General features: G+C 63.2%; 54 protein-coding genes and 2 pseudogenes (2 of these 56 only partly in view). 39 read left to right on the forward strand and 17 right to left on the reverse strand.

Features of this window, described 5'->3' with window-relative positions:
- The 4 genes from FJ443_RS13030 to FJ443_RS13045 all read left to right on the forward strand — a co-directional run.
- Positions 1 to 2,131: the 3' portion of an amylo-alpha-1,6-glucosidase gene (locus FJ443_RS13030; protein ID WP_140525405.1), read on the forward strand. The gene continues 32 nt to the left of window position 1, outside the view; 2,131 of the gene's 2,163 nt are visible here — the last part of the coding sequence; its start codon lies beyond the left edge, outside the window; the stop codon is at positions 2,129 to 2,131.
- An 82-nt stretch (positions 2,132 to 2,213) separates the two neighbouring features.
- Positions 2,214 to 3,983: a trehalose-6-phosphate synthase gene (locus FJ443_RS13035; RefSeq protein WP_140664354.1), complete on the forward strand. Its 1,770-nt coding sequence runs from the start codon at positions 2,214 to 2,216 to the stop codon at positions 3,981 to 3,983.
- The gene (otsB, locus tag FJ443_RS13040) at positions 3,983 to 4,783 is read left to right on the forward strand and encodes a trehalose-phosphatase (protein WP_140656331.1); all 801 of its coding nucleotides are present in this window, start codon (positions 3,983 to 3,985) and stop codon (positions 4,781 to 4,783) included. The genes FJ443_RS13035 and otsB overlap by 1 nt, the downstream gene beginning before the upstream one ends.
- A 50-nt stretch (positions 4,784 to 4,833) precedes the next feature.
- Positions 4,834 to 5,046, forward strand: coding sequence for a hypothetical protein (locus tag FJ443_RS13045; RefSeq protein ID WP_140664358.1), 213 nt, complete (start codon positions 4,834 to 4,836; stop codon positions 5,044 to 5,046).
- A 9-nt stretch (positions 5,047 to 5,055) separates the two neighbouring features.
- On the opposite strand, the gene dprA is transcribed toward FJ443_RS13045, so the two are convergent.
- Genes dprA through FJ443_RS13065 form a run of 4 tightly spaced genes read right to left on the reverse strand, consistent with a single transcriptional unit; the run spans position 5,056 to position 9,081 of the window.
- Positions 5,056 to 6,192, reverse strand: a complete 1,137-nt coding sequence (gene dprA, locus FJ443_RS13050; protein ID WP_140664361.1) for a DNA-processing protein DprA — start codon at positions 6,190 to 6,192, stop codon at positions 5,056 to 5,058.
- A complete protein-coding gene (gene plsY / locus FJ443_RS13055) occupies positions 6,189 to 6,776 on the reverse strand; it encodes a glycerol-3-phosphate 1-O-acyltransferase PlsY (RefSeq protein WP_140515331.1) in 588 nt (195 codons plus the stop codon). The genes dprA and plsY overlap by 4 nt, the downstream gene beginning before the upstream one ends.
- Positions 6,777 to 6,832: 56 nt before the next feature.
- Positions 6,833 to 8,119, reverse strand: coding sequence for a dihydroorotase (locus tag FJ443_RS13060; protein WP_140525336.1), 1,287 nt, complete (start codon positions 8,117 to 8,119; stop codon positions 6,833 to 6,835).
- Positions 8,116 to 9,081, reverse strand: coding sequence for an aspartate carbamoyltransferase catalytic subunit (locus tag FJ443_RS13065; RefSeq protein ID WP_140525335.1), 966 nt, complete (start codon positions 9,079 to 9,081; stop codon positions 8,116 to 8,118). The genes FJ443_RS13060 and FJ443_RS13065 overlap by 4 nt, the downstream gene beginning before the upstream one ends.
- Positions 9,082 to 9,230: 149 nt before the next feature.
- Here FJ443_RS13065 and FJ443_RS13070 point away from each other — a divergent pair, with 149 nt between their 5' ends.
- The 3 genes from FJ443_RS13070 to FJ443_RS13080 all read left to right on the forward strand — a co-directional run bounded on the left by FJ443_RS13070 (position 9,231) and on the right by FJ443_RS13080 (position 11,867).
- Entirely contained in the window at positions 9,231 to 10,859 is a 1,629-nt protein-coding gene (locus tag FJ443_RS13070) for a DNA alkylation response protein (protein WP_140584622.1), read from the forward strand.
- A 118-nt stretch (positions 10,860 to 10,977) separates the two neighbouring features.
- Positions 10,978 to 11,526 (forward strand): hypothetical protein, encoded by a 549-nt coding sequence (locus FJ443_RS13075; protein ID WP_140525333.1) that lies wholly within the window; start codon positions 10,978 to 10,980, stop codon positions 11,524 to 11,526.
- Positions 11,526 to 11,867, forward strand: a complete 342-nt coding sequence (locus tag FJ443_RS13080) for a DUF6105 family protein (protein WP_140525332.1) — start codon at positions 11,526 to 11,528, stop codon at positions 11,865 to 11,867. The genes FJ443_RS13075 and FJ443_RS13080 overlap by 1 nt, the downstream gene beginning before the upstream one ends.
- On the opposite strand, the gene ruvX is transcribed toward FJ443_RS13080, so the two are convergent.
- Positions 11,785 to 12,291 carry a Holliday junction resolvase RuvX gene (gene ruvX, locus FJ443_RS13085; protein WP_140525331.1) on the reverse strand — a complete coding sequence of 169 codons (507 nt, stop codon included), beginning with the start codon at positions 12,289 to 12,291 and terminating at the stop codon, positions 11,785 to 11,787. The two genes, FJ443_RS13080 and ruvX, sit on opposite strands and share 83 nt — an antisense overlap.
- A gap of 123 nt (positions 12,292 to 12,414) precedes the next feature.
- On the opposite strand from ruvX, the gene FJ443_RS13090 reads away from it, so the two are divergent.
- The 6 genes from FJ443_RS13090 to FJ443_RS13115 all read left to right on the forward strand — a co-directional run bounded on the left by FJ443_RS13090 (position 12,415) and on the right by FJ443_RS13115 (position 16,778).
- Complete coding sequence (locus FJ443_RS13090; RefSeq protein ID WP_140664367.1) at positions 12,415 to 13,110, forward strand: metal-dependent hydrolase; 696 nt, start codon at positions 12,415 to 12,417, stop codon at positions 13,108 to 13,110.
- Between the two features lie 20 nt (positions 13,111 to 13,130).
- Entirely contained in the window at positions 13,131 to 13,547 is a 417-nt protein-coding gene (locus FJ443_RS13095; RefSeq protein WP_140515339.1) for a hypothetical protein, read from the forward strand.
- Positions 13,548 to 13,634: 87 nt separating this feature from the next.
- Positions 13,635 to 13,922, forward strand: a complete 288-nt coding sequence (gene gatC, locus FJ443_RS13100; RefSeq protein ID WP_140498745.1) for an Asp-tRNA(Asn)/Glu-tRNA(Gln) amidotransferase subunit GatC — start codon at positions 13,635 to 13,637, stop codon at positions 13,920 to 13,922.
- 7 nt (positions 13,923 to 13,929) lie between these two features.
- Positions 13,930 to 14,388 (forward strand): GNAT family N-acetyltransferase, encoded by a 459-nt coding sequence (locus tag FJ443_RS13105; protein ID WP_140664370.1) that lies wholly within the window; start codon positions 13,930 to 13,932, stop codon positions 14,386 to 14,388.
- Positions 14,388 to 15,953 (forward strand): amidase family protein, encoded by a 1,566-nt coding sequence (locus tag FJ443_RS13110; protein ID WP_140664375.1) that lies wholly within the window; start codon positions 14,388 to 14,390, stop codon positions 15,951 to 15,953. The genes FJ443_RS13105 and FJ443_RS13110 overlap by 1 nt, the downstream gene beginning before the upstream one ends.
- 27 nt (positions 15,954 to 15,980) lie before the next feature.
- Positions 15,981 to 16,778, forward strand: coding sequence for a YdcF family protein (locus tag FJ443_RS13115; protein ID WP_140664379.1), 798 nt, complete (start codon positions 15,981 to 15,983; stop codon positions 16,776 to 16,778).
- Here FJ443_RS13115 and FJ443_RS13120 read toward each other — a convergent pair.
- On the reverse strand, positions 16,751 to 17,470 hold the full coding sequence (locus tag FJ443_RS13120) for a DUF599 domain-containing protein (protein WP_140664382.1): 720 nt from the start codon (positions 17,468 to 17,470) through the stop codon (positions 16,751 to 16,753). The genes FJ443_RS13115 and FJ443_RS13120 overlap by 28 nt on opposite strands.
- Positions 17,471 to 17,645: 175 nt before the next feature.
- Between FJ443_RS13120 and FJ443_RS13125 the strand changes: the two genes are divergently transcribed.
- From FJ443_RS13125 to FJ443_RS13135, 3 genes are all read left to right on the forward strand, one after another.
- Positions 17,646 to 19,049, forward strand: coding sequence for an L-serine ammonia-lyase (locus FJ443_RS13125; protein WP_140664387.1), 1,404 nt, complete (start codon positions 17,646 to 17,648; stop codon positions 19,047 to 19,049).
- Between the two features lie 69 nt (positions 19,050 to 19,118).
- A complete protein-coding gene (locus FJ443_RS13130; RefSeq protein ID WP_140498734.1) occupies positions 19,119 to 19,556 on the forward strand; it encodes a DUF1489 family protein in 438 nt (145 codons plus the stop codon).
- A gap of 375 nt (positions 19,557 to 19,931) precedes the next feature.
- Positions 19,932 to 20,630: a DnaJ domain-containing protein gene (locus tag FJ443_RS13135; RefSeq protein WP_140498732.1), complete on the forward strand. Its 699-nt coding sequence runs from the start codon at positions 19,932 to 19,934 to the stop codon at positions 20,628 to 20,630.
- 47 nt (positions 20,631 to 20,677) lie between these two features.
- Here FJ443_RS13135 and FJ443_RS13140 read toward each other — a convergent pair whose 3' ends face one another.
- The gene (locus FJ443_RS13140) at positions 20,678 to 22,111 is read right to left on the reverse strand and encodes a D-alanyl-D-alanine carboxypeptidase (protein WP_140525248.1); all 1,434 of its coding nucleotides are present in this window, start codon (positions 22,109 to 22,111) and stop codon (positions 20,678 to 20,680) included.
- Between the two features lie 283 nt (positions 22,112 to 22,394).
- Between FJ443_RS13140 and FJ443_RS13145 the strand changes: the two genes are divergently transcribed.
- From FJ443_RS13145 to clpA, 3 genes are all read left to right on the forward strand, one after another.
- On the forward strand, positions 22,395 to 22,724 hold the full coding sequence (locus FJ443_RS13145; protein ID WP_140498728.1) for a phasin family protein: 330 nt from the start codon (positions 22,395 to 22,397) through the stop codon (positions 22,722 to 22,724).
- 270 nt (positions 22,725 to 22,994) lie between these two features.
- Positions 22,995 to 23,324: an ATP-dependent Clp protease adapter ClpS gene (gene clpS, locus FJ443_RS13150; RefSeq protein ID WP_027051901.1), complete on the forward strand. Its 330-nt coding sequence runs from the start codon at positions 22,995 to 22,997 to the stop codon at positions 23,322 to 23,324.
- 6 nt (positions 23,325 to 23,330) lie between these two features.
- Positions 23,331 to 25,799: an ATP-dependent Clp protease ATP-binding subunit ClpA gene (clpA, locus tag FJ443_RS13155; RefSeq protein WP_140525247.1), complete on the forward strand. Its 2,469-nt coding sequence runs from the start codon at positions 23,331 to 23,333 to the stop codon at positions 25,797 to 25,799.
- Between the two features lie 59 nt (positions 25,800 to 25,858).
- Here clpA and FJ443_RS31660 read toward each other — a convergent pair.
- Positions 25,859 to 26,298: pseudogene (locus FJ443_RS31660) on the reverse strand (DUF3313 family protein); the annotation flags it as partial.
- Positions 26,299 to 26,301: 3 nt separating this feature from the next.
- Positions 26,302 to 26,932, reverse strand: a pseudogene (locus FJ443_RS31155) (response regulator transcription factor); the annotation flags it as partial.
- Positions 26,933 to 27,047: 115 nt separating this feature from the next.
- Between FJ443_RS31155 and FJ443_RS13170 the strand changes: the two are divergent.
- The gene (locus tag FJ443_RS13170; protein WP_140515348.1) at positions 27,048 to 27,689 is read left to right on the forward strand and encodes a chloramphenicol phosphotransferase; all 642 of its coding nucleotides are present in this window, start codon (positions 27,048 to 27,050) and stop codon (positions 27,687 to 27,689) included.
- Positions 27,690 to 27,874: 185 nt separating this feature from the next.
- Here FJ443_RS13170 and FJ443_RS13175 read toward each other — a convergent pair whose 3' ends face one another.
- From FJ443_RS13175 to FJ443_RS13190, 4 genes are all read right to left on the reverse strand, one after another.
- A complete protein-coding gene (locus tag FJ443_RS13175) occupies positions 27,875 to 28,309 on the reverse strand; it encodes an HIT family protein (RefSeq protein ID WP_140515349.1) in 435 nt (144 codons plus the stop codon).
- 157 nt (positions 28,310 to 28,466) lie between these two features.
- Positions 28,467 to 29,681, reverse strand: a complete 1,215-nt coding sequence (locus FJ443_RS13180) for a GNAT family N-acetyltransferase (RefSeq protein WP_140515350.1) — start codon at positions 29,679 to 29,681, stop codon at positions 28,467 to 28,469.
- Positions 29,682 to 29,736: 55 nt separating this feature from the next.
- The gene (locus FJ443_RS13185; protein ID WP_140515351.1) at positions 29,737 to 30,465 is read right to left on the reverse strand and encodes a glycerophosphodiester phosphodiesterase; all 729 of its coding nucleotides are present in this window, start codon (positions 30,463 to 30,465) and stop codon (positions 29,737 to 29,739) included.
- Between the two features lie 11 nt (positions 30,466 to 30,476).
- Positions 30,477 to 30,941 carry a RidA family protein gene (locus tag FJ443_RS13190; RefSeq protein WP_140515352.1) on the reverse strand — a complete coding sequence of 155 codons (465 nt, stop codon included), beginning with the start codon at positions 30,939 to 30,941 and terminating at the stop codon, positions 30,477 to 30,479.
- 138 nt (positions 30,942 to 31,079) lie between these two features.
- On the opposite strand from FJ443_RS13190, the gene FJ443_RS13195 reads away from it, so the two are divergent.
- From FJ443_RS13195 to tsf, 4 genes are all read left to right on the forward strand, one after another.
- Complete coding sequence (locus tag FJ443_RS13195; protein WP_140664392.1) at positions 31,080 to 31,907, forward strand: cell envelope integrity EipB family protein; 828 nt, start codon at positions 31,080 to 31,082, stop codon at positions 31,905 to 31,907.
- Positions 31,908 to 32,073: 166 nt separating this feature from the next.
- Positions 32,074 to 32,352: a DUF4031 domain-containing protein gene (locus FJ443_RS13200; RefSeq protein WP_140557707.1), complete on the forward strand. Its 279-nt coding sequence runs from the start codon at positions 32,074 to 32,076 to the stop codon at positions 32,350 to 32,352.
- Positions 32,353 to 32,554: 202 nt separating this feature from the next.
- Complete coding sequence (gene rpsB / locus FJ443_RS13205) at positions 32,555 to 33,337, forward strand: 30S ribosomal protein S2 (protein WP_140498708.1); 783 nt, start codon at positions 32,555 to 32,557, stop codon at positions 33,335 to 33,337.
- A 107-nt stretch (positions 33,338 to 33,444) separates the two neighbouring features.
- On the forward strand, positions 33,445 to 34,365 hold the full coding sequence (tsf, locus tag FJ443_RS13210) for a translation elongation factor Ts (protein WP_140498706.1): 921 nt from the start codon (positions 33,445 to 33,447) through the stop codon (positions 34,363 to 34,365).
- A 27-nt stretch (positions 34,366 to 34,392) separates the two neighbouring features.
- On the opposite strand, the gene FJ443_RS13215 is transcribed toward tsf, so the two are convergent.
- Entirely contained in the window at positions 34,393 to 35,319 is a 927-nt protein-coding gene (locus tag FJ443_RS13215) for a LysR family transcriptional regulator (RefSeq protein WP_140664395.1), read from the reverse strand.
- A gap of 111 nt (positions 35,320 to 35,430) precedes the next feature.
- Here FJ443_RS13215 and FJ443_RS13220 point away from each other — a divergent pair, with 111 nt between their 5' ends.
- From FJ443_RS13220 to lpxB, 13 genes are all read left to right on the forward strand, one after another.
- The gene (locus FJ443_RS13220; protein WP_140515354.1) at positions 35,431 to 35,958 is read left to right on the forward strand and encodes a nuclear transport factor 2 family protein; all 528 of its coding nucleotides are present in this window, start codon (positions 35,431 to 35,433) and stop codon (positions 35,956 to 35,958) included.
- Positions 35,959 to 35,987: 29 nt separating this feature from the next.
- Complete coding sequence (locus FJ443_RS13225; RefSeq protein WP_140664398.1) at positions 35,988 to 37,097, forward strand: aldo/keto reductase; 1,110 nt, start codon at positions 35,988 to 35,990, stop codon at positions 37,095 to 37,097.
- A 147-nt stretch (positions 37,098 to 37,244) separates the two neighbouring features.
- The gene (pyrH, locus tag FJ443_RS13230) at positions 37,245 to 37,967 is read left to right on the forward strand and encodes a UMP kinase (protein ID WP_140498986.1); all 723 of its coding nucleotides are present in this window, start codon (positions 37,245 to 37,247) and stop codon (positions 37,965 to 37,967) included.
- A gap of 111 nt (positions 37,968 to 38,078) precedes the next feature.
- Positions 38,079 to 38,633 carry a ribosome recycling factor gene (gene frr, locus FJ443_RS13235; protein ID WP_140664400.1) on the forward strand — a complete coding sequence of 185 codons (555 nt, stop codon included), beginning with the start codon at positions 38,079 to 38,081 and terminating at the stop codon, positions 38,631 to 38,633.
- Positions 38,634 to 38,666: 33 nt separating this feature from the next.
- Positions 38,667 to 39,401 carry an isoprenyl transferase gene (locus FJ443_RS13240; protein ID WP_140498696.1) on the forward strand — a complete coding sequence of 245 codons (735 nt, stop codon included), beginning with the start codon at positions 38,667 to 38,669 and terminating at the stop codon, positions 39,399 to 39,401.
- Complete coding sequence (locus FJ443_RS13245) at positions 39,398 to 40,213, forward strand: phosphatidate cytidylyltransferase (protein ID WP_140498694.1); 816 nt, start codon at positions 39,398 to 39,400, stop codon at positions 40,211 to 40,213. Before FJ443_RS13240 ends, FJ443_RS13245 begins: the two co-directional genes overlap by 4 nt.
- Positions 40,214 to 40,313: 100 nt before the next feature.
- Positions 40,314 to 41,456: an RIP metalloprotease RseP gene (rseP, locus tag FJ443_RS13250; RefSeq protein ID WP_140498692.1), complete on the forward strand. Its 1,143-nt coding sequence runs from the start codon at positions 40,314 to 40,316 to the stop codon at positions 41,454 to 41,456.
- Positions 41,457 to 41,673: 217 nt separating this feature from the next.
- Complete coding sequence (gene bamA / locus FJ443_RS13255) at positions 41,674 to 44,046, forward strand: outer membrane protein assembly factor BamA (RefSeq protein WP_140560947.1); 2,373 nt, start codon at positions 41,674 to 41,676, stop codon at positions 44,044 to 44,046.
- 76 nt (positions 44,047 to 44,122) lie between these two features.
- Positions 44,123 to 45,181 carry a UDP-3-O-(3-hydroxymyristoyl)glucosamine N-acyltransferase gene (gene lpxD / locus FJ443_RS13260; protein ID WP_140498688.1) on the forward strand — a complete coding sequence of 353 codons (1,059 nt, stop codon included), beginning with the start codon at positions 44,123 to 44,125 and terminating at the stop codon, positions 45,179 to 45,181.
- Positions 45,174 to 45,638, forward strand: coding sequence for a 3-hydroxyacyl-ACP dehydratase FabZ (gene fabZ, locus FJ443_RS13265; protein WP_140498686.1), 465 nt, complete (start codon positions 45,174 to 45,176; stop codon positions 45,636 to 45,638). Before lpxD ends, fabZ begins: the two co-directional genes overlap by 8 nt.
- Before the next feature lie 13 nt (positions 45,639 to 45,651).
- On the forward strand, positions 45,652 to 46,485 hold the full coding sequence (gene lpxA / locus FJ443_RS13270) for an acyl-ACP--UDP-N-acetylglucosamine O-acyltransferase (RefSeq protein ID WP_140498684.1): 834 nt from the start codon (positions 45,652 to 45,654) through the stop codon (positions 46,483 to 46,485).
- Complete coding sequence (locus FJ443_RS13275; RefSeq protein WP_140557156.1) at positions 46,457 to 47,371, forward strand: LpxI family protein; 915 nt, start codon at positions 46,457 to 46,459, stop codon at positions 47,369 to 47,371. The genes lpxA and FJ443_RS13275 overlap by 29 nt, the downstream gene beginning before the upstream one ends.
- The gene (lpxB, locus tag FJ443_RS13280; protein WP_140664403.1) at positions 47,364 to 48,542 is read left to right on the forward strand and encodes a lipid-A-disaccharide synthase; all 1,179 of its coding nucleotides are present in this window, start codon (positions 47,364 to 47,366) and stop codon (positions 48,540 to 48,542) included. The genes FJ443_RS13275 and lpxB overlap by 8 nt, the downstream gene beginning before the upstream one ends.
- A gap of 79 nt (positions 48,543 to 48,621) precedes the next feature.
- On the opposite strand, the gene gltA is transcribed toward lpxB, so the two are convergent.
- Entirely contained in the window at positions 48,622 to 49,950 is a 1,329-nt protein-coding gene (gene gltA / locus FJ443_RS13285; protein WP_140498678.1) for a citrate synthase, read from the reverse strand.
- A gap of 182 nt (positions 49,951 to 50,132) precedes the next feature.
- A complete protein-coding gene (gene gltX / locus FJ443_RS13290; protein WP_140584440.1) occupies positions 50,133 to 51,557 on the reverse strand; it encodes a glutamate--tRNA ligase in 1,425 nt (474 codons plus the stop codon).
- Positions 51,558 to 51,660: 103 nt separating this feature from the next.
- Between gltX and FJ443_RS13295 the strand changes: the two genes are divergently transcribed.
- Positions 51,661 to 54,111: a ComEC/Rec2 family competence protein gene (locus tag FJ443_RS13295; protein ID WP_140646483.1), complete on the forward strand. Its 2,451-nt coding sequence runs from the start codon at positions 51,661 to 51,663 to the stop codon at positions 54,109 to 54,111.
- On the opposite strand, the gene lexA is transcribed toward FJ443_RS13295, so the two are convergent.
- Positions 54,105 to 54,848, reverse strand: a complete 744-nt coding sequence (lexA, locus tag FJ443_RS13300) for a transcriptional repressor LexA (protein WP_140498674.1) — start codon at positions 54,846 to 54,848, stop codon at positions 54,105 to 54,107. The genes FJ443_RS13295 and lexA overlap by 7 nt on opposite strands.
- A gap of 337 nt (positions 54,849 to 55,185) precedes the next feature.
- Between lexA and FJ443_RS13305 the strand changes: the two genes are divergently transcribed.
- On the forward strand, positions 55,186 to 55,630 hold the 5' portion of the coding sequence (locus tag FJ443_RS13305; protein WP_181175100.1) for a TetR/AcrR family transcriptional regulator. It continues 347 nt past the right edge of the window; only the first 445 of its 792 coding nucleotides appear in the window; the start codon lies at positions 55,186 to 55,188; its stop codon lies beyond the right edge, outside the window.

Here is a 55,630-nt window from a genome sequence, read left to right on the forward strand (position 1 = left end):
CGCAATAGCCCTGGCCTCCCTGGACGAAACCGCGCCGAGGGAACCGCACCGGCTCTTCGCACTCAAGCATGGCGACTGCTTCGCCGTCGCCGATTCCTATGGCGACATACGCGGTGTGGGCGACGGCTTCTTCCGCGACGACACGCGCGTGCTTTCCGAATTCCGCCTCGCGGTGGGCGGTCGTTCGACGTCGTTGCTGGGCGCATCGCTGAGCCAGGACAATGTCCTGTTCACCTCCAACCTGACCAATCTGCCTATAGAGAGTGCCGGCGGCCGTCCCATCCCGCAAGGAGCGATCCACATCGAGCGTGTCAGGCTGCTGTGGGAGGACCGGCTGTATGAGCGCCTGACCCTTTCCAACTACAGCCAGGAACATTCGACCGTCCTGCTTTCGCTGCGCTTCGCCGCCGATTTCCGCGACATGTTCGAAGTTCGTGGCTCGACACGCGCCAAACGAGGCACCGCCCATACCGCCGAGATGGACCAGAACTCGGTTCTGCTTCGCTATGAAGGCCTGGACAAGGTGGTGCGTACGTCGACGATATCGTTTTCGCAGAAACCCGACGAATTGACCTCCGACCGGGCGGATTTCTTCATTGCAGTCACCAAACGCAGCCGCAAGACACTGTATGTCGAGGTCGGCAGCGAGATGGCCGATGTGCCCGACCGCGACCGGTTTCGCGCCGCAGCGGCGCGCGCGCGTTTCGGCATGCGCGCCAAGCGCCGCCATGGCGCGACGCTGCACAGTTCGGGCAGGGTGTTCAACGACTGGATGGAGCGCGCCCGTGCCGATGTGGCGCTGCTCACCACCGAACTTGCGACCGGCCCTTATCCCTATGCCGGCATTCCGTGGTTCTCGACGGCCTTCGGCAGAGACGGCGTGATCTCGGCGTTGCAGATGCTCTGGCTCAATCCCGGCCTGGCGCGCGGCGTGCTTGCCTTTCTCGCGCAACATCAGGCGACCGAAACCTCGCCCTTCAGCGACTCTCAGCCCGGCAAGATCATGCATGAAACGCGCAAAGGTGAAATGACGGCGCTGAGCGAGTTGCCGTTCGGCCGCTACTATGGCGGCGTCGACACCACCCCGCTCTACGTTCATCTCGCCTGCGCTTACGCGGACCGCACCGGCGACATGGTCTTTATCGACGGCCTGTGGCAGTCGCTATGTGCAGCCGCCGAATGGATCGAGGCGGCAAGCGCTTCGACCGGATTCGTCACCTACCGGCGTGCGGCGGAGTCAGGCCTCGCCAACCAGGGATGGAAGGACAGCTTTGATTCGGTCTTTCATGCAGACGGTCGTATCCCGAAGGGGCCGATCGCGCTGGTCGAGGTGCAGGGCTACGTCTTCGCGGCGTTCCAGGGGCTGGCGAGACTGGCTCGCCGGCGAGGCGAGACAGAAAAGGCGGAAGGCTGGGAAAGGCGGGCCGAAGAGATCCGCCGGCGGGTTGAAAGTCATTTCTGGATCGAAGAGCTGGGTTACTACGCGCTGGCGCTCGATGGCGACGGCCGACCATGCGAGGTGCGCACGTCCAATGCTGGACATCTGCTCTATGTGGGGCTTCCGGATCCGGATCGGGCGCGGATCGTCGCCGATCAGTTGCTGTCGGCTTCTTTTCACTCCGGCTGGGGATTGAGGACGCTCGCCGACGACGCAATATTCTTCAATCCCATGTCGTATCACAATGGCTCCATCTGGCCGCACGACACGGCGATATGCGCGGCAGGCCTTGCGCGGTACGGCATTCGCGACAATGTGGTGCGGCTGATGAGCGGGACGTTCGAATCCGCCGTCCATTTCAACATGCGCCTGCCCGAACTTTTCTGCGGCTTCACCCGCGCACCGGGCGAGGCGCCGATCGCGTATCCGGTCGCTTGCCTGCCGCAGGCCTGGTCGGCAGGTTCCGCCTTCATGCTGATGCAGGCCTGTCTGGGCCTCCATATCGACGGCTGGGCCGGCGAAATCCATGTCACAAGGCCGCGCCTGCCAATCGGCATCGACAGCCTGGTGATCCGCCATCTCGCGGTGGCGGGCACGGCAGTCGACCTGACGTTCCAGCGTGTAGGAGATCGTGTGGGCGCGTTCCTGGCCGACCGCCATGAAGGGTTGGCGCCTTTGATCGTGCGCAGCTAAAAACCGGAACCATCACCGGCGACGTGCGTTGCACCATCTCCCCCGCGGAGAGGCGCGACCTAGGCCGGAGCAATTCACATCGATGCCAGACAACAATTTTGACTTCCTCCACTCTGCCTCCGCTCTATGGTTCGTCATTCTTGCCAGCCTCTGCGTTTCCCTTGTTGCCTTGGTGATTTCCGCGCTGCGATCCCGCCGGACCCCGCCGGAACCGGCGAATGTCGAGCCTCCACCGGCTCGTGTCGTATTGCGGGAGTTCGAAAAGAATGGCCATTCCGCCGACGCGGCGCTCGTCAACTGGTCGCCCTCGACACTGCGCGAAATCCTGGCGAAGGAACTGCCGGATGCGCAAGTGATCGTCGTCTCCAACCGCGAGCCCTACATTCACAATCTCAGGGATGACAATGTCCACCTGGTTGTGCCGGCCAGTGGACTTGTCTCGGCGCTGGAGCCGATCACCCGTGCCTGCGCGGGAACCTGGATCGCCTATGGCGGCGGCTCGGCGGATCATCTCGTCGTCGACCAGAACGACCGCATCGAGGTCCCACCTGAGAACCCATCCTACACGTTGCGCCGTGTCTGGCTGACCGACGAGGAACAGCAAGGCTATTATCTGGGCTTTGCCAATGAGGGTCTCTGGCCCCTGTGCCACATAGCCTTTACGCGGCCCGTCTTCCGCACGTCCGACTGGGAAACGTACGAAGCCGTCAATCGCAAATTCGCCGATACCGTCGTTGCCGAAGCGCGGAACGAACGCCCGATCGTCCTCGTCCAGGACTATCATTTCGCGCTGCTGCCGCGAATGATCCGGGAACGCCTGCCCGATGCGATCATCATCACCTTCTGGCACATTCCGTGGCCAAATTCGGAAGTCTTCAGCATCTGCCCCTGGCGGGAAAAGATCCTGGACGGCCTGCTGGGGAGCTCTATCATCGGCTTTCATACGCAGTTCCACTGCAACAACTTCATCGAGAGCGTCGACCGCTTCCTGGAAAGCAGGATCGAGCGCGAGGATTCGGCGATCTCCTATGGCGGCCAGACCAGCCTGGTCCACGCCTATCCGATCTCGATAGAGTGGCCGCCGGCTCAACTCGGGAAATTGCCCGCCATCGCGCAGTGCCGCGCGCGAATTCGCGAAAAATTCGGGCTGGCGGACAATGTCAGCCTCTGTGTCGGCGTCGAGCGCCTCGATTATACGAAAGGCATTCTCGACCGGTTTCATGCATTGGACGAACTGTTCAAGCAACACCCGGAGTGGATCGGCCAGGTGGCCTTCCTGCAGATCGCGGCGCCAAGCCGTGGAACCTTGCCGGCCTACCAGCAACTGCACGAGGAATGCCTGCGTTGCGCGGCGGAGCTCAACGAGCGTTATGGCCGGGACGGCTACACGCCTGTCTTGATGGTGGCTGAACACCATTCCCAGGAGCAGGTCTACGAAATCTACCGAGCCGCCGATGTCTGCATGGTGACCAGCCTGCACGACGGAATGAACCTGGTCGCCAAGGAATTTGTCGCCGCACGCGACGACGAGCAGGGCGTGCTGATGCTCAGCATGTTTGCCGGCGCTTCCAAGGAGCTTCTCGAGGCACTGATCGTCAATCCTTACGACGCGACGATGATGGCCGAGGCGTTGCTGCAGGCATTGACCATGGTGCCCGCCGAGCAGCGCCAGCGCATGCAGCGCATGCGCGAGATCGTCCGCGACAACAATGTCTATCGCTGGGCGGGCAGCATGCTTCTCGACGCCGCCCGCTTGCGCAAGCGAATCGCGATCGACCCCGCCGGGCCGGGCTCCGTTGCCGCGGCCAATGTGATATCGCTGCTTGATCGCAAACGGGTCGCGGCGCTGTGATGTCGGGATCGGCAAATCTGTCCGTGCCGACCGTCCCGCAAGGCCGATGGGCACTCTTCCTGGACATTGACGGTACGCTTCTGGAACATGCCGCGCATCCCGACGCGGTGGTCGTCGGTGATGCGTTGCGAAGCATGCTGACAAGGCTGGACGGGCGTCTGGCTGGCGCTCTGGCTTTCATTACAGGAAGATCCGTTTCCGCCGTCGACCGGCTCTTCCAGCCGTTGCGCCTGCCGGCTGCGGGTCTATACGGCCTGGAGCACCGGCTTGTCCGTGACGGGCCCGTCGAGGCGGCCGACGAGCCCGCCGACATTGCCGCGCTTGCCGAGGAAATCGAGGCGGAACTGGACAATGTGGATGTCTATATCGAGCGCAAGGGCCCGATCCTGGCCATTCATACGCGTGCGGCGCCGCAGTTGCTGCAACGGGCGACGCAACTGGTCGAACAGGCCCTGGAGCGGCTTCCGCGAGGATATCGGGTTCTTGCCGGCAATGCCGGGGTGGAACTGATGCCGCTCGAGGCGGCCAAGGGAGCGGCAATCAGGCGTTTCTGCGAGTTGCCGGCTTTCCGGGGGCGGATTCCCGTATTCCTCGGAGACGACACGTCGGATGAGAACGGCTTCGAAGCCGTCAATGAAATGGATGGCATTTCGGTCCGCATCAAACCGCAAGGGAAAACCGTGGCGCGCCACGCGCTGGCCGATGTCGCCGAGACCCTGGCCTGGCTCGAATCCCTATGCCACGACCGATCCGGCACGGGCCGGTTTGAGGAGGCGGTCCAGTCCCCTGTCCGGAGTTGAGGCCGCAACGCATTTTGCGTCTTTTAAGAACGGGTTTCAGGAGTTGATCAATGGTCCAGTTCACCAGCCTCATTCACGAGATCATGCCCGCATGGCTCTGGCGGCGTTCGCGCCCGCGTATGCAGGACACCGAGACAACTTTCGATCCATCACGTCCCGAAGATGCCGACGCCGTCTGGCGAAAGGCCGTCGAGAGGGACCTGTTCGGCGCAAACACGCCCGACTATACCGAGACCGAACAGAAGAAGCGCGATCACCACTGACGGAGGCTGTCAGCCTTCCGCGAAGACCAGCGAGACATTGCCGCCGGCATGCCGTTCGAGCCGGCCGGCGAGGTCGAGCTCCAGGAGCACCATGAACACCTGGGCCGGATGCAGGCCGGTGTGGCGGATGATCTCGTCGATCGCCACCGGCGTCGGGCCGAGCGCTTCGGTCACCCTGGCGCGGTCGTTTTCGCCGGGTGGCGGCGTGGCCGAGAAATCGGGGGGATCTTCAAAGGGCGGCAGTTCGGGGGCCCGCAAACCGGTCAGCGGCGCGATTGCCCTGTGAATGTCGGCGGCTTCGGTGACCAAGGTGGCACCGTCCTTGAGCAGGCCATTGGTGCCGGCGGCGCGTGGGTCAAGCGGCGAGCCGGGTACGGCGAACACCAGCCGGCCCATTTCGCCTGCGAGCCTGGCGCTGATCAGGGACCCGGAACGCTGTGCTGCCTCGACCACCACCAGACCGACTGCCGCGCCCGCGACGAGGCGGTTGCGGCGCGGAAAATCCTGGCCACGCGGCTGCCAGCCGAACGGCATCTCCGAAATGATGGCGCCGCCGCGCTCGACGATCTCGTCGCACAGGCCGGCATTCTCAGGCGGGTAGGGCAGATCGAGGCCTCCGGCCAACACGCCGATCGTGCCGGTCGAGAGGCTGCCCTGATGTGCTGAAGTGTCGATGCCGCGCGCGAGGCCGGAGATGATGGCGTAACCGTCGCGGCCAAGGTCGGTCGCCAGCATGCGCGCCATCTTGATGCCGGCGAGCGAGGCGTTGCGGGCGCCGACGATAGCCACCGCGGGCAGCCGGAACACGGCGCCTTCGCCTTTCACCGCCAGCAGCGGCGGCGGATGGTCCATGTTTTTCAACAGGGCGGGATAGTCCGGCTCGCCAATACCGACAAAGCGGGCGCCTGCCCGCCTTGCGGCCTCCAGTTCCGCTTCGGCCTCGGCGATCGAGGGAATGCGGGCGATCCTGCTGGCGCCGCCCGAAATCATCAGTTCCGGCAGCATTTCCAGCGCGACCTCGGCCGAACCGAAGCGGTTGATCAGGTCGCGAAAGGAGGCGGGACCTACATTCTGGGTGCGGATCAGCCGCAGCCAACTCAACCGCTGCCGGTCGCTGAGGCGCGGTCCGGCGAGCGGCTTGCTCACTCCTTCGCCCCGATTTTGCCCTCGGTGCCGGCAAGCAGGCGTGAAATGTTGGCCCGGTGCTTGATGAAGACGATCAGGCTCATCACGACGAACAATGCGGCAATCTGCGGTGTGCTCAGGAAATAGAGGGCGATCGGCACGGCGACCGCGGCCGTCAGCGCTGCAAGCGAGGAGTAGCGGAACAGGAATGCCATGGCCAGCCAGACGATGGCGAAGATCAGCGCCACCTGCCAGGCAAGGCCGATCAGCACGCCGAGATAGGTGGCCACGCCCTTGCCTCCCTTGAATCCGAGCCAGATCGGGAAGAGATGGCCGAGGAAGGCGCCAAGGCCGGCCCAAGCGCCGAGTTCGGGCGCGAAATGGCCCGCGATCAGCACCGCGGCCGTGCCCTTCAGCGCGTCGAGCAGCAGCGTGGCCGCGGCAAGGCCCTTGTTGCCGGTGCGTAGCACATTTGTCGCGCCGATGTTGCCGGAGCCGATCTGGCGCACGTCGCCAAGCCCTGCCGCACGGGTCAGCAGAAGCCCGAACGGAATCGAGCCCAAGAAATAGCCGAGCACCAGCGCCGGGATCAGGTTGTAAGTCATTGTTCCCCGCATTTCCCCCTGACGGGCTGAATTCGGCGCGATGCGCCGCCGCCAGCTCAGACCGAGAACACTGTGCGGCCCGCCACCAGCGTTTGCAAGACCTTGCCTTGCAGGCGCGCGCCTTCGAAACAGGTGTTCTTCGAGCGCGAGCGAATGCCGCTTTCGCTGACGATCCAGGGTTCATCCAGATCGACAAGCGCAAGATCCGCGACAGCGCCGGGCTTGAGCGTGCCGCCAGGCAGGCCGAACAGCCTTGCCGGCGCCGTGGACAAGGTCTCGATCAGCCGCGGCAGCGGCACGTCGCCATTGTGGTAGAGCCGCAAGGCGGCGCCCAGCAACGTTTCGAGCCCAATGGCGCCGGCTGCGGCGTCGGCGAAGGGCAGGCGCTTGGTGTCGACGTCCTGCGGATCGTGCGAGGAGACGATGATGTCGACCGTGCCGTCCCTGATCGCTTCGATCATCGCCAGGCGGTCTTCCTCGGCGCGCAGCGGCGGGGTCAACCGGAAGAAGGTGCGATATTCGCCGACATCGTTTTCGTTGAGTGACAGATTGTGGATCGACACGCCCGATGTGACGGTCGCGCCGTCGGTCTTCGCGCGCGCCACCGATGCCGCCGCCATCGCCGTCGATATCTTTGCCGCGTGGTAGGAGCCGCGCGTCAGGCGCGCCAGGGCAAGGTCGCGCTCCAGCGGGATGGTTTCGGCTTCACGCGGAATGCCGGAAAGCCCCAGCCAGCTGGCGTAGAGTCCCTCGTTCATCACGCCCGACGACGCGAGGTCGGCATCCTGGGTTTCGTGCACGATGGTTGCGCCGAAATCGCGGGCATAAGTCAGCGCCCGGCGCATCACCAGCGCGCTTGATATGGTGTGGCGGCCGTCGGTGAAGGCGGCGGCGCCGGCCTCGCGCAGCAGCCCGAATTCGGTCATCTCGCGGCCGTCGAGGCCCTTGGTGATGGCTGCGGCCGGGAAAATATTCACGATTGCCGTGTCCTTGGCGGTGCGCAGCACGAATTCGACCAGGGCCACATTGTCGATGACCGGATCGGTATCGGGCATCATGACGATCGAGGTGACGCCGCCGGCAGCCGCGGCGACACTTGCCGACGCGATCGTTTCGCGATGTTCTCCGCCCGGTTCGCCGATGAAGACGCGGCCGTCGATCAGGCCTGGAATGACCGCCTTGCCGGCGCAGTCGATGATGGTGGCGCCCTCGGGCGCCCCCTGGTTCAGCGCAGCCTTGCCGGCGGCGGCTATCTTCTTCCCGTCGACGATGACCGTCCCGGTCTCGTCTACGCCGCGCGAGGGGTCGATGATGCGGGCGCGCTCGAACACCGTAATGGTCATGCGCCGCGGCCCTCATGGTTGCGGCGCGGATCGAGCAGCGCTTCCATCACCGCCATGCGCACGGCGACGCCCATCTCGACCTGTTCCTGGATGACGCTCTGCGGGCCGTCGGCGATTTCCGAAGCGATCTCGACGCCACGGTTCATCGGGCCCGGATGCATCACCAGCGCATCGTCTTTCGCGGCCTTCAGCTTCTCGGCGTCGAGGCCGAAATAGCGGAAATATTCGCGCACCGAAGGCACGAAGGCGCCTTCCATTCGCTCGCGCTGCAGGCGCAGCATCATCACCACGTCGGCATCTTTCAGGCCCTCGGCCATTGAGCCGGTGACGATCACACCCATCCTGTCGATGCCCGCAGGCAGCAGCGTCGAGGGTGCGACGACGCGCACCTGCGCGCCGAGCGCATTGAGCAGCATGATGTTGGAGCGGGCGACGCGCGAATGCAGGATGTCGCCGCAGATCGCCACGATCAGTTTCGACAGCGGACCCTTGGCGCGACGGATGGTCAGCGCGTCAAGCAGCGCCTGTGTGGGGTGCTCGTGCGCGCCGTCCCCCGCATTGACCACGGAGCAGCCGACCTTCTGCGCCAGGAGGGCGGCCGCACCGGCCGACTGGTGGCGGATGATCAATATGTCGGGCCGCATGGCGTTCAGCGTCATGGCCGTGTCGATGAGCGTCTCGCCCTTCTTCACCGAGGAACTCGCCACCGACATGTTCATGACGTCGGCGCCGAGACGCTTTCCGGCCAGTTCGAACGACGACTGCGTCCGCGTCGAGGCTTCGTAGAAAAGGTTGATCTGGGTGCGGCCGCGCAGTGTCGAGGTTTTCTTCTCGGATTGCCGCGAGATCGCGACAGCCCGGTCCGCCCTGTCGAGCAGAAGCTCGATGTCGGCGGGGGAAAGATCGCGGATGCCCAGAAGATGGCGGTGGGGATAGAGTGGCAGGGACGAAGCGTCGGTCATCTCAAGGGGCTGCTATAGGGTGGACGTTCCATGGCTGCAAGCGCCAGCTTTGGATTGCGGCTGTTCTCCCCGGTATTTTCGTCGCGCGCCTTGGGCTATATCTAGCCGATGGCTCCGGATTCGTAGCCGCCTGGCAGTAAGGATGAAGCGTGACCGACGACGTGACGAACCAGCCGCCGCCGCTGACAGGCGGCAACGCCTGGCGGGGCGATCCGTTGCTGATCCAGCTTGCCGAGCGCTTTTCCGATCCGGTGCGCAAGGATCTCGACGGGCTCGGCCGCTTCGTGTTGACGCAGGAGGCCCAGGAACTGGCCCGCCTCGCCAATGTCGAAACGCCGAGGCTCAGGACGCATGATCGCCAGGGCCGGCGCATTGATCTGGTCGAGTTTCACCCCGCCTATCACGCCTTGATGCGCCGTTCCGTCGCCAACGGGCTGCACTCCTCGGTCTGGGAGAACGGCGACGCCGAGATCGGCCGCCGCCATCAGGTGCGCGCGGCCCGGTTCTACCTGACGGCCGAACTCGAGACCGGACATCTGTGTCCCATCACCATGACCAGCGCTTCGCTGGCGGCGCTGATGGCGAGCCCGAAACTGTTCCGCGAGTGGGCGCCGCGCGTGACGACGCGCAAATACGACCAGAGCCAAAAGCCGCCGGTCGAGAAGACCGGGCTTACGCTTGGCATGGGCATGACCGAGAAACAGGGCGGCACGGATGTGCGCGCCAATGTGACGAAGGCCGAGCGCGTCGGCAGCGGCTTCTATCGCCTGACCGGCCATAAATGGTTCATGTCGGCGCCGATGTCGGATGCCTTCCTTGTGCTGGCGCAGGCGCCGGAGGGATTGTCGTGCTTCCTCGTGCCGCGCGTCCTTGGCGACGGCTCGGGCAACGGCTTCCGTTTCCAGCGCCTGAAGGACAAGCTCGGCAACCGGTCGAATGCGTCTTCCGAGGTGGAGTTCGTCAACGCGATCGGCGAGATGGTCGGCGAGCCGGGCGCCGGCGTGAAGACGATCATGGACATGGTGACCTTGACCCGGCTCGACTGCGCCGTGGCGTCTTCGGCGATCATGCGGGCGGGGCTGGCCGAAGCCGTTCATCACGCCCGCCATCGCCAGGTGTTCGGCACCAGCCTGATCGAGCAGCCGCTGATGCAGCGCGTGCTGGCCGACATGGCGCTCGACGTCGCCGCTGCCACGGCGCTGTCGTTCCGGCTGGCACGTTCCTTCGACGAGGCGGCGAGCGATCGCGGCGAGGCGGCCTTTGCCCGCGCCATGACGCCGGTCGTCAAATATTGGGTCTGCAAGATCGCGCCGCCGCTGCTCTACGAGGCGATGGAATGCCTCGGCGGCAACGGCTATGTCGAGGAGGCGCCGCTCGCCCGCTACTATCGCGAAGCCCCGGTCAATGCGATTTGGGAAGGGTCGGGCAATGTCATGGCGCTGGATGTGCTGCGTGTGCTTGGCCGCGCGCCGGGCCTGTTCGAGGAGGTGCTTGCCGGCATAGATCGCGATCTGGGCGCGGGCGGACGCGGCACCATCGGTGTGCTGAAGGCGGCGATGCAGGTCGCCGCGACCGACGAAGGCTCGGCCCGCCTGCTGACGGAGCAACTGGCGCTGTCGGCGGCGGCGGCGGAATTGCGCCGGTTGGGGGCAGGGCGGATCGCCGATGCCTTCGTCGAGACGCGGCTGGCGGGCCAGTGGCGCAACACCTACGGCATGCTCGATTCGCGCCATGATGCGCGCATGATCATCGACACGCTCTATCCGCCAACCACCTGAGCAGCAGCCATGGACCACGCCTTGGTCATTCCCCCGCGCCGTTAACCTTAACAAATGGTTTCCGTTGCGAGGGCTGGCGGCAAAGCCCACTGTCATTCCTGTCGAAGCAGGAATCACGATGCGACAGGTATTGACCTCTTTTCTCGCCTTGCACTGGACGATCGTTTTCGCCCTGCTGGCGATCATCTGCATCGATGGAAACCGCGGCGTGGCCGGGGCGCTTGGGGTGCTGGGCGTGACGATCGAGAGCGCCCGCTTCGTCGATCTCGAAAATGTCGTCGTGGTTGCGCCTCTGGCAACGGCCCTGCTTGTCGTGGCGGTGCTGTTCTTCTGGGCTTTTGTCGAGGCGCTGATCAACAATGCCAGCAATCCGGGCGCCGACAGCGTTGCCCGCATCGCCTTCATCAGCGCTTCCGGCGTGCTGTCGCTGATCTTGGTCGGAGGCGCGGCGCAAGGCATCAACGGGCTGTTCCTGGGCGTCGCCGTGCAATTGGCCGCACTTCTGGCCTCCTATGTCGCCATGCTTGCCGAGCGCCGCACCCTGGCCACATCGGATGAGGTTGAAATCCACGCCACGGCGCACAGCATGGCCAGGGCCGCAGCCCACAATTCGCTGCTTTCGCTGATATCGGGCCGACCCCAGCCGACCCGGAAGGGAGGCCGCTGATGCGTTACATCTTCGCATTGTGGGCGGCTCCGATGGCGCTTTTCTGGGGCTGGTTCTACCTGTCGCTCAACGACATGAATTTCGGCTACGTCATGCTGAGCCGGCAGTTGCATGATTTCGTCTTCCAACTCTACGGCCAGATGCTCGGCATCGACCCGGCAATCATTCCCGGTATGGTGGGAAGAGCCTGTATATTCGACGGCCTGCTGCTGCTGGCGATCTGGGCGTTTCGCCGCCGTCGTGAAATCATCGGCTGGATCAGGAGGCGGCCGGCGGTTCCGGTGCAGTTCGAGCGGCTGCACCGAGCGAGCGAAGCCGGTCCAAAACTCCCTGCAGAATAAAGGCGGCGGCGGCCGAATCGATCTTGCCGGCGCGTTTGGCGCGCGAAAAATCCATCTCGATCAGCGTCCGTTCAGCGGCTACCGTCGACAGCCTCTCGTCCCATAGCAGGAAGGGAAGGTCGCTCAAGGCGGCCATGTTGCGTACGAAGGCGCGCGATTTCTGCGCGCGCGGACCTTCCGAGCCGTCCATGTTGACCGGCAGTCCAATCACCACCGCGCCGGCATTCTCCTTTTGCAGCAGATCCAGCAGCACGGCCGCGTCGAGCGAGAATTTCCGTCGGATGATGACCGGGCGCGGATGCGCGAAGGAAAAGCCACGGTCCGAAACGGCGACGCCGATCGTCTTGTCGCCGAGATCGAGCCCGGCAAGCGTCCTGCCGCCGGCCAGCCGTGCCGGCAATTCCTCGATGGTAATGATAGCCAACGGTTTTCCTTTGACCCGACAGCGCCGTCGCGGCGTTTTGAACACGCGAGAACGCCGTAACACTTTGCTCTTGAGCTGACGCCGTTCTATCCTCCGGCGGAGCAAAAATCGAGGAACTCGCTGATGAAACTCACTTGGTACGGACAATCCGCCTTCAAGATCGAGGTGGCGGGCGCAAGCATCCTGATGGACCCGTTCCTGAGCGGCAATCCGCTTTGGAAGAAAAGCTGGGAAGGCCCGGCCGAAGGTGTCACCCATGTGCTTTTGACGCATGGTCACGGAGACCATGTCGGCGATGCGCTCGAGATCCTCAGGAAGACCGGAGCGATGCTGGTCGCCAACCCCGAGGTCTGCGGCTATCTCGGCGGCCAGGGCGTCGACCAGAACAATATCAACCAGGGCAACACCGGTGGCACGGTGGACTGCGGCCCGTTCACGACGACTTTTGTCCAGGCATTGCATTCCTCGTCCTATGGGGACGGCATATATATGGGCAATCCCTGCGGGCTGGTCCTGCATTTCCAGGACGACAAGACGCTCTATCACATGGGCGATACCGACATCTTCTCGGACATGGCGCTGGTCAACGAGCTGCATGAGCCGAAGATCGGCCTGGTGCCGGTCGGCGACCGCTTTACCATGGGAGGTGCTGTCGCGGCTCTCGCCTGCCGCCGCTATTTCAAGTTCGATGTCGCCGTGCCATGCCACTATGCGACTTTCGGCCTGCTCGACCAGACGCCCGACAAATTCGTCGCCGGAATGGAGGGTTCGGGCGTGAATGTCGTCGTGCCTGGGATCGGCGAGGCGGTCACACTATAAATTGAAAACGGAATTAAACCATGGGCTTGAGGAACTCTCTTTGCGTTTCGATGCTGTTTGCGGCGTCGCCGGCGCTTGCCGCGGACGATTTCATTGAAGGGGTATACCTCAAGTCCGAGGAGCTCTGCGCACAGGCCAGGAAAGACACCCTGCAGACGCTGATCGATGCCGGCAACATCGTGCTATCGGCCCATGGCCTGCAAGGGGTCGAATACAATTGCGAGTTCTTGCAGATCAGCAAGGCGACACGCTCGCCGAGCTGGGCGGTGACGGCCATTTGCCAGGAGCCGGGCTACGTTTTTCCCGACGTGCTCTCGGTGACGCAGATGAGCCCGACTCAGATCGATCTCGTCTCCGTCCGGCCCATCGAAGACGAGAGCGAGGCGAGCGGCAACAGCGGCAGCTACTATCTGTGCGAGGGCATGGCCCCGCCGTGAGGCCATTTGCCCGATTGTGGGCATGCACATGTTGCGCGCCGCGCGCGGCGCCGCTATAGGCCGGGGCTGGTTTCCCGAGGCACAAACATGTCCGTTGACGTCAAGACAGTGAAGCGCGTCGCGCGTCTCGCCCGCATTGCGGTGAGCGAGGAAGATGCCGAACGCATGACCGGCGAGCTGAATGCCATACTGGGCTTCGTCGAACAGCTGAACGAGGTCGATGTTTCCGGGGTCGAGCCGATGACTTCGGTAACTCCGATGGGGATGAAGAAGCGCCAGGACGTCGTCACCGACGGCAACAAGGCTGCCGACATCGTCGCCAACGCGCCTGCCACGGAAGAGAACTTCTTCCTCGTGCCGAAGGTCGTGGAGTAATAGGCCGATGGCCATCGAAATCGCCATCGAGACGCCGCTGCAGGACGATGTGCGCGGCTTGGTCGCGGAGCTCAACGAGACGCTGCTCGAACTGACGCCGCCGGAACACTGCTATCATCTGACCGTCGAGCAGATGGCCGGCCGGGACACCACGGTCTTCGTCGCCCGCGACGACGGTCTTGCAATCGGTTGCGGGGCGCTGAAGCGCCATGACGGTGCCATAGGCGAGGTCAAGCGCATGTACACGCGGCCCACTCATCGCGGCCAGAAAATCGGCGCCAGGATCGTGGAGCGTGTCGAAGCGCTGGCGCGCGAGGAAGGATTGAAGCGTCTGGTGCTGGAGACGGGCGATCGCCATCCTGCCGCCTGGGCTGTCTATGAACGTTCCGGCTTCTCGCGTTGCGGTCCGGTGCTGGATTATCCCGATTCCGAGTGGTCGGTATTTTACGAAAAGAGCCTTGCCTGATGAGCGACCTGACCCGACTGACGATTTCGCAGGCCCGCGCCAAGCTGCGCGCCAAGGAAATCACCGCGACCGAGATTGCCGACGCCTATCTCGCTGCGATCGACCGCGCCAATCCGGCGCTCAACGCCTATGTCGTGGTAACCGGGGACAAGGCGCGCGACATGGCCAAGGCCTCCGACGCCAGGCTGGTCAAAGGCGAGGGCGGTGCGCTGGAAGGCATTCCGCTCGGCATCAAGGACCTGTTCGGCACCGAGGGCGTGCACACCCAAGCGTGCAGCCATGTGCTCGACGGCTTCAAGCCGCATTACGAATCGACCGTCACCTCCAATCTGTGGGCCGACGGGGCGGTCATGCTGGGCAAGCTCAACATGGACGAGTTCGCCATGGGCTCGTCCAACGAGACGTCCTATTACGGGCCGGTGGTCAACCCGTGGCGGCGTTCGCGCGTTGACACGATGGTGATGCCGACGACGCACCAGGGCGATGGCGGCTTCGTTTCGGCCGGCGGCACCAGGACCGCGCGCACCCTGGACAATGCGCAGCTGGTGCCGGGTGGCTCGTCGGGCGGCTCGGCCTCGGCCGTCTCGGCTTTCCTGTGCGCGGGCGCCACGGCCACCGACACTGGCGGCTCGATCCGCCAGCCGGCCGCGTTCACCGGCACGGTCGGCATCAAGCCGACCTATGGCCGCTGTTCGCGCTGGGGTATCGTCGCCTTCGCCTCGTCGCTCGACCAGGCCGGGCCGATCGCCCGCGACGTGCGCGATGCCGCGATCCTGCTCAAATCGATGGCCTCCGTCGATCCGAAGGACACGACCTCGGTGGACCGGCCTGTGCCGGATTATGAGGCGGCGATCGGCAAGCCGATCAAGGGTATGAAGGTCGGCATTCCCCGGGAATACCGCGTCGACGGCATGCCGGAGGAGATCGAGGCCCTTTGGCAGAAGGGCATTGCCTGGCTCAGGGATGCCGGCGCCGAGATCGTCGACATCTCCTTGCCGCACACCAAATACGCGCTACCGGCCTATTACATCGTGGCGCCCGCCGAAGCCTCGTCCAACCTTGCGCGCTATGACGGCGTCCGCTACGGCCTTCGCGTGCCGGGCAAGGACATCGTCGAGATGTATGAGAAGACCCGCGCCGCCGGCTTTGGCCGCGAGGTCAAGCGCCGGATCATGATCGGCACCTATGTGCTGTCGGCGGGCTATTACGACGCCTACTATCTGCAGGCGCAGAAGGTGCGCAATCTGATCAAGCGGGACTTCGAGAACGTCTTTGCCGCCGGCGTTGATGTCATCCTGACACCGGCGACGCCATCTGCCGCCTTCGGCATTGCAGACGAGGACATGGCTTCCGATCCGGTGAAGATGTACCTGAACGACATCTTCACCGTCACCGTGAACATGGCGGGCCTGCCGGGCATTGCGGTGCCCGCCGGCCTAGACCCCAAGGGCTTGCCGCTCGGCCTGCAACTGATCGGCAGGCCGTTCGAAGAAGAGACGCTGTTCCAGACCGCTGCCGTCATCGAGCAGGCGGCCGGAACGTTCCAGCCGGAGAAGTGGTGGTAGGATCGTTTCTCATCTAAGGGGTGAGGGATGTTCTTTTATCTTTCGAAAATCTTCTGGTTCTTTATCCAGCCGCTCAACCTGACGATCTTCCTGCTGCTGGCGGGGCTGGTCTCGGCATTTTTCGGCCGCCCGCGGCTGGCAGCCACCGGCGGCGTGCTGGCGTTTTTGGTTCTGGCGCTTTCGGCCTGGACCTCGCTCGGCGCATTGCTGCTCAACCCGCTGGAGGAACGCTTTCCGCGCCCGCCGCTGCCGCAAAAAGTCGATGGCATCGTCGTGCTCGGCGGCGGCTTCGAGGGCGGCATCAATCTGGTGCGCGGCGGTTATGAGCTGAACAGCGGCGGCGACCGGATGGTCGAGACGGCCGTGCTGGCGCGGCGCTTTCCCGATGCCAAGGTGGTCGTCTCCGGCGGCAATGGCGAATTGTTCCTCGAAGGCGAGGGCGATGCCACCACCGCGCCGCGCCTGCTTGGCGCGCTCGGCGTGGCGCCGGAGCGCCTGATCCTCGAGGGCAAATCTCGCAACACCTATGAGAATGCCGTCTTCACGAACGCCTTGATAGCGCCGAAGCCGGGCGAAACCTGGCTGCTGGTCACCTCGGCCTACCATATGCCGCGCGCCAAGGCGCTGTTCGACAAGGCCGGCTTCGTGACCGTCCCGTGGCCGGTCGACTATCGAACGTCGGGACGCGAAGGCATCGGCCTGTTCCGCGACAATCCGGCCGATGCGCTGCAGGCGGCCACAATGGCGATCCGCGAATGGATAGGGCTGTTCGCCTATTGGCTGTCCGGCCGTATCGATCAGCCTTTTCCCGCACCTGGCGGCTGACCGATCACGGCGCGGCGCGCCGCCGAGAAGAACTGGCGCCGCACCAGAACGGCCAGGAGCAGAAGCGTCGACAGCACGAACACCACCGGATCGACGAACCAGCCGAGATAGCCGATCGAAAAGAACACGCCGCGCAGGCCGGAGTTGAAATGCTTGCCTGCCAGCATGTTCATCTGCGCCGCCCTCCACACCGCCGTTTCGGTGACCGGGTTGCGCGAGGCTTCGCCATGCGGGATCGGCACAGCACCGATCAGGATCGAGCAATAGTTGAACAGACGGTAGGCCCAGCCGAACTTGAAGAACGAAAACGCCAGGATCAGCACCAGTCCCAGCACCTTGATCTGAAAAGCCGGGCGCGACGAGGCGCCGCCCAGAGGCAGGGTGCTTAACACCTCGAGGACGCGGTCGGAGGCACCGAGCAAGGCAAAGCAGCCGCCAAGCGCGATCAGGGAACTGGAGGCGAAGAAGGCGGTGCCTTGCTGCAGGCCACCCATGATGGCTGTGTCGACGATGCGGATCTCACGCTCGGCCATCCGGTGCATCCAGGCTTGACGCTGCGCATTCATCGCCGTTGTCAGGGACATGCGGCTGACCAGCACACCGTCCGAGGCGAGCGTATGCAAAACCCACGCAATGAGGAAGAACGCCAACGCCGCGAGATCGGCTGTCGAAAGATCGAGGGAATCGCCCATTGGCGGAACCTATCACATCCAGTGCGATTGCTTCGATCGTCCGCCGGCAGCGACGGTCATGTCGCTGCCGGAGCAAACAAGGTCGGCGGGCGCTGCGCCGCGCCGTTCAAAACAGCGGAAACATCGCGGGAGTTCCTATATGTAGTCCCAGAGCGGCTTCGGGAGATTGTGGCGCGTGTTCCTTTCGGTTTTCGACCTGTTCAAGATCGGCATCGGACCATCGAGTTCGCACACGATGGGACCGATGACGGCCGCCCGCCGTTTCCTCGACGAGATCGCCGGAGACGACTGGCCGCGTCCGGCCGGCGCCAAGGTCGCTCGCATCGGCGCCAGCCTGCACGGCTCGCTCGCCTATACCGGCATCGGCCATGGCAGTGACCGTGCCGTCATTCTCGGCCTTGCCGGGCAGACGCCGCAGACGGTCGACCCTGACCAGGCGGACGGCATTGTCGCTCGCATCACCGCCGACAAGCTGATTTCACCGCCTGGTCATCCTTCCTACCGTTTCGATCCGGCCGGCGACCTGGTGCTCGACCGCAAGACGCCGCTCACCGGCCACGCCAACGGCATGGCGTTTTATGCCCATGATGCCGGCGACCGCCTGCTGCTCAAGCGCATCTATTATTCGATCGGCGGCGGCTTCGTGGTTTCGGAAGAAGAGCTGCAGCGGATGAAAGCCAAGGGTTCGGTGACGACCGAAGGCAAAAAAGTCCCTTATCCCTTCAAGAACGCCCTCGAGATGCTGAAGATGGCTAGCAAGAGCGGCCTTTCCATTGCCGAGATGAAGCGGGTCAACGAGGAAACACAAATGTCGCGCGATGAGCTCGACGCCGGCCTCGACGCCATCTGGGGTGCCATGAAGAGTTGCATCGAGCGCGGCCTGTCGCAGGACGGCATCATGCCGGGCGGGCTGAAGGTGCGCCGCCGGGCCAGGCAATTGCACGACAAGCTGCAGGAGCAGTGGCAGCAGAACCGGCCCAATCCGCTGCTCGCCAATGACTGGCTGTCGATCTATGCCATGGCCGTCAACGAGGAGAATGCGGCCGGCGGGCGCGTCGTCACCGCGCCGACCAACGGCGCGGCCGGGACGCTGCCGGCGGTGCTGCGCTACTGGCTGCATTTCCATCCCGAGGCCGACCAGCCCAGCATTCGCGATTTCCTGCTCACGGCAGCCGCCGTTGGCGGCATCATCAAGTCCAATGCGTCCATCTCCGGCGCCGAGGTCGGCTGCCAGGGCGAGGTGGGCTCGGCTTCGGCCATGGCGGCGGCCGGCCTGTGCGCCGTCATGGGCGGCACGCCCGAACAGGTTGAGAACGCCGCCGAGATCGCGCTGGAGCACCATCTGGGCATGACATGCGATCCGGTCGGCGGGCTGGTGCAGGTGCCCTGCATCGAGCGCAATGCGCTGGGCGCGGTCAAGGCGGTGACGGCCGCCTCGCTTGCCATCAAGGGCGACGGCACCCATTTCGTGCCGCTGGACGCCGCGATCGAGACGATGCGCCAGACCGGCCTCGACATGAACGAGAAGTACAAGGAGACCAGCCTCGGCGGGCTGGCGGTCAATGTGGTGGAGTGTTGAGCCCGCTGGCACTGTGGAGAACTTGCTCAGGCCGTTGACGCATCCGTGCGACGGATTAAATCTTGGGCGATGGCTCTCAACCTCCTAAAGCTCTGCGTCGGCTGCGACAGCGTCGAGGATCTCGAAGAATGGATCGCGTTCCGCCTCGACGAGCGGCGCCGTGCCGGCGAACCGGCCGAGCATTGGCACACCACCCGCATGGTGCCGACGCGCGCCGATGAGGTTACCGACGGCGGCTCGCTCTACTGGGTGATCAAGGGAAGTGTGCAATGCCGGCAGTTGATCACCGAGATCCGGCCATTCACTGATGACGAGGGCATCGGCCGCTGCCATCTGATGCTGGATCCGCAAGTGGTGCGCACCGACTGGCAGCCGCGCCGCGCCTTTCAGGGCTGGCGCTATCTAAAGCCATCGGATGCACCTGCCGATCTTGGCAAGGGCAAGCCGGGGCAGGTCGAAATGCCGCCGAAACTCCGGCGCGAGCTCGCCGATCTCGGCCTGCTCTAAGTCACAATCGGCTTGTTCCGAGCCGCCCATTGGCTTTCTCCGAGCCGCCAGTTAGCTTGCTCCGGGGCAATCTGGCGGCATGGTCGGCCCGTATAGGCGGACTGCGGTTGCTGGCCCTCAATGTTGCTGTCCGTTGGACTTGCAAGCGTCGCGACAACGCCACATCTTGAAAATCATGAGCGATAGGAACCATCCGGTTTCGATATCTGACGCATTCGCGCCGACCACATCGCGCCGCGGCGTGGTGGGATGCGGACCATGTGTCGCGCAAGGTCATGATTGCGGCGCAGAAATAACACCCGGTGGCGGCATGCTCGTGTTCAGGAATAGTCTGGAAAACCGGCCGATCGCCAGGCATTCACGGGGCAGTGGAATATGGTAGGCGCGATCATCGCTGTCGTCGCATTGCTGCTGGTGCTGATGGGCCTGGCAACGGCTTTCGTGCGGGCCGACCCGAGCAGGCTTGCAGGCGACATGAGGAAGGTTGGGCCGGTTTTGCTGGCGTTGGTCGGGGGCGCCGTGCTGCTGGTCGGGCGCGGCGGTCTCGGCGGCATCATCCTGCTCGCAGCGATCGCCTGGTACGGCTCGATGCGGCTGAACCGGCGAGCCGTGATGCCGGCGCGGAGACGCTCGACCGTACGCACAGCGGCGCTGGAAATGGACCTCGATCACGATACAGGAGGCCTTGAAGGCCTTGTCCTGGCAGGCCGCCATGAAGGCAAGATGCTTGGTGCGATGGGCAAAGCCGAATTGCTGCAGCTGTTTCGCGAACTCTCCGGTGACCCGGAGAGCCGGCAACTGCTAGAGACGTATCTTGACGGCAGATTTCCCGTCTGGCGCAAAAACGCTGAGGCGCACAGTGGCGAAGGGCTGGGTATTGCGCCAGGTCCGGGCGCCATGACTAAGGAGGAGGCCTACAAGGTCCTTGGTCTTGAAGCGGGGGCCGCCGCGGCGGATGTCCGCAAGGCGCACCGCCGCCTGATGCAACGCCTGCACCCCGATATCGGCGGCACGTCTTTCCTGGCGGCGCGGATCAACGAAGCCAAGGACGTCTTGCTCTCCAATCACAACTAGTCTCCTTCGACGCAGAAATTTTCCGGGAGATATCTTCTACGCCGTCCCTACTGCTGGACGGCGTAGCACTCGATTTTCTTCTTCTTGAGGGCGGTGCAGGCCTTCCAGGCCGCGGTCTTGGAACCGAAGCCGCCGAAGCGGGCGCGGTAGTACGTGACGCCGTCCTTGTCGAAGGCGACGGTGAAGCCGGAGGCATCTGCCAGCGCCTTGGGCGCCTGCTTGGTGGTCTTGTCGAGGAAGGCCTGGGCTTCGGACTGTTTCGGCGACGAGGCGACCTGAATGGCCCAACCCGACGGCACCGACGCGGTATTGACCGGGTCGACGGCCGGCGCGGGCTCGGCATAAGCGGACACCACCTGTGCCGTGGCGACCTTGGGGGCGGAGACGATAACCGTCTTCACCTTCTTTGCCGGAACAACCACTTTGGTTTCTTCGGCTGCGTTATCGTCGGCGTCCTCGCTGTCGCCCTGGGCTACCGTCGCGTCGTCGGCAACGGCCTCGTCCGCGTCATCGGCGCTGGCCACCGCCATCGGCTTCTCATCCGGAGTCGGTGCGTCGTGCTTGGGCAACAGCACCTTGGCCAATGCCGTCACCGGGTTGCCGCTATCGGCCTTGGCGACCAGATCGCCGCCGCCTCGGGTCGATGCCCGCGGCAGATAGGTGTTGATCAGGGCCGCCATCTGATTGTCGCGGCTGCTGCCCGAGGTGCCGCCCATGACCACGCCGACAATGCGACGGTTGCCGTCGGAAACCGACGAAACCAGGTTGAAGCCCGAAGCGCGGGTGTAGCCGGTCTTGATGCCGTCGACGCCCTTGATGCGTCCAAGCAGGCGGTTGTGGCCGTTGATGCGCTGGCGGCCATAGAGGAAGGAGCGCTGCGAGAAATAGCCGTAATATTGCGGGAAATGTTCGCGCAGCGCGATGCCGAGCGTTGCCATGTCGCGCGCAGTGGTGAACTGGCCGGGATCGGGCAAGCCGTTGGCGTTGCGGAACACGGTGCCGTTCATACCGAGCTGCCGCGCCTTGGCAGTCATCATGCGGGCGAAGTTGGTCTCGTTGCCGCCGAGCATTTCGCCGAGCGCGGTGGCCGAATCATTGGCCGATTTGGTCACCATCGACAGGATGGCGGTCTCGACCGCCACCGATCCGCCCGGCTTCACGCCGAGCTTCGTCGGCGGCTCTGCCGCGGCATGAGCCGAGAAGACGACCGGCGAGTTCCGGCTGATCTTGCCCTTGGCCAGAGCCTCGAAAGTCAAATAAAGCGTCATCATCTTGGTGAGCGAGGCGGGATAACGCCGGGCGTTGGCATCCGAGGAGTAGAGCACCTTGCCGGTCTTGGCGTCGACCACGATGGCCGCGGACTTCGCGGCGAGCGACGGGGCCGCACTTGCAACGACGATGGTCATCGCCACGGCGATGATCATGACCGTTTTGAAAGGGGACGCGGATTTGGAAACGATGCCCGACAACGCCTGACGCACTGATAGTTCCTTTGAATTTCTTGTTGCGCTGGAGGCGGCAAAGGGATCCTGCCTCACTTCCGGGCAAGCTATCGGGGCAGCGTTACCAATCCGTTTATGGTAACCGCCGCGTTCACCATTTTCTGGTGGTTTGAGCCTCTGTTTATTCGAATTTTAGCCATTGCCCACACCGGCTAGGACGGAAGCTGGCGATTTCTTGACTTTTGTGCGTCGCACAATATATTCGAGTGCATTGCACAAGGCGCTCGGGGCAGGGCGCATCAACCGTCCAGGGAGAATTGAAATGACGCAGACCTATGAGGACTTCAGCAAATACGGCAAAGAGTTCGCCGACACCGGCTTGAAGAGCTTCGCCTCTTTGTCCAAGGGCGCGCAGGCAATTGCGGCCGAGGCCGGCGAATACACCAAGAAGAGCTTCGAAGCCGGCAGCGCCGCTTTCGAGAAGATTGTTTCGGCCAAGTCGCTCGACAAGGCGATCGAGGTCCAGTCCGACTATGCCAAGCAGTCCTATGAGGCGTTCGTCGCCGAGGCCACCAAGATCGGCGACCTCTATGCCGAACTCGCCAAGGAAGCCTACAAGCCGTTCGAATCGATCGTTGCCAAGGCGAAGTAATTTCGTTCGGCAGTACGAGATCTGGGCCCATTGGGCCAAGACAGAGCCCGGCCGCGCCAGCGTGGCCGGGTTTTTTCATGTCAATTTCCGATCAGGGGCCTGGCTCGCCTTCACGATTGCGAAAATCCGCCAAGTTGGGCACCTAGCCATATTGTCAGCTAACCAGAAGGGCTTAAAATCGTCCATCGAACACCTACATGTCGAACTCGCATGAGGATTCGAAAGAGGCAGGATTACGTGACGATCGGTTTGACTGCCACCAGGGCACGGATGCAGAACGGCAGCGGCGACGGCAATGAGGCCGGCCGCGGCACGGCGGTCATCACGCGCACAAAGACCAAGACCAAGAAACCCAGCCTCTATCGGGTCCTCATCCTGAACGACGACTACACACCGATGGAGTTCGTGGTTCACGTGCTGGAACGTTTTTTCCAGAAGGACCGCGAAGCCGCCACACGCATCATGCTTCATGTTCACAATCATGGAGTGGGCGAGTGCGGGGTCTATACATTCGAGGTGGCCGAGACCAAAGTGTCCCAGGTCATGGATTTCGCCCGACAAAATCAGCATCCGCTGCAATGCGTGATGGAGAAGAAGTGAGGTAACATGCCGGCTTTCTCCCAAGGCCTGGAAAAGGCGCTTCACCAAGCGCTGACGCTCGCCAACGAGCGGCACCATGAATATGCAACCCTTGAACATCTGCTGCTCGCCCTGATCGACGACACCGAGGCGGCCGCCGTCATGCGCGCCTGCAATGTCGATCTCGACGAGTTGAAGCACACTGTTCTCACCTATATCGACACCGAGCTCGACAATCTGGTTACCGGCTATGACGAGGATTCCAAGCCGACCGCCGGCTTCCAGCGCGTCATTCAGCGTGCGGTGATCCATGTGCAGTCGTCCGGCCGCGAAGAGGTCTCCGGCGCCAACGTGCTCGTCGCCATCTTCGCCGAGCGCGAGAGCCATGCCGCCTATTTCCTGCAGGAACAGCAGATGACCCGTTACGACGCGGTCAACTACATCTCGCACGGCATCGCCAAACGTCCGGGCGCGTCGGAGACGCGTTCGCCGCGCGGCGCCGATGACGAGCAGGGTGGCGCGAACGGCGCCGAGCCGCAAGAGGAAGGCGGCAAGAAGAAGCAGCAGCAGGACGCGCTGACCGCTTATTGCGTCAATCTCAACAACAAGGCCAAGGCCGGCAAGATCGATCCGCTGATCGGGCGCGAGTCCGAGATCAACCGCACCATCCAGGTGCTGTGCCGCCGTTCCAAGAACAATCCGCTTTATGTCGGCGATCCCGGCGTCGGCAAGACGGCGATCGCCGAGGGCCTCGCCAAGCGCATCGTCGAGGGTGATGTTCCGGAAGTCTTGCACAACGCCACCATCTTCGCGCTCGACATGGGCACGCTTTTGGCCGGCACGCGCTATCGCGGCGATTTCGAGGAGCGACTGAAGCAGGTCGTCAAGGAGCTCGAGGATTATCCGGGCGCTGTGCTGTTCATCGACGAGATCCACACCGTCATTGGCGCCGGCGCGACGTCGGGCGGCGCCATGGATGCGTCGAACCTGTTGAAGCCGGCACTGTCTTCGGGTGCGATCCGCTGCATCGGTTCGACAACCTACAAGGAGTTCCGCCAGTTCTTTGAGAAGGACCGCGCGCTCGTACGTCGCTTCCAGAAGATCGACGTCAACGAGCCGACCATCGAGGACGCCATCGAGATCATGAAGGGCCTGAAGCCCTATTTCGAGGAGTTCCACAAGGTCCGCTACACGACGGAAGCCATCAAGGCTTCGGTTGAGCTGTCGGCGCGCTACATCAACGACCGCAAGCTGCCGGATAAGGCGATCGACGTGATCGACGAGACCGGCGCCTCGCAGATGCTGGTGCCGGAGGCCAAGCGCAAGAAGACCATCGGCATCAAGGAGATCGAAGCGACGATCGCCACCATGGCGCGCATCCCGCCGAAGACTGTTTCGGCCGATGACGAGAAGGTGCTGCAGGGTCTCGACATCGAGCTGAAGCGCGTCGTCTACGGCCAGGACACTGCGATCACCGCGCTGACCTCGGCGATCAAGCTGGCGCGTGCCGGCCTGCGCGAACCGGAGAAGCCGATCGGCTCCTATCTGTTCTCGGGTCCGACCGGCGTCGGCAAGACCGAAGTCGCCAAGCAATTGGCCGCTTCGCTCGGCGTCGAGCTGATCCGTTTCGACATGTCGGAATATATGGAACGCCACACGGTCTCTCGGTTGATCGGCGCGCCTCCCGGCTATGTCGGTTTCGATCAGGGCGGCCTTTTGACCGACGGCGTCGACCAGCATCCGCATTGCGTGCTGCTGCTGGACGAAGTCGAGAAGGCGCATCCGGACCTGTTCAACATCCTGTTGCAGGTGATGGACCATGGCAAGCTGACCGACCACAACGGCAAGCAGATCGACTTCCGCAATGTGATCCTGATCATGACCACCAATGCGGGCGCGTCGGATGCGCAGCGCGCGGCGATCGGTTTCGGGTCGACCAAGCGCGAAGGCGACGATGTCGAGGCGATCAACCGGCTGTTCACGCCGGAGTTCCGCAATCGTCTCGATGCGATCATCCCGTTCGGCTCGCTGCCGGTGCCGGTTATCCATCAGGTGGTGCAGAAGTTCGTCATGCAACTGGAGGCCCAGCTCTCCGAGCGTGGCGTCACCTTCGACCTGTCGCCGGATGCGATCGCCTGGCTCGCCGACAAGGGCTATGACGAGCGCATGGGTGCGCGTCCGCTCGGCCGCGTCATCCAGGAGCACATCAAGAAGCCGCTGGCAGACGAAGTGCTGTTCGGAAAGCTCAAGAAGGGTGGCACGGTGCGCGTCAGCGTCGAGAAGAAGGAAACCGGCGAGACCGGCCTGAAGCTCGAATCGCTCGCCGACGAGGCACCGGTGAAGCCCAAGAAGGAAGAACCGGAAGACGCCCCCAAGCCGCGCAAGGCAGTGGCCAAGAAGCCGGCGGCCAAGAAGGCCGTCGCGCAGAAGCCCGAGCCCAAGGGCAAGGACGGTGGCAAGCGCAGCCTGGTGCCGCAACTGCCGCGCAAGAGCTGATAGTCACTCCCTCGAAAAAGCCCCGGAGACGGGGCTTTTTCATTGGCACAAAGCGACGATCACTGAAGCGCTGCTGTCGGCCCCTGGACAGCAAGCGGCGTTGGGCGGGTTTTGGCTGATTTGTCCGTCCAGGACGGTGGTGCTCCCACGTTGGCGCCGACCATGCCGAACAGGCCGGGCGCGCGGCCAAAGACCTCGCAGGCCGCGTATTTCGGCTTGCCGCCGAGGAACGATTTTATGCGTTGGCCTGACGGTATCGAGATATGCAATCCCGACGGCGCCTTGCCGGTGACGAGCATGCGCGAAAAGTCGTTTCCGAAAGTAGCGCCCAGACTGTACGCATCTCCGATTTCTGAGACCATGGCCTCGTTGGTGAAGGAGTTCGCTCCACGGGACCAGACCATGGCAGCGCGTTGGATGCCGTTCCGGTCAAGTGCCTCCGCCTCGACCGCGAGCCCTCCAAAACCCAGGGGAAGGCGCGGAATGGAACCGGCAGCACGGCGACGCCCCTGACGTTGTGGATGGCCATCCAGGCACCGGCATCCGTCAGCCTTTTGCGCAGACGCGAAATATGGGCGTCGATGGCGTTGGACTGGATCTCGTCCTCGTATTTGTAGACGGCTTCTTCCAGCGTGGAGCGGATGACAGTCTTTCCGCGCCGCTTTGCCAGGGCGGGCAGGACGGACAGTTCGCGTCTCGGTATCGACGGGGCTGGACCCGACCGTCACGCTGAAATTCAGCGGGTCGATGGTGACCATGCCAACGGTAATCCGCGGCTCCTGCGCAACACCGCCCGCAGCCGCGCCATCAGTTCATCGATCAGGAAGGGTTTGCCCAGATAGTCGTCGGCGCCGGCATCGAGCCCCTCAATGCGCTCTTTCGGCTCGTTGCGGGCCGTCAGGACGATCACCGGCGCATCGACACCTGCCGCCCGCAGCCTGGGAATGAAGCTCAGTCCCTCTCCATCCGGCAATGTTCGGTCGAGCAGGATTGCCCTCATAGACGTGCTGGCACGACAGTTCGATAGCATCGCCAAGCAGCATGGTGTGATCGACGACGACGCCTTGTTTGCCAAGCGCCCTGGTGAGCGCGTCAGCCATTTCTCTTTCGTCCTCGATCAACAGAACCCGCATTGCACGTCCACGTCTCGCCGGTGCCTTGTCATCCGTCAGGATTACAGCAGCATTGCGAACAACAGCCGTTCGCCAGATGGCTGCGTGCGTTCATTTCCATGGGATGGGGAATTTTATGTCCGGACCAGGCCAGATCATCATCCTCAACGGCGCACCGCGATCGGGGAAATCGAGCATCGTCCAGGCAGTTCAGGAGAGCTTCGAGGGCCCATGGATGAACCTGGGGGTCGACACCTATGAGCAGGTCACGCCGCTGCGCTGTCGCCCGGGCATAGGTTTGCGGCCCGGCGGCGAGCGCCCGGATATCGAGGGTCTCGTGCCGAGGTTCTACGCCGCGCTCTACGAATCGATCGCCGCCCACAGCCGAGTGGGGTTGAATGTCGTGGCCGATCTCGGTCATCACGACAGCTATTCGCGACCCCTTGATTGCCTTGTCGATTGCGCCCGGCGCCTCGCAGGCTTGCCGGTTCTGTTTGTCGGTGTCCGCTGCCCGATCGAAATCATCATGCAGAGGCGCGCCGACAGTCCGGCGGGGAGGGGATATGTGACGGGATCGCCCGACGACCCCATGCCGTTGGCGGTGCGCCTGTGGCAGGAGGAGGTACACCGGCCTGGCGTGTATGATCTGGAAGTCGACACATCGCTGCTGACGCCAGCACAATGTGCGGATGCGATCCGCGGGCGGCTCAGGCAAAATGTGGAGCCTCCGACGGCGTTTGAGAGGCTGTCGGCATTCTCCAGGGACAAGCTATCCTGATCGCGTGCTCTCAGCCGGCGATGGGGGAATCTCGGCCGCGCGGCGCGATCGTCGTCCACGGCGGGCACAATTTGGTAGATGTTCAGCGGAATGGCGATCACGCTGATATGCTGGCGGCTCGGGTTCATCGTTTTCGATGCGCAACTTCCCCAGACGGCCGCAATGGGGCAACTGAAAGCCAGGCGTCAGGATAGTGGCATGGCCGCCTTTATCCGGCCGGCATTCTCGGCCAGCACCTCGGGTTTCTCCATCTGGCCCGTATGCGGCTTCAGCGCGATGCCTTCGAAGCGCGGAATGACGTGGACGTGAAGGTGATAGACGGTCTGCCCGGAGGCCGGCTCGTTGAACTGCATCACGGTGACGCCATCGGCCTTGAATGCCTTGCGGACGGCGACCGCCACCTTCTGCACGACCGTGAAAAGCGGGCCGAACGTTGCCGGATCGGCGTCGAGCAGATTACGCGACGGCGCCTTCGGCACCACCAGCGTATGGCCCGGCCCCTGCGGCATCACATCCATGAAGGCAACGACCGCTTCATCCTCGTAGACGCGATGCGAGGGAATTTCACCGCGCAGGATCTTGGCAAAGATGTTGTCGGTGTCATAAGCGGTTTCGGCCATGGCGAACGCTCCGGATTGTGCCTCGCTGATTGGTGTAGCGAAGCCTTTCGTGAGCGGCAAGACGATCAGGCGAGATCGATGAAGCCGATCTCGACAGGCGTGCACTGCCAACCCAGGTATGCCGAACCTGACATATGCTCCTGCCCCGCGGGATGGCCTACTCCTCCAGATCCTTGCGGAATGGCGTGTGTTCTTCGAGATATTCGCTCATGCGTTCCACCTCGCGCCGTTCGCGCCTGAGATAGTCGGCGACGGCGTTGCGCAGGCCGGGATGGGCGATGTAATGCGCGGAATGCATGATCACCGGCCGGTAGCCTCGCGCCAGCTTGTGTTCGCCCTGTGCGCCCGCCTCGACCACCTTCAGCTTGCGTTCGATGGCGAAGTCGATGGCCTGGTGATAGCAGACCTCGAAATGCAGGAACGGATGATCCTCGATGCAGCCCCAGTTGCGGCCGTAGAGCGCATCGGAGCCGATGAAGTTGATAGCGCCGGCAATGTAGCGGCCGTTGCGCCTGGCCATCACCAGCAGGATGTCCTCGGCCATGCGCTCGCCGATCAGCGAGAAGAATTCCCGGTTCAGATAGGGCCGGCCCCATTTGCGGCTGCCGGTGTCCATGTAGAAGGCGAAGAAATCGTCCCAGGCCCGTTCTGTAAGGTCCTTGCCGGTAAGCCAGTCGATGGAGATGCCGTCGGCAAGCGCCTCGCGGCGCTCCTTCTTCATGGCCTTGCGCTTGCGGGAGGCCAGCGTGGCGAGGAAATCGTCATAGGTCGAGAAGCCCTCGTTGACGAAGTGGAACTGCTGGTCGGTGCGATGCAGGAAGCCCGCCGCCTCCAGCACGTCCACGTCGCTCTCCTGCGCGAAGGTGACATGCGCGGAAGAGACGCCGAGCTTTTCCGCCACTGCCTTCAATCCCGCGGCGAGCCCGGCCTTGACGGTGCCGGAATGCTGGCCCCTGCTCACCAGCAGGCGAGGGCCGGTGACCGGCGTGAACGGTACCGAGCATTGCAGCTTGGGATAATAACGGCCGCCGGCGCGCTCGAAGGCATCCGACCAGCCGTGATCGAACACATATTCGCCCTGGCTGTGTGACTTGAGATAGCAAGGGACCGCGCCGAGCAGCGTGCCTTGACCATTCTCCAGCCTGAGATGATGACCTTGCCAGCCAGTGCGCCGCACGGCGCAGCCGGAATCCTCGAGTGCGCTCAGGAAAGCATATGAAACGAGGGGGTTATAACCGTTTTCGGCATCACTGCGCGTGGTCCCGGCGAAACCGTCCCACTCTTCGCAGGTGAAGGCGCCGATGCCCGCCGCAATGCGGATCGCATACTCCGCATCAACCGTTTGCCCGTCGCCGTCGTCGCCCTGATCCATGAGGCTTATTTAAGCTCCATCCGGACCGCTACAAGTCACGTTCTAGGCACCCATATCAAGCGACCTTGACCAGATCGGGCTCGAACCCTTCGAACGTCATCTGGTCCGCATATTTGAATGTAAGATCGACCGCCGGCTGGTCATGCACCGTCCAGGTGATGACCGGCATTTTGAGCCGTTCACGGACAAAGCTGACGAATGGATTCGGCAGGTCGCCCGCTGCGTAGGAGGTGAAGGCGATCTGATGCGCCAGCATGGCGAAATGCGCTTCGATCAGCCTGTCGTCTTTGCCATAGGCGGTCAATCCAGCCGGGATGCCCGGCGCATCCCTGGCGAAATCGCGGATCAGCCAGTGGTCGAACGACATGATCGCCACCTTGCCTTTGTAGCGCTTGAGCAGCCTACCGACGCTCGCCACAAGGCCATTGTCGTATCCAGCCACGCCTTTTAGTTCGACCACCAGCGGCACCCGCCCGTCGATCAGATCGAGCGCCTCGCGCAGCGTCGGCACATGATCAGACGTGCCGCCGACCTTGAGCGCTGCCAGTTCGGCCGCCGTGCGCTGCCAGACGAAACCGTCGTGCCCAGTCAGCCGCTGCAAGTCGCCATCATGGATAATGACGGGAACTCCGTCCGACGACAGGTGCACGTCGCATTCGATGGCATAGCCGCGTTCGGCCGCGGCGGCAAAGGCGGAGAGGGTGTTTTCCCAGCGCGTCTTGTTCATGTCGTGAAAGCCGCGATGGGCGACAGGCCGGGCAATCAGCCAGGAAAGGTCGGTCATGTCAGGCTCGCTCACTCGACTTCGAAGATCGCTTCGATTTCCACCGCGGCATTAAGCGGCAGCGAAGCCGTGCCGACGGCGGAACGGGCATGCTTGCCGCGCTCGCCGAGCGCCGCCACCAGGAAATCGGAGGCGCCGTTTGCGACCAGATGCTGCTCGAGGAAATCCGGCGCCGAGGCGACGAAGACGGTGATCTTGACCAGCCGGCGTATCTTCTCGAGATCGCCAAGTGCCGCCTTGGCCTGCGCCAGAATGTTGATCGCGCAGTATTTTGCCGCTTCCTTGCCGGTTGCTGTGTCGACGTCCAGGCCAAGCAGTCCGCTCGCCTGCAGCTTGCCGTCCTTGAGCGGCAACTGTCCGGCGGTGAAAAGCAGGTTTCCGGTCCTGCAATAGGGCACGTAGTTGGCGGCAGGCGCCGCGGCCGCGGGAATGGTGACCCCGAGGTCGCTTAGCCGCTTTTCGATTGTTTCACTCATTGCTTTTCCCTATTGCTGGAAGGTGCCGCGCCGGCCGGGCCGAAATTGCTATTTTTGCCTCGCTTCCGCCACGACTTTTTTTAAGCTGGACCATCTTTCCCTGCGGCCTGCCATCAGCCGCGATGATCGGAGCCTCTCATGCGCGCAACGCGCCTTGTATTCCATGCCGTCCTGTTGCCGGCGGTCTTTTCGATAGGTCCCGCTTTCGCCGTGCCGGCGCTGCAGGCGCATCGCGCCGTTTACGACCTTACGCTCAAGAAGGCGGACGACCGCTCCGGGATCACCGGCATTACCGGCCGCATGGTCTATGAATTCAACGGCTCGGCCTGCGAAGGCTATACGGTGAAATTCCGCTTTGTCACCCAGATTGCCACCAGCGACAACACCAAGCTGACCGACCAGCAGACGACGACGTTCGAAGACGCCGAAGGCAAGACCTTCTCGTTCGTGACCAAATCCTTCGTCGACCAGAACCTCGACAAGGAGGTCAAGGGTGTCGCCACGAAAGAAACGCAAGGGCTAAAGGTCGACATCGACAAGCCCGAGAAGAGCAGCCTGGAACTTGCCGCCACCCAGTTTCCGACCCAGCATCTGGTCGAATTGATAGACAAGGCCGAGAAAGGTGAAAACTTCTATCAAACCAATCTGTTCGACGGCTCCGAGGACGCCAACAAGGTGATGTCCACCACCGTCGTCGTCGGCAAGAGGACCGATGCCGACAAGGCCGATCCGGAAGCGCCGGCGCTGGCCAAGCTTGCCACCGACAAATACTGGCCGGTCGACATCGCCTATTTCGACGACAGTGCCAAGAACGGAGAAGAGACGCCGGAATACCGGATCAGCTTCAAGCTGCACGAGAACGGCATCACCCGCGATCTAACCATGGACTATGGCGATTTCTCCATGACCGGCAAGCTGGTCAATCTGTCGCTTTTCGACCAGACGAAGGCCTGCCCGACGAAATAAACTTCGATTTGCGTCGACGCAGCGCCGTCGCGGTCCACGGCTTGAAAGCGTCGCGGCGGCTTCTCATCTTCTCGAGGCCGCCGGCCGCTTCATCTTCTGTGCGAATCCCTTCTATCATCGCTCGTCGCCGGTACCGGTCGGCGGAAGAAGGAATGCGGCGAGCCTCATGGCGGTCTATGTCGACGCGGCGATCTGGAAATGGGTTGGCCATCGCTGGTGCCATCTGATGGCCGACGACACCGATGAACTGCATCGTTTCGCCGCGCAACTCGGCATCAAGCGCTCATCCTACCAGGGGCCGCCGAAGACATCGGCGCCGCATTATGACATAACCGGTTTCGAGCGCGACCGCGCGGTGCGGCTCGGTGCCATCGAGTGCAATCGTGAAGAGATCGTCGCGATCTTCCGGCGGGTGAGGGTGCCAAAGGGTAAGATAAAGCGTTGAGGGCACGCGCGGATCGCCGCAGGCGCGCCGCAATGCGTCGTTGCGCTTGCGTTTGGAGCACTTCCCCTCTATATGCGCGCTCATTCCACACACGGACTTTGGTGTCTGCCCGGGAGAAATCCGGCTGAAACCTCCGGTGGCGTCGAGGACTTCGTCCGAAAATGCCTGTGTCCGTGGAGGCTAACCGGAAAGGAAAATGAGAATGGCTCTGCCTGATTTCAGCATGCGCCAGCTTTTGGAAGCTGGCATTCACTTCGGCCACCAGACCCACCGCTGGAACCCGAAGATGGCGCCCTATATCTACGGCGCCCGCAACAACATCCACATCATCGACCTCAGCCAAACGGTGCCGTTGCTGCACCAGGCGCTGAAGCAGGTTTCCGACACCGTCGCCAAGGGCGGCCGCGTGCTGTTCGTCGGCACCAAGCGCCAGGCGTCCGACATCGTCGCCGATGCCGCGCAGCGTTCGGCCCAGTACTATGTCAACTCGCGTTGGCTGGGCGGCATGCTGACCAACTGGAAGACGATCTCGAACTCGATCCAGCGCCTGCGCAAGCTCGACGAGATGCTGGCCGGCGAGGCGCAAGGGTTGACCAAGAAGGAGCGTCTCAATCTCGACCGCGAGCGCGAGAAGCTCGACAAGGCTCTCGGCGGCATCAAGGACATGGGCTCGACGCCCGACCTGATGTTCGTGATCGACACCAACAAGGAAGCGATCGCCATCCTCGAGGCCAAGCGCCTTGGCATTCCGGTCGTCGCCATCATCGATTCGAACTGCGATCCGGACAAGATCGACTTCCCGATCCCCGGCAATGACGACGCCGCGCGCGCCATCCAGCTCTATTGCGACCTCATCGCGAAGGCTGCCATCGACGGCATCGCCCGCCAGCAGGGCGCGCTGGGTGTCGACATCGGCGCTTCGGTGGAAGCTCCGGTCGAGCCGGTGCTCGGCGAAACTCCGGCGGCGGAAACTCCGGAAGCGTGATAGCGAGGGCCGGTCACGGCCTTCATCTTTCTAATATTTTGACGCGTTAAACGGACGCACCGTCGAGATTCGATGGTGCGTCGGCGCATTTGAACAAAGAGGCGACAATGAGCATTTCGGCTGCACAGGTCAAAGAACTCCGCGACTTGACCGGCGCGGGCATGATGGACTGCAAGGCGGCGTTGAACGAGACCAACGGCAACATGGAAGAAGCCGTCGACTGGCTGCGCAAGAAGGGTATCTCCAAGGCCGACAAGAAGGCAGGCCGCACCGCGGCCGAGGGCCTGATCGGCGTCGATTCCGGCGTGCGCGAGGCCGCGGTCGTCGAGGTCAATTCCGAGACCGACTTCGTCGCCCGCAACGCCGCCTTCCAGGAGATCGTCGCCAACGTCGCCAAGGTGGCGCTGGCCTATGGCACGAGCGAGGCCGTGGCTGCCGCGAAGTACCCGGGTTCGGACAAGTCGGTCACCGACACCATCAAGGACGCCGTCGGTACCATCGGCGAGAACATGGGCTTCCGCCGTTCGGCCAAGCTCACCGTTCCGCACGGCGCCGTCGCGACCTATGTTCACAACGCGGTTGCCGACGGCCTTGGCAAGCTGGGCGTCCTGGTCGCTATCGAGACCACGGGCAACGAGCACGCGGCCAATGCATTCGCCCGCCAGGTCGCCATGCATGTCGCCGCCACCAACCCGATGGCACTGACCACCGAGGAACTCGATCCCGCGGCAGTCGAGCGCGAGAAGGCGATCTTCGCCGACCAGGCACGCCAGTCCGGCAAGCCGGAGGCGATCATCGAGAAGATGGTCGAGGGCCGCCTGCGCAAGTTCTACGAGGAAGTCGTGCTTCTGAAGCAGGCCTTCGTGCTCAATCCCGACATCACCGTCGAGAAGGCGCTGAAGGATGCCGAGAAGGAGATAGGCGCTCCGGCCAAGATCTCGGCCTATCTGCGTTTCGCGCTCGGCGAAGGCATCGAGAAGGAAGCGACCGATTTCGCGGCGGAAGTCGCGGCGGCGGTCAAGAAATAGCCCGAAGAACAAGTAAGGCTAAACGGCTCAGGCAACTCGGCCGGGTGTCCGCATGGATGCCCGGCCGATTTCTTGTGCGGTGTCGATGAAGGCCCTCAGCTTCGGCGCCATCGACGCCCGGCGCGGAAAGTAAAGGAAAAGGCCGGGTTCCTCGATTGTCGTCTTTGGCAGGATCTGGACGAGGCGTCCTGCGGCAAGATCGACGCGCACCAGCGGCTCGAACACATAGGCGAGCCCGACCCCTGCAAGCGCAAGATCGATCGCCGCCAGCGAATCGGTCACGACGGCCGTGCCACGCGTCTCGACCACGACCTCCTTGCCGTTGTCGTTCAAATCCCAACGATAGAGCGCGCCGGAGCGGACAAGCCTGTAGCCTATGCAATTATGGTTCGCGAGGTCGGCCACGTCGCGTGGACGGCCGCGCTTTCCGATATAGTCCGGCGAGGCGACCAGCACGGCCTTGAAAGGCTGCGTCAGCCGTATGGCGGTCATGTCCTGCGCGATCATCTCGCCCAGCCTGATGCCGGCGTCAAAACCTTCCCCGACGATATCGACCAGGGCTTGATCGGCGAAAACCTCGACCGTCACATCCGGATAGCGTTCGGCCATGGCCGCGATCACGGGCGTCACCGCCAAAGGGATCGCGATGTTGGACGCATTGATCCTGAGCAGGCCGGAGGGCCGCCCCTTGACGCCGCGGATGCGGTCCATCCGCTCCGCGATGTCCTGGAGGGCAGGGCCCGTTGTCTCCACCAGTGCCTTGCCGGCTTCGGTCAGCGAGACGCTACGTGTCGTGCGCGCAAACAGCGGCTGGCCGATGCGCTCTTCCACCAGCCGCACAGCATGGCTGACCGCCGACGGGCTCATGCCGAGCTCGGCCGCGGCAAGCGCGAAGCCGCCGCGTCGCGCCACGGCAACGATGACGGGCAGGTGGGTAAGCAGGTCCCGGTCCATTCATGAATGATATCGCATAGTCTTTGCGAACAATGCAATCTTATCGACGGCGGCGCATTGATCCACATTGTCCCCGATACAGCGGGCGGGCTGATTTCCAGGAGACGAGACATGAACGCTTTGAAACATGTGACCTTCGCCGCGGGACTGGCGCTGGCGCCGATCGATGCCGGGGGAGCCGAACCGGCGGAGTGGCAGGCGCTTGCCGACGAGCGCGCGGTCATCCGCATCGCCGATGCCATCGACCGCGCCGTCGACGCGCAGGACTGGAAGCTTGTCCGCAGCTATTTCGCGGATCGGGTTACCGCTGATTTCAGCAGCCTGTCCGGACAGCCGGCGGCCAATATTGCCTCCGACGACCTGATCGGCGCCTGGGCCGGCAACCTCAAGGGCGGCAAGACCAGCCTGCATCTGCGCACCAATCACCAAGTCGTTCTCGAAGCGGACACGGCGACCGTCCTGTCGAACGGCTATGCCTGGAACCGGATGGAAGGCAATGGCGAGCCGCTTTGGGAAGTCTGGGGCACATATGAGCACCACCTGACCCGCTCCGGCGCGGGTTGGAAGGTCGACGGCTTCACCTTCCGCGTGACCCATGAGCGCGGCAATCCCTGGGTCAAGACGACACCCGGCCAATAACCCAACATCAAACTCGATCGGAGAATATCATGACCATGAACTACTACACGCTTGGCAACAGCGGCTTGCGCGTCAGCCGGTTGGCGCTGGGCACCATGACCTTCGGCACCGAATTGGGCTGGGGCACTGACAGGGATACAGCCCGCGCAATCTTCGACGAATATGTCGAGGCGGGCGGCAATTTCTTCGACACGGCCGATCTCTATACCGGCGGCACCGCCGAGACCTGGCTCGGCGAATTCGTCGCCGAGCGCGGATTGCGCGACAAGGCGGTGATCGCCACTAAATTCACCTTCAATTCAGAACCCGGCAATCCGAACGCCGGCGGCAATGGCCGCAAGAACATCATGCGCGCCGTGGACGCCTCTCTGAAGCGGCTCGGAACCGACTATATCGACCTCTATCTCATGCATGTGTGGGACAGGCTGACGCCGGCCGAGGAGGTGCTGCGCACGCTGGACGACCTGGTGCGCGCGGGCAAGGTGCGCCACGTCGGCCTTTCCGATGTGCCGGCCTGGTATGTGGGGCGGGCGCAGGCGATCGCAGAATTGCGCTGCTATGAGCCGATCTCGGCCCTGCAGCTCGAATATTCGCTGGCCGAACGCTCGATCGAGCATGAGTTCGTGCCTTTCGCCACGCATCATGGCGCCGGCGTCATGGTTTGGAGCCCGCTGGCCAGCGGCTTGCTCAGCGGCAAATATCGCCCGACGCAAGCCGGCAATGCCGGCCGGCTCGACGGTTTCCGCAACACCACGCATCCGAGCTTCCGGAAATTCAGCGACCGCAATTGGGCGATCGTGGCCGAGCTCGAAAAGGTGGCCGCCGAACTCGGCCGCAGCATGGCCCAGGTGGCGCTCAACTGGGTGGCGACGCAGCCCGGCGTCGCAACCGTCATCCTGGGCGCGACCAAGCTCGCGCAACTGCAGGACAACCTCGCGGCGCTGGATTTTTCGATTGCCCCCGAACTCCGCAAGCGGCTGGATTCGGTGAGCAGCATGCCGGCGCCGTTCCCGCATTCCTATTTCGGGCCCGAGATCCAGGTCAGGGTGGCCGGCGGTGTCGTGACCGGCGACAAGCCCTCCGGCTATTCGCCGCAGGTTCTGGTGGAAGGCGAGGCGGTCAGCATCAGCAGCAACTGATCGAAAAAGCCTGGGATTTTGCGCAAGGGCGCGGCGTGACATCGCCGCGCCCTTCGTGTATCGGGTCGAACCATCATGCCAGCGCCGCCAGGCGAAGCGGGGCAGTTTCGCCTCCTGATTTGCCGCGCCGAGATTTTCGAGGACCAGATGACGGTGAAGCCCCTCTACCGACGTGTCTTGCTGAAAGCGTCTGGTGAAGCGTTGATGGGCGAACAGCATTTCGGCATCGACGTCTCGGTCGTCGACCGCATCGCCGGCGACATCGCCGAAGCCCGCGCGCTCGGCATCGAGGTTGGCGTCGTCATCGGCGGCGGCAATATCTTTCGCGGTGTGGCGGTTGCCTCCAAGGGTGGCGACCGCGTCACCGGCGACCATATGGGCATGCTCGCCACCGTCATCAATTCGCTGGCGCTGCGCACCTCGCTGAACAAGATCGGCGTCGATGCGGTGGTTCTTTCCGCGATCGCCATGCCTGAGCTTTGCGAGAGCTTTTCGCAGCGCCAGGCAACCGCCTACATGAACCAGGGCAAGGTGGTGATCTTTGCCGGCGGCACCGGCAATCCGTTCTTCACCACTGATTCGGCCGCGGCACTTCGCGCCGCTGAAATCGGCGCCGACGCGCTGTTCAAGGGCACACAGGTCGACGGCGTCTATTCTGCCGACCCGAAGAAGGACCCGAACGCGACGCGTTTCGAGCGCATCAGCCATGCCGAAGTGATAAATCGCGGCCTTTCCATCATGGATACGGCAGCGATTGCACTTGCGCGCGAAAACAACATTCCGATAATCGTCTATTCGATCCACGAAAAAGGTGGTTTCGGCGATATTCTAAGGGGCGGCGGCCGCTGCACGGTCGTCGCGGACGATTGATCCGGGGCCTGATCGCGGAAAAAGGCGAAAACCGGTTTCGAAATCAGGCTCGAACACGGGGCCTTGCCCCGAAAGCAGTGAACCCGCGTCAGACGGGTCGAGGAGACTAAGATGAGTGGTGAGTACGACGATCTCAAGCGGCGCATGGATGGGGCAATCGCCGCGTTCAAGCATGACCTGGCTTCGCTGCGGACCGGTCGCGCTTCCAGCAACCTGCTCGACGCTATCCAGGTGCAGGCCTATGGCACCAGCATGCCGATTAACCAGGTGGCCAATGTCACGGTGCCTGAGCCGCGCATGATTTCGGTGTCGGTCTGGGACAAGTCGATGGTGAGCGCGGTCGATCGCGCCATCCGCGAATCCAATCTGGGCTTCAATCCTATCGTGGACGGCACCAATCTCAGGATTCCGCTTCCGGAACTCAACGAGCAGCGCCGTAAGGAACTCGTCAAGATCTCGCATGGCTACGCCGAGAACGCCCGTGTCGCAGCGCGCCATGTGCGCCGCGACGGCATGGACTTCCTGAAGAAGGCGGAGAAGGACGGCGTTATCAGCGAGGACGATCAGCGCAAGCGCTCCGACCAGGTCCAGAAGCTTACCGACGAAACGATCAGCACCATCGACCACCTGCTTTCCGACAAGGAAGCTGAAATCATGCAGGTTTAGGGTCTGGCCGGCGGCTGGCCCGAAAGCGAGATCATGGCAACGCCCGCGCATGTCGCGATCATCATGGATGGAAACGGACGCTGGGCCAAGGCGCGCGGCATGCCGCGGCTCGCCGGCCATCGCGCGGGCGTAGAAGCACTGCGCAAGACGGTGCGCGCCGCGCCCGATCTCGGCATTTCCTACCTGACTGTCTATGCCTTCTCTTCGGAAAACTGGTCGCGGCCGAAATCCGAAGTCAGCGACCTGATGGGCCTGTTGAAGCTGTTCATTCGCCGCGATCTCGCCGAACTGCACCGCAGCGGCGTGCGCGTCAGGATCATCGGCGACAGGGCAGGGCTGCAGCCCGATATCAGGCTCCTGCTCGAAGAAGCCGAAGCGCTGACGTCGGCCAACGAGGCGCTGACGCTGATCATCGCCTTCAACTACGGCGGACGCGACGAGATCGTGCGCACGGCGCGCAAGCTTGCCTCGGCCGTCGCGCGCGGCGAGCTCGACAGCGAGGCGATCACCGCCGAATCCTTTGCCGGCTGCCTCGACACGCAAGGCGTTCCCGATCCCGAACTGGTCATACGCACCAGCGGTGAGCTTCGCCTTTCCAATTTTCTTCTGTGGCAGGCTGCCTATAGCGAGCTTGTGTTCCTGCCCTGCTATTGGCCCGATTTCAGCCGAGAGCATCTAGCCGAGGCCTTGCGCGAGTTCGCCGGGCGCGAACGCCGTTTTGGCGGGCTGGATCCGCAAGATGTCGCTTCGCGGCCGGCCGCGGGATGAGCAATCTCCAGCTTCGCGTTCTTTCGGCGGTCGTGCTTGCCATCGCGACGCTTGGCCTGACCTGGTTCGGCGGCCTGCCGTTCCGGCTGCTTTCAGCCGCGATTTCGGCGGTGATCTTCTACGAATGGACGCGCATGTCTCGCCCTTCCGGGACGACCGGGCTCGGTTTTTTGCCGGAAGCGCTGCTGCTGGTGTTTCTCGGCGCCCTGATCACCGGCCTGCCTGCCTTGTGGCTGCTGCTTCTAGTGGCTGCACTGGTCGCCGTCACGGCCATCGCCGCCCAACTGCGCGGGGCCGGGCAGTGGGATGCCTCCGGCCTTGCCTATGCAGCCGTCTCGGGTCTTTCCCTTGCGCTTCTGCGTGACGGCGACCATTCCGGCCTCGTCGCCATCCTGTTCCTGTTCGCGGTGGTCTGGGCGACCGACATCTTTGCCTATTTCGTCGGCCGGGCCGTCGGTGGCCCGAGGCTGGCGCCGTCCATCTCTCCCGGCAAGACGCGAAGTGGCGCGCTCGGCGGCGCCGTGGGCGGGGTCGTTGCGGGGCTCATCCTGGCCGTCGCCGCCGGTGCGGGCAACCTGCCAATGCTCGGTCTCGTCGCGCTCGCGCTTTCAATCGTCTCCCAGGCTGGCGACCTCCTGGAATCCTGGGTCAAGCGCCGCCACGGCCGCAAGGATTCGGGCGCGCTCATTCCGGGCCATGGCGGCGTCATGGACCGTGTCGACGGGCTTGTCGCGGCGGCTTTCGCCCTATACGTCATCGGCTGGATTTCGGCGGGCGCCGATCAGCCGGCACAGGGGCTGTTTCCCATTTGAACGGCATCGTTCCACGATCGATGCGGGCGCGCCTTGGATTCGCCTGGATTGATGTCACAGTCGCGGCGCAACGGTGTCGCGGAAGAACTGAGGATTTGAGTTGAACGAGATTCTTCACGCGATCTTCGGCATGGAAGGCTTCCTTCTCGGCACGCTCGTGCCCTTCCTGTTCGTGCTGACCGTGGTCGTGTTCGTCCACGAGATGGGCCACTATCTCGTTGGCCGCTGGTGCGGCATCGGCGTCAGGGCCTTTTCGATCGGTTTCGGCCCGGAACTCTTCGGCTTCAACGACAGGCACGGCACGCGCTGGAAGCTCTGCGCCATACCGCTTGGCGGCTATGTCAAATTCGTCGGCGACATGAACGCCACCTCCAGCCAGCCGTCGACGGAAGAGATCGAAACGCTGACCGACGAGGAACGCAAGGTCGCCTTTCACACCCAGCCGATCTGGAAGCGGGCGGCGACGGTGGTGGCCGGGCCGCTGTTCAATTTCCTGCTGACGATCGTCGTCTTTTCGGTGCTGTTTTCAGCCTATGGCCGCTATGTCGCGGAACCCATGGTGGCCGAGGTGACCGCCGGCAGCCCGGCGGCGAAAGCCGGCATCCTGCCCGGCGACCGATTCGTCAGCGTCGACGGCAGCAAGATCGAAACCTTCGGTGACGTCCAACGCCTGGTTTCGGGCCGGGCCGGCGACAGCATCACCTTCGTCATGCTGCGCGACGGCAAGGAAGTGACCGTGACCGCCACGCCGCAGCTGATGGAGCAGCAGGACGCGCTCGGCAACAAGGTCAAGGTGGCCGTGATCGGCGTCGTCAACAACCAGGAACTCGGCCAGCCCAGGCTGATCACCTACAGCCCCGCCGGCGCGTTGGCCGCGGCGGTGGAGGAAACCGGGCACGTCATCCAGCGCACCGGCCAGTTCCTGCAGCGTTTCGTCGTCGGGCGCGAGGACAAGTGCCAGCTCGGCGGCCCGGTGAAGATCGCGGACATGGCCGGCAAGGCGGCGAAGCTCGGCTTCGAATGGCTCGTGCAGCTCGTTGCGCTGCTGTCCGTGGGCATCGGCATCCTCAATCTTTTGCCGATTCCCCCCCTCGACGGCGGCCATCTCCTGTTCTACGGCGTGGAGGCCGTCATCCGCCGGCCGGTGTCGGAACGGATGATGGAAATGGCCTATCGGGCCGGTCTGCTTCTGGTTTTGGGCTTCATGGGTTTCGTATTCTGGAACGATCTGTTTGGATGCTGAAATCATGAAGAAATTTGGCTTCGGGATGGTCGATGTTGAGACGCCGTTTACCATGCACGGGGATATGAGTGACGCGAAAGCCACGCACCAGGGTTAAGTAAATACAAATTAACCAGAAGCCTTGCGTGTAGGGAAAATCCGGTTAATACGGTACGAGAAATTACCGCACGTCCGGTTTTCTCGCCGTGGGGACTACGAGAAAAGGTTATTAAGCCCGATGAAGGCAGCATCCAAGTTTTTGAGCGCCGCTTCCGCGGCAGCCCTGTCCGCGGCTTTGGTCGTGCCAGGTGCGCTCGCAGTGCAGTTCGTTGCCACATCGGCGGCCGAAGCCGCTGTCGTCAGCAGGGTGGAGGTGAGCGGCAACCAACGTGTCGACGCCGATACCATCCGCAATTACATCACCATCAAGCCGGGCAAATCCTTCTCCAGCTCCGACATCGACAGCGCGGTCAAGGCGCTCTTCGGAACCGGGTTGTTCTCGGATGTGCAGATCAATCAGGTCGGTTCGACGTTGGTGGTCAAGGTTTCCGAGTACCAGGTCGTCAACCAGGTGCTGTTCCAGGGCAACAAGAAGCTCAAGGACAACGCGCTTGCGGCTGCCGTGCAGTTGAAGCCGCGCGGCACGTTCTCGCAGGCGGCGCTCGACGCCGATGTAGAGTCGGTCAAGGCCGCCTACAGGCGTATCGGCCGTGACGATGCCGCCGTGACCACCGAGGTCATGCAGCTCGGCGACAACCGCGTGAACGTGGTCTTCCATGTCAATGAAGGTGATCGCACGCAGATCGCGGCGATCAATTTCGTCGGCAACAGCGCTTATTCGAGCCGCCGCCTGTCAGATGTGATCACGACCAAGCGCTCGTCCTGGGTTTCGTTCATCCTGCGCGACGACGTCTATGACGACGACAAGCTGCGCGCCGACCAGGAGCTGCTGCGGCGCTTCTACTACAATCACGGCTATGCCGACTTCCAGGTCGTGTCCGCTGTCGGCGAACTCGACAACGCGACCAACAAGTACACGGTCACCATAACCGTCCAGGAAGGCGAGCGTTATACGTTCGGCGACATCAGCGTCGAAAGCACGATTCCGGAAGTCGACTCGAAGGCGCTGGAATCGGTGGTCGAGACCCACAAGGGCGACGTCTACAACGCCAAGAACGTCGAGGACACCATCATTGCCCTGACTGAGAAGGTGGCCGGCTCCGGCTACGCCTTCGCGCAGGTCACGCCGCGTGGCGACCGCAATTTCGAGAATCATACGATTTCGGTGGTCTACACCATCGACCAGGGCACCAAGGCCTATGTCGAGCGCATCGAGATCCGCGGCAATGACCGCACGCGCGACTATGTCATCCGCCGCGAGTTCGACGTCAGCGAAGGCGATGCGTTCAACCAAGTGCTGATCCAGCGCGCGAAGAAGCGGCTGGAAGATCTCAATTACTTTGACAAAGTCGAGGTTTCGACGGTGCCCGGTTCGGCGCCGGACCAGGTCGTGCTGGTGGTCGACGTGGTCGAAAAGTCGACCGGTGAATTCTCTGTCGGCGCCGGCTATTCGACCGGTGGCGACACCGCCGGTCCGTCCGTCGAAGGATCGATCACAGAGCGCAACTTCCTCGGCCGCGGCCAGTTCATCAAGGTGTCGGCGGGTGGCGGCAAGAACTCGCGCGATTACAGCCTTTCGTTCACCGAGCCCTATTTCCTCGGGCGCCGTATCGCCGCCGGCTTCGACATCTACAAGCGGACCAGGGAATACGACGACTACGACAGCGATACTGTGGGCGCGACGGTGCGCTTCGGCCTGCCGATCACAGACAGCATCTCGACCCAGCTGGCCTACAATATCTCCCGGGAGAAGTATGAGGTAGACGACGGTTGCGATGCCACCGATGTAGATCCCAGCGGCACCTGCGACATTTCCAGAGCCGTGTTGGATGGCATCGAGCAAAGCCCTTGGATCAAGTCGTCGGTCAGTCTGGGACTGGTTTATAACACCATCGACGACATGAAGAACCCGCATGAGGGTATCTATGCCACCTCCACGGTTGAAGTGGCCGGCCTCGGTGGCGACGCCAAGTTCGTGAAGGTCACCGGACGCGGCAGCGTCTATCAGACGCTGTCCGAGCAGTTCGATCTTGTCGGCCTCATTTCGGGCGGCGCCGGCCATGTCGAAGGCTACGGCGGCGACGGCGATCTGCGCATCTTCGATCACTTCCAGAGCACCGATCGCATGATCCGCGGTTTCGCTTATGGCGGCATCGGCCCAGTCGACAGCGACGGTGCGGGTGACCACCTTGGCGGCACCACTTATTTCAACGCGTCGGCAGAGGCTCAATTCCCGCTGCCGGTCGTTCCAGAAAGCTTCGGTCTGCGCGGCGCGGTCTTTGCAGACGCGGCAACACTCTATGGCAGCAAGGTTGCCAATGATTTGGTTGACCAATCATCCGTGGGCATGAAATGGCGCGCCTCGGTCGGTGTCGGCCTGATGTGGGCTTCGCCGTTCGGTCCGATCCGTATCGACTATGCGATCCCGGTCAAGAAGGAAGCGAGGGACGACGTGCAGGAATTCAACTTCGGCATATCGACCCGCTTCTGACCGGCGGATGACGATGCTCCCGGGTCGTTGAGATCCGGGAGAAAATGTTCCGATCTAGCTGGATATAGCTTCTGGAATGACCGATCCGGTGTTCTTCGCGCCATCACGCCGGTATACGGCGGGCGAAGTCGCGAATCTGACCGGCTCGGTGCTTGTCGATTCCGGCCAGTCCGGCGTTTTCATCGACGCGCTGGCGCCTGCCAACGAAGGCGGCGAGAATGCGCTCGTTTTCGTCGATGGCAAACGCAATTCCGTGCTGATGCCGTCGCTGCGGGCTGCCGCTGTGCTGTGCCCGGCGGAGTTCGCCGGCAAGGCGCCTGCCGCCATCGCCGTCCTTGTACATCCCCGTCCGCAACAGGCATTCGCGCTGGTCGGACGACTGCTGTTTCCGACGGCGGCGACCCCGGGGCCAATGACCGGTGAAACCGGTATCTCGCCGCATGCCCATATCGATCCGAGCGCACATGTCGAGGAAGGTGCCGTCGTCGAAGCCGGCGCGGTGATCGGTCCTGCGGTGTCCATAGGCGCCGGCACCGTCATCGCGCCTCACGCCGTCGTCGGCCGTTCCTGCCAGATCGGGCGTGACGGCTATATCGGCCCGGGCGCCAGCGTCCAATATGCCTTGATCGGCAACCGCGTCATCATCCATGGCGGCGCCCGGATCGGCCAGGACGGCTTTGGCTTCGTTGCCGGCGCCAAGGGGCCGGAACGTGTTCCGCAGATCGGCCGCGTCATCATCCAGGACGACGTCGAGATCGGTTCCAATTCCACGGTCGACCGCGGCGCCATGTCCGATACGATCATCGGCCAGGGCACCAAGATCGACAATCTCGTGCAGATCGCGCATAACGTCCGCATCGGCCGCAACTGCATCGTGGCCGGACTTTCGGGTATCTCCGGTTCCGTCGTGGTGGGGGACAATGTCACCATGGGCGGCGGCGTCGGGCTTGCGGATCACCTGACGATCGGGTCGGGAGCGAAGCTTGCCGCGAGAAGCGGATTCATGAGCAATGTGCCCGCGGGCGAGATCTGGGGCGGCTATCCGGCACAGCCGATGGCGGAAGCCATGCGCGAGATAGCCATGCTGCGCAAGCTCGCCAGGACCCGCAAACAGGGCGAGGGGAGCAATGGCTGACATCACCGGGACGACGCTGGAAGCAGTCGACATATTGGGGCTGATGAAGCTCCTGCCGCATCGCTATCCGTTCCTGATGATCGACCGCATCGTCGACATCGATGGCGACGAATCCGCCACCGGCATCAAGAACGTGACCATAAACGAGCCGCATTTTCAGGGTCACTTCCCCGAGCAGCCGGTCATGCCGGGCGTGCTCATCGTCGAGGCGATGGCACAGACTGCCGGGGCCATCTGCATCCGCAGTCTTCGCACTGAAAAGCCGTCGCTGGTCTATTTCCTGACCATCGACAACGCCAAGTTCCGCAAACCGGTCGTTCCCGGCGATCAGTTGAAGATCCATGTCAAGAAAATCAAGAAACGCGGCAACCTGCTCAAATTCGCCTGTGAAGCCCTGGTCGACGGCAACAAGGCCGCCGAGGCTGAGATCTCAGCCATGATGGTCACCGGCGACTGACAATCGAATGCTTATGAAAATCAAGACATCCATCCATCCTTCCTCCGTCGTGGAGGAAGGCGCTCAAATCGGCCAAGGCGTCCGCATAGGACCGCTCTGTTATGTCGGCGCAGATGCCGTGATTGGCGACGGCGTTGAACTGGTCAGCCATGTCTCGGTGATAGGCGCGACGACGATCGGCGCGTCGACCAAGGTCTATCCGATGGCGATACTGGGCGGGCCGCCGCAGAACACCAAGCACAAGGGCGGCCGCACCACGCTCGTCATCGGCGAGAACTGCACGATCCGCGAAGGCGTGACCATGCATGTCGGCACCGATACCAGCCGCGGCGAAACGACGGTCGGCGACAATGGCAATTTTCTCGCCTACGCCCACATCGCCCATGACTGCGTCGTCGGCAAGAACGCCACCTTCGCCAACGGCGCGACGCTGGGCGGACACTGCGAAATCGGCGACAACGTCTATATCGGCGGTCTCAGCGCCGTTCATCAATTCGTGCGGGTAGGCGACAACGCTTTTCTTGGCGGGTGCTCGGCTTTTGTGGGTGATGTCATTCCCTATGCAATGGCGGCGGGAAATCGGGCCAGCCTGCGCGGCCTCAACATCATCGGGCTCAAGCGCTCCGGTCTGCCAAGATCCGAGATCTATCTGCTGCGCAGGGTCTATAAGACAATATTCGACCGCTCGCGCACCGTTGGCGAGAACATCGAATTCGCCAAGGCGGAATTCGCCACGTCACCGACCGCCATGAAGATCATCGATTTCATCTCCAGTCGCGGCAAGCGGCACTATGCTGTGCCATCGCTCAAGGGGAGCGATGGCGATGACGGCGATGACGAAGACTGAGGCGGCGGCAGCGGATTTCGTTCTCTCGCCGGGGGCCAGGGTCGGCATCATCGCCGGTGGCGGCAGCCTGCCGGTGGAAGTCGCTCAAGGCCTGGCCGCGCATGGCTACCCGCCCTTTATCCTCTTGATGGAAGGCGAGGCCGATCGCCGGCAGGAGTTGCTGCGATACGAGCACGGCAGCCTTGCCCTCGAGCAGATCGGTTCACTGGTGGCGACGCTGAAGCGCCACGGCATCACTCATGTGATCCTTGCCGGCGAAATCAGACGCCGGCCCCGGCTGACCGACATCCGCCTGAGCCTTGGCTTGCTGGCGATCGTGCCATCGGTGATCATGGCGCTGGCGCGCGGCGATGATGGACTTTTGAAGGTGGTGACACGCGGCCTGGAGAAGCGGGGCATCAAAGTGGTCGGCGCGCATGAGGTCGTTCCCGAACTGGCCGCCGGCGAAGGCACGCTGACCGCGGCGAAACCAAAGCAATCGGACTGGCGCGACATCGAGGCGGCCAGGCTGGCCGCCAAGGCCATCGGCGCGCTTGATATCGGGCAGGCGGCGATTGCGATCGGAGGCCGGGCCATCGCGCTGGAAGGCATCGAAGGCACGAGCGGCCTGCTCGAAAGAGCGCGCGCGCTGCGTGGCCATGGCAGGCTTGCCGGAAAGACCCGCGGAGTGCTGGTCAAATGCGCCAAACCCGGCCAGGAGCTGCGGGCCGACCTGCCGTCGATAGGGCCGCAGACGGTGGAAGCAGCCCATGCGGCGGGGCTTGCCGGAATTGCCGTCGAGGCGGGGCGCTCTCTCATCCTGGAAGGGCCGGCGACGCTGTCGCGGGCGAATGCGCTCGGCCTGTTCATCGTCGGCCTGCCAGCAGGGGAGCCGGCGCATGGCTGACAAGGCGCTGAAGATCGCAATCGTGGCCGGCGAGGAATCCGGCGACCTGCTTGGCGCCGACATCGTGCGTTCGATCAAGCAGTCGACGGGGCGCGAGGTGCAGATCGTCGGTCTCGGCGGCCGCCATCTGCAGGCGCTCGGGCTGGTCTCGCCGTTCGACGCCGGCGAGATCGCGCTCATGGGCTTCAGCGCCATTCTGCGAGACCTGCCGCGGCTGATGCGGCGGATCGGCCAACTGGCCAGGATGGTCGCGGATGAGAAACCCGACTGCCTCATCACCATCGACAGCCCCGACTTTTCGCTGCGCGTGGCCAGGAAAGTGCGCGCGGCCAACCCCACCATCCCGATCATCCACTATGTCTGTCCCAGCGTCTGGGCATGGCGGCCGGGCAGGGCGGTGGCGATGAAGCCCTATGTCGACCACATCCTCTGCATCCTGCCGTTCGAGGTGAAGGAGCTCGGCAGGCTCGGCGGACCGCCAGGGACCTATGTCGGACATCGTCTCACCCATGACACGGGCGTGCTCTCGGCAGCCAGGACGCAGGCCCAACCGCGGGATCTTTCGCCGGATCGCCTGAAGACGCTGCTCGTCCTGCCCGGCTCGCGACGCAGCGAAGTGCGGCGGCTGCTCGAGCCGTTTGGGGAGACCGTGTCGATGCTGCGTGCACGCGGGCATCGCCTGCGGCTGATGTTGCCGACCGTGCCGCATGTCGCCGATGTCGTGCGCTCGGCGGTCGCTCGCTGGGACGAGAAGCCCGAGATCATCCTCGACGCTGAGCGAAAGTGGCAGGCCTTCGGCAAGGCTGACGCGGCGCTGATCGCGTCCGGCACGGTTTCGCTTGAACTGGCGCTGTCCGATGTGCCGATGATCTCCTGCTACCGGCTTGACCCTGTTGCGCGCATCGTGGCGCCATATCTCGTTTCGGTCTGGTCGGCGCTGCTACCCAATCTGATATCGGATCGGGCGCTGATCCCGGAATTCTACAACGAGTATGTCAAGCCGAACAATCTGGCCCGCCAACTCGAAGCGCTGTTCGCCGACACAGGCATGCGCAGATGGCAGAAGGACGGGTTCGCCGAGATCGCGCGGCGCATGACAACCGCCAAGCCGTCAGGCGACATCGCCGCGCAGGTGGTGATGGGGTATATCAAGAGAGTGAGTAGTGAGTAGTGAGTAGTGAGTAGTGAGTAGTGAGTAGGATTACCGCTCTTTCCCTACTGACTACTCACTTTTATTCACTTCTTCCTTTTTACCGCTTCGCGATCGGCACGTAGTCTCGCTCCGGCGCGCCGGTGTAGAGCTGGCGGGGGCGGCCGATCTTCTGGCGCGGATCCTCAATCATCTCCTTCCACTGCGCGATCCAGCCGACGGTGCGGGCGACGGCGAACAGCACGGTGAACATGGTGGTGGGGAAGCCCAGCGCCTTCAGCGTGATGCCGGAATAGAAGTCGACATTGGGATAGAGCTTCTTCTCGATGAAATAGGGATCGGTGAGTGCGATCTTCTCCAGTTCCATGGCGATGTCGAGCAGCGGATCGTCCTTGATGCCGAGTTCGCCCAGCACCTCATGCGCGGTCTTCTGCATGATCTTGGCGCGCGGATCGTAGTTCTTGTAGACGCGGTGGCCAAAGCCCATCAGCCGGAACGGATCGTCCTTGTCCTTGGCGCGGGCGATGAATTCCGGAATATGATCGACATGGCCGATCTCGCCGAGCATGTTCAGCGCCGCTTCGTTGGCGCCGCCATGCGCCGGGCCCCACAGGCAGGCGATGCCGGCGGCGATGCAGGCGAACGGATTGGCGCCAGACGAGCCGGCGAGCCGAACGGTAGAGGTCGAAGCGTTCTGCTCGTGGTCGGCGTGCAGGATGAAGATGCGCTCCATGGCGCGCGCCAGGACCGGGTTGATCTTGTATTCCTCGCACGGCACGGCAAAGCACATGTGCAGGAAGTTGGCGGCGAAATTCAGTTCGTTCTTCGGGTAAATGAAGGGCTGGCCGATATGGTATTTGTAGGCCATGGCCGCGATCGTCGGCATCTTGGCGATCAGCCGCATCGACGCCACCATGCGCTGGTAAGGATCCGAGATGTCGGTGGAGTCGTGATAGAAGGCCGACAGCGCGCCGACCACGCCGCACATCACCGCCATCGGATGCGCGTCGCGGCGGAAGCCGGTGAAGAAGCGCGACATCTGCTCATGCACCATGGTGTGGCGCGTCACGCGGTAATCGAAATCGTCCTTCTGCGCCTTGGTCGGCAGTTCGCCGTAGAGCAGGAGATAGCAGACTTCCAGGAAGTCGCCATGTTCGGCCAACTGGTCGATCGGATAGCCGCGATGCAGGAGAATGCCGGCGTCGCCATCGATGAACGTGATCTCGGACTCGCAGCTTGCCGTCGAGGTGAAGCCGGGATCGTAGGTGAAGGCGCCGGTGGTGCTGTACAGCGTGGCGATGTCGATGACGTCAGGCCCGACTGAACCACTTCGCACCTTGAATTCGTGCGTCTTGCCGGCGAATTCCAGCTTTGCCGTGGCTTCCTGGGTCTTGCCGCCCAGTTCCCGTCTTGTCGCAGCTTCGGTCATTGCAAACTCCTTCTTGTTTCCTCATGCCGGCAAAGGCAAATTCTGCAAAGCGACACGTCGAAGTCACCGAATGCGCGTATTCGCGACCGCATTTTAGGAAGTGCGTGCCAGATTGGGCCAAGGCTCAATGTTGCACTGCGAAACGCGCCTTTCAATGCCAATCTTCTTGGGCCAGATTGCTCCTAATCGATTTGATCGGCGATGCGCGCCAGGCTCTCCTCGCGACCAAGCACGGCGAGAACGTCGAACACGCCGGGCGAGGTGCTCTTGCCTGTCAAGGCGGCGCGCAAGGGCTGGGCGACGGCGCCGAGCTTGTGGCCGCCGGCCGTCGCATAGTCCCGGATCGCGGCTTCAGTCGAGGCCGCCGTCCAGTCGCCTGAAACCGCCTCGAGGGCGTCGCGAGCGCCACGCAAAATCTTGCGCGCCTCGTCATTGAGCAGCAGGGCTGCCTTTTCGTCGATCGGCAGTGGCCGCGCGGCTAACAGGAAGGCGGCGCCGTCGACAAGTTCGACCAGCGTCTTGGCGCGCTCCTTCAGGCCCGGCAGCGCTGCCAGCAACTGCGCCCTGTTCTTGTCGTCGAGGCGTGCGGCCATCGCCGGGCCGCCCTCGAGATAGGGCAAGGTGGCAATGAAGATATCGAACAGCTCGGCATCGCCCATGCGGCGCATATGGACGCCGTTCAGCGCCTCCAGCTTGGCGAAATCGAAGCGGGCGGCGCCCTTGTTCACATCGCCGATGTCGAACCATGCGATCATGTCCTGGATCGACATGATCTCGTCGTCGCCGTGGCTCCAGCCGAGCCGAGCCAGGTAGTTGAGCAGCGCTTCGGGCAGGTAGCCCATGGCGCGGTAGGCCTCCACGCCCAGCGCGCCGTGCCGCTTCGACAGCTTGGCGCCGTCGGCGCCGTGGATCAGCGGTATGTGCGACATTGAAGGCACATCCCAGCCCATGGCGTTGTAGATCACGGTCTGGCGGGCGGCATTGGTCAGGTGGTCGTCGCCACGGATGATGTGGGTGACGCCCATGTCGTGATCGTCAACGACGACGGCATGCATGTAGGTCGGATTGCCGTCCGAGCGCAGGATGATGAAGTCGTCCAGATCCTTGTTGGGAAAGCGCACGTCGCCCTGGACACGGTCATGCACCACCGTCTCGCCTTTGGTCGGCGCCTTGATGCGGATCGCGCCCTTGACGCCAGGAGGCGCCTGCGAAGGGTCGCGGTCACGCCAGCTTCCGTCATAGCGCGGCGGCAGGCCCTTGGCCCGCGCCGCGTCGCGCATTGCCTCAAGCTCGGCAGGGGTCTCGTAGCTGTAGTAAGCCTTGCCCATGCGCACCAGCTCCTCGGCCACCTCGCGATGGCGCGGCGCGCGCTCGAACTGCGAGACGGCGTCGCCGTCCCAGGTGAGGCCGAGCCAAGTCAGTCCTTCGAGAATGGCTGCTGTCGCCGCATCGGTGGAGCGCTCGCGGTCGGTGTCCTCGATGCGCAGCAGCATCGTACCGCCGGTGTGCTTGGCGTAGAGCCAGTTGAAGAGCGCCGTACGCGCGCCGCCGATGTGCAGGTAGCCGGTGGGCGAGGGGGCAAAACGGGTGACAACCTTGTCGGACATACAACTCTCGGGAAACGTCTGGAGCGGGGTGCGGATCACACGCACTTTCGCGCGTCGCGCGTTCATGTAGCATAGGGTGTCGAGGGCGCAAGGGGCAGACCCGATGGCTGGAGCGGGCAGGGGCGCGGAGGAAGGCGAGGACGTCGTTGCCGGCGTCAGCGAACGCTCTTTTTTTGCCACGCCCGCGCCCGCCTCATTGCCGCTGGCGTTGTCGCCCCTACAGCAGCCGAGCAAGTCGCCGCCGGCGGATGTTTCCACGCCGCCCGGCATTCCCGCAGCCGGCGCGGCCGTGCGTCTGCGCCGTGAGTTCGGCCGTGCTTCATGGCCTCGTCTGCGCAACGGCGTGGCCAGAGCGTCCGAGCTCGAACTCGATCGGGGCATAGCCTTCCTGCTCGTGCCGGTGTTCCTGGCATGCGGATCGATCGCCTATTTTTCGCTGGCGGCGGAGCCGGGCTTTGCCAAGCCTGTCGCGGTCGCGATCCTGATGTCGCTGTGCGCGCTCGTTTCACGCTCATGGCCGAAAACGCATCTGTGCTTCATGGCGGCGCTGTTGTGCGCGCTCGGCATGCTCGCCGGCAAAGTCGAGACGTGGCGAGCGGGAACGCGGATGCTGGGCTCGGAAATCTCCACGCAAATCACCGGCCGCGTCGTTTCGGTCGACCAGATGGAGACCGGGCGCATCCGGCTGACCATCGATGTGACATCGACCGCGCGGCCGAAACTACTCTACGCGCCGGAGCGCGTTCGCCTTTCGGCACGCAAGGTGCCGGCTGAAGTGACGGCCGGTTCGCTCGTGACCGGCTATGCCAGGCTGTTGCCGCCGACCGGACCGGTGCGGCCGGACAGCTACGACTTTTCCTTCGACAGCTACTTCGCCGGCATAGGCGCCAGCGGCTTCTTTCTCGGCAACCCCAAAATCGTCTCAGCCGATGACAGGCCGCTGTGGGCCGCCCTTTCAGCCGCCATCGAGAGTGCTCGCGAAAGCATTGCCGACCATATCAGGGGCAGCATCGGCGGCGCCGAGGGCGAGATCGCCGCGGCGCTGATCGTGGGTGTGCGCGCCGGGATTCCCGACGAGATCAATGAAGCGATGCGACGCACCGGCATCTACCACATCATCTCAATTTCCGGGCTGCACATGGCGCTGGTCGCCGGCACGGTCATGGGTCTGCTGCGTGGCGGCTTCGCGCTGTTCCCGAATTTTTCCTCCCGCCGGCCGGTCAAGAAATACGCGGCCGCGGCGGCACTTTTCTCCATCGCCGCCTACCTCGTCATTTCGGGCGTCGTTGTCGCCGCCGAACGCAGCTTCATCATGCTGGCGGTGATGCTGATCGCCGTTCTGTTCGATCGGGCGGCACTCACCATGCGCAATCTGGCTATTTCGGCGATCGCCGTCATCGTGGTGTCGCCGCACGAGGTGGTAGGGCCGAGCTTCCAGATGTCCTTCGCCGCCACCGCGGCCCTGGTCGGCGCCTATGCCGGCTGGTCGGATCGCAAAGCCGACAAAGCGCGGACCCCGCCGCCGCAACGGACCTTGCCTGGCCTGCTGACGCGAAAATTGCTGCTGGCGACAGGTGGGCTGGCGATGACCTCGATTATCGCGGGAAGCGCCACGGCGCTTTTCGCCATCTGGCATTTCCAGCGCGTGTCGCCGCTCAGCCTGTTCGCCAATCTTGCCGTCATGCCGATCGTTTCGGTCGTGATGTTCCTTGCGGTTGCCAGCGCGCTGCTGATGCCGTTCGGGTTCGATGGACCATCCCTTTATCTGATGGGCAAGGGACTGACCGCGATGATCGCCATATCAGGATGGATCTCGCAACGCTCGCCGGTCGACGCGGTCGGGTTGATTTCGCAGCAATCCGTCCTTCTGGTGGCGATCGCCCTGGTCATCGCGACGATGGCCACGACATGGCTGCGGCTGGCGGCACTTCCCTTCGCGCTCGCCGGCCTGTTGACCGTCTCGGACACGCGCACGCCGGACGTGCTGATTTCGGAGGATGCCCGCCTGGTGGCGTTGCCGATCGGCGGCGGCGAGCTCGCGATCAACCGGGCGCGCCCGAACGAATTCACCGTCGATAATTGGAAACGCGCGCTGAAGTCCGAAACCATCGTTGCGCCGGAACTGTTCGACAGCGGAGACCGACAGTTCGACATCTTCGATCCCGCGCAACTTCCGGCGGGAGCGCCTTTCTATTGCTTCACGGGCCTGTGCATGGCCCGGCATACCTCGGGGGCGATCATCGCGCAGGTGGAGGATCGCAAGGACGCCTGGAGGGCCTGCTCCTATGCGGATCTGATCGTCATCAACGACCCCGCGGGCTACGATCCCTGCCACAATCCGCTGGTTCTCGTCATCACCAAGCGGCAGCTCGCTCGCAAGGGAAGTGCCGCCGTCTTCTTCGACCAGCAATCGGCGACGGCACCGGCACGGGTCAGCTTTGCCGTCGACAGGCCATATCGGCCCTGGCACGAACAGCGGAAATTCTCACGCGAGGCAAGGGGACTGCCGCCTTACCGTAAACCCGAAAAGCCCACCGCCGACCCCGCTCAGTAGCGCCTGATCAGGCCGACCAGCTTGCCTTGCACCTTGACCCTGTCCGGTCCGAAAATACGTGTTTCATAGGCCGGATTGGCAGCCTCGAGCGCAATCGAAGCACCCTTTCGGCGGAAGCGCTTCAGCGTTGCTTCCTCCTCGTCCACCAGGGCCACGATGATCTCGCCGGGACTTGCGGTGTCGGCATTGCGGATGATGACCGTGTCGCCGTCGAAAATGCCGGCCTCGATCATCGAATCGCCCTTGACCTCCAGCGCATAGTGTTCGCCGCCCATGATCATGTCAGGCGGCACTGAAATGGAATGCGTCTGATGCTGGATGGCGTCGATCGGCACACCCGCTGCGATGCGACCCATGACCGGGATCGACACCGCTGAAACCGCGTCGTCGTCATTGCCGGCAGCGGGCAGACGCGAAGACGTCGCCGGCTTGATCTGCCGGCTAGGGCTGCTGCCCTGTCCGAGGCTGCCCTGGATGACGCTCGGGGAGAACTTCTTTGCCGCGTTAAGACCCGGCGCGATCGAGTCCGGCAGGCGCAGCACCTCCAGCGCGCGCGCCCGGTTGGGCAGGCGGCGAATGAAGCCGCGCTCCTCCAACGCCGTGATCAGCCGATGAATTCCCGACTTGGAGGCGAGGTCCAGCGCTTCCTTCATCTCGTCGAAGGACGGCGGAATGCCGCTTTCCTTCAGCCGTTCATGGATGAACATCAAGAGTTCATGTTGCTTGCGCGTGAGCATGGCGGCCCCCAAAGGCATTGCACGAAGGGTCTGGAACCAGAATCAGAAAACAAACCCAGAACAAACACTATCTGTTCCAGTTGTGTTCCGCAACCATTTAAAGTTTAATGAATTTGTTAAGGCGACGGAAACGAAATGCCCTCCCGCAGCCAGCATCCTGCCAGCGCGGTCCGTCGTCAATGCGCTCCCGGGCCCTTTGAAACTATTTTGGTTAATGGCCTGTGGCCCGACCGGTCTCCACTCTTGGCACAAGCCTGCAAGCTGGGTGACCGGCAGGTGCGGGGTGCGTTTGGGCGGATTAGAAACCCCTGCGGCTCGTGAACGAAACGAAACCAAAATGCCAACTTCCGCCGGAAAACGGCCAGACACCACCACTGGTCGCGACGGGCTGCGTTCGTTCGTTCGCTTGACGAACCGTATAATAATGTACGGTTTTCGAAGAGGAACACCAATGACCACGCCGAAGCAGGCCGCGCGACGCGAACGGATAGAGGAGGCCGCCTATGCGGTGCTCCGGGAAGCCGGCTACAAGAGCGCCTCCCTGCTTGCTATCGCCAAGCGGGCATCGGCCTCGAACGAAACCCTCTACAACTGGTACGGCAACAAGCAGACCCTGTTTCGATCCTTGATCGAAGCCAATGCGGGAGAGGCAAGGAAGCTGCTGGAGGACGCCCTTCACCAGGCGCGCGATCCGCTCGAAACCCTGAACTTGCTCGGGCCAGTCCTGCTGACCCTCGTGACGGGCGACAAGGCGGTGGCGCTCAATCGCGCCGCGGCCGGCG

Source organism: Mesorhizobium sp. B2-6-1, from assembly GCF_006440475.1.
GTDB lineage: Bacteria > Pseudomonadota > Alphaproteobacteria > Rhizobiales > Rhizobiaceae > Mesorhizobium.

Excerpts from the sequence above, each read along its gene's own strand:
- FJ443_RS13035 (WP_140664354.1), top strand. The coding sequence starts at position 2,214 with ATGCCAGACAACAATTTTGACTTCCTCCACTCTGCCTCCGCTCTATGG.
- otsB (WP_140656331.1), top strand. The coding sequence starts at position 3,983 with ATGTCGGGATCGGCAAATCTGTCCGTGCCGACCGTCCCGCAAGGCCGA.
- FJ443_RS13045 (WP_140664358.1), top strand. The coding sequence starts at position 4,834 with ATGGTCCAGTTCACCAGCCTCATTCACGAGATCATGCCCGCATGGCTC.
- plsY (WP_140515331.1), bottom strand. The coding sequence starts at position 6,776 with ATGACTTACAACCTGATCCCGGCGCTGGTGCTCGGCTATTTCTTGGGC.
- FJ443_RS13060 (WP_140525336.1), bottom strand. The coding sequence starts at position 8,119 with ATGACCATTACGGTGTTCGAGCGCGCCCGCATCATCGACCCCTCGCGC.
- FJ443_RS13065 (WP_140525335.1), bottom strand. The coding sequence starts at position 9,081 with ATGACCGACGCTTCGTCCCTGCCACTCTATCCCCACCGCCATCTTCTG.
- FJ443_RS13075 (WP_140525333.1), top strand. The coding sequence starts at position 10,978 with ATGCGACAGGTATTGACCTCTTTTCTCGCCTTGCACTGGACGATCGTT.
- FJ443_RS13080 (WP_140525332.1), top strand. The coding sequence starts at position 11,526 with ATGCGTTACATCTTCGCATTGTGGGCGGCTCCGATGGCGCTTTTCTGG.
- FJ443_RS13090 (WP_140664367.1), top strand. The coding sequence starts at position 12,415 with ATGAAACTCACTTGGTACGGACAATCCGCCTTCAAGATCGAGGTGGCG.
- FJ443_RS13095 (WP_140515339.1), top strand. The coding sequence starts at position 13,131 with ATGGGCTTGAGGAACTCTCTTTGCGTTTCGATGCTGTTTGCGGCGTCG.
- gatC (WP_140498745.1), top strand. The coding sequence starts at position 13,635 with ATGTCCGTTGACGTCAAGACAGTGAAGCGCGTCGCGCGTCTCGCCCGC.
- FJ443_RS13105 (WP_140664370.1), top strand. The coding sequence starts at position 13,930 with ATGGCCATCGAAATCGCCATCGAGACGCCGCTGCAGGACGATGTGCGC.
- FJ443_RS13110 (WP_140664375.1), top strand. The coding sequence starts at position 14,388 with ATGAGCGACCTGACCCGACTGACGATTTCGCAGGCCCGCGCCAAGCTG.
- FJ443_RS13115 (WP_140664379.1), top strand. The coding sequence starts at position 15,981 with ATGTTCTTTTATCTTTCGAAAATCTTCTGGTTCTTTATCCAGCCGCTC.
- FJ443_RS13120 (WP_140664382.1), bottom strand. The coding sequence starts at position 17,470 with ATGGGCGATTCCCTCGATCTTTCGACAGCCGATCTCGCGGCGTTGGCG.
- FJ443_RS13130 (WP_140498734.1), top strand. The coding sequence starts at position 19,119 with ATGGCTCTCAACCTCCTAAAGCTCTGCGTCGGCTGCGACAGCGTCGAG.
- FJ443_RS13135 (WP_140498732.1), top strand. The coding sequence starts at position 19,932 with ATGGTAGGCGCGATCATCGCTGTCGTCGCATTGCTGCTGGTGCTGATG.
- FJ443_RS13145 (WP_140498728.1), top strand. The coding sequence starts at position 22,395 with ATGACGCAGACCTATGAGGACTTCAGCAAATACGGCAAAGAGTTCGCC.
- clpS (WP_027051901.1), top strand. The coding sequence starts at position 22,995 with ATGCAGAACGGCAGCGGCGACGGCAATGAGGCCGGCCGCGGCACGGCG.
- clpA (WP_140525247.1), top strand. The coding sequence starts at position 23,331 with ATGCCGGCTTTCTCCCAAGGCCTGGAAAAGGCGCTTCACCAAGCGCTG.
- FJ443_RS13170 (WP_140515348.1), top strand. The coding sequence starts at position 27,048 with ATGTCCGGACCAGGCCAGATCATCATCCTCAACGGCGCACCGCGATCG.
- FJ443_RS13175 (WP_140515349.1), bottom strand. The coding sequence starts at position 28,309 with ATGGCCGAAACCGCTTATGACACCGACAACATCTTTGCCAAGATCCTG.
- FJ443_RS13180 (WP_140515350.1), bottom strand. The coding sequence starts at position 29,681 with ATGGATCAGGGCGACGACGGCGACGGGCAAACGGTTGATGCGGAGTAT.
- FJ443_RS13185 (WP_140515351.1), bottom strand. The coding sequence starts at position 30,465 with ATGACCGACCTTTCCTGGCTGATTGCCCGGCCTGTCGCCCATCGCGGC.
- FJ443_RS13190 (WP_140515352.1), bottom strand. The coding sequence starts at position 30,941 with ATGAGTGAAACAATCGAAAAGCGGCTAAGCGACCTCGGGGTCACCATT.
- FJ443_RS13195 (WP_140664392.1), top strand. The coding sequence starts at position 31,080 with ATGCGCGCAACGCGCCTTGTATTCCATGCCGTCCTGTTGCCGGCGGTC.
- FJ443_RS13200 (WP_140557707.1), top strand. The coding sequence starts at position 32,074 with ATGGCGGTCTATGTCGACGCGGCGATCTGGAAATGGGTTGGCCATCGC.
- rpsB (WP_140498708.1), top strand. The coding sequence starts at position 32,555 with ATGGCTCTGCCTGATTTCAGCATGCGCCAGCTTTTGGAAGCTGGCATT.
- tsf (WP_140498706.1), top strand. The coding sequence starts at position 33,445 with ATGAGCATTTCGGCTGCACAGGTCAAAGAACTCCGCGACTTGACCGGC.
- FJ443_RS13215 (WP_140664395.1), bottom strand. The coding sequence starts at position 35,319 with ATGGACCGGGACCTGCTTACCCACCTGCCCGTCATCGTTGCCGTGGCG.
- FJ443_RS13220 (WP_140515354.1), top strand. The coding sequence starts at position 35,431 with ATGAACGCTTTGAAACATGTGACCTTCGCCGCGGGACTGGCGCTGGCG.
- FJ443_RS13225 (WP_140664398.1), top strand. The coding sequence starts at position 35,988 with ATGACCATGAACTACTACACGCTTGGCAACAGCGGCTTGCGCGTCAGC.
- pyrH (WP_140498986.1), top strand. The coding sequence starts at position 37,245 with ATGACGGTGAAGCCCCTCTACCGACGTGTCTTGCTGAAAGCGTCTGGT.
- frr (WP_140664400.1), top strand. The coding sequence starts at position 38,079 with ATGAGTGGTGAGTACGACGATCTCAAGCGGCGCATGGATGGGGCAATC.
- FJ443_RS13240 (WP_140498696.1), top strand. The coding sequence starts at position 38,667 with ATGGCAACGCCCGCGCATGTCGCGATCATCATGGATGGAAACGGACGC.
- FJ443_RS13245 (WP_140498694.1), top strand. The coding sequence starts at position 39,398 with ATGAGCAATCTCCAGCTTCGCGTTCTTTCGGCGGTCGTGCTTGCCATC.
- bamA (WP_140560947.1), top strand. The coding sequence starts at position 41,674 with ATGAAGGCAGCATCCAAGTTTTTGAGCGCCGCTTCCGCGGCAGCCCTG.
- lpxD (WP_140498688.1), top strand. The coding sequence starts at position 44,123 with ATGACCGATCCGGTGTTCTTCGCGCCATCACGCCGGTATACGGCGGGC.
- fabZ (WP_140498686.1), top strand. The coding sequence starts at position 45,174 with ATGGCTGACATCACCGGGACGACGCTGGAAGCAGTCGACATATTGGGG.
- lpxA (WP_140498684.1), top strand. The coding sequence starts at position 45,652 with ATGAAAATCAAGACATCCATCCATCCTTCCTCCGTCGTGGAGGAAGGC.
- FJ443_RS13275 (WP_140557156.1), top strand. The coding sequence starts at position 46,457 with ATGGCGATGACGGCGATGACGAAGACTGAGGCGGCGGCAGCGGATTTC.
- lpxB (WP_140664403.1), top strand. The coding sequence starts at position 47,364 with ATGGCTGACAAGGCGCTGAAGATCGCAATCGTGGCCGGCGAGGAATCC.
- gltA (WP_140498678.1), bottom strand. The coding sequence starts at position 49,950 with ATGACCGAAGCTGCGACAAGACGGGAACTGGGCGGCAAGACCCAGGAA.
- gltX (WP_140584440.1), bottom strand. The coding sequence starts at position 51,557 with ATGTCCGACAAGGTTGTCACCCGTTTTGCCCCCTCGCCCACCGGCTAC.
- FJ443_RS13295 (WP_140646483.1), top strand. The coding sequence starts at position 51,661 with ATGGCTGGAGCGGGCAGGGGCGCGGAGGAAGGCGAGGACGTCGTTGCC.
- lexA (WP_140498674.1), bottom strand. The coding sequence starts at position 54,848 with ATGCTCACGCGCAAGCAACATGAACTCTTGATGTTCATCCATGAACGG.